The following is a 57,671-nucleotide window of genomic DNA, read 5'->3' as shown; positions in this document are numbered from 1 at the left end:
TTGGTAATTCGGAACTTACAGAAACAGGAGCTTCTAACAACTGTGGGACAGATGCTGCTTCATCTAGAACATTAAGTATTCCTTCAGGAGCTACGATTGTAAAAGCTTATGTGCATTGGTATGGTATGACTAGATATGAAAATGTAGGTTTGAATACTTACATGCCATTAGGTAATATTTCTTTTAAAGCACCGGGAGCTTCTGCTGTAAATTTGAATGCAACTGCAAGACCTGCTTACTCAAGTGTTAATGGAAGCGCAGTGAATTATGAATCTAAAAAAGTAGATGTAACCTCCGAGTTGCAGGCTTTAGCAAATCCAAATGGAACTTACACTGTAGATATCAATGGAGCTTATCCTAGTGCATGTGCTTTGCAACAGGGGAATGCTCGTGCTTGGACTTTAACTGTGGTTTATACTACCACACCCGGAGTTTCTCAAAAAATATATTTGTATGATGGATTGGTAAGTATTTATCAGATAACGAGTACTACAAATGTGTCGGGATATGCAGTCCCAAATTCAGGAAGTACAGCAGGTACTCTTACAGCGGTATTCTTACAAGGCGACCCAGGATTAGCTGGTGAATCTTGCACCATTTCAGATCCTAGTTTTCCTAGTTTTCCAAATGATTTTGGTAATAGTTCTTCTGGTTCTGCTTTAGATATTGATATTCTAACTGGGAATTTCACTCCTGGTTCTACCAGTATGAATATTGTTACTACTACGTTACAAGATTTAGTAATTGAGGCTGAATATGCATTAAAGATTCCCTGCCCTGCACCAGTAATAGATATTCAACCTGCCGCAAATCAAACAGTTTGTAATCCTGCACCTGCCATTCCATTAACTATTGTAGCAAGTGGAGCGGGAACTTTAACATACCAATGGTTTAGAAATACCGTAAATAGCAATACGACAGGTACTGCGATATCTGGTGCTACAAGTTCTACATACACACCTCCAAATTCTGTAAACGGAACGCTTTACTATTATGCGCAAGTTACAGGTGCTTGTGGAAGTCCAACAACTTCTGCCATTTCTGTAGTCACCGTGAATAAAACTACTATTACAGGACAACCTACACCAACACAAACGGTTTGCCAAAATGATGCACCTACAAATTTAAGCGTTACTGCAGTTGGACCAGGACTTACCTATCAATGGTACAGAAATACAACCAATAGTACAACAGGTGGTACATTGATTACAGGTGCTACAGCTGCAACTTACACTCCTTCTACTGCAACGGCAGGTACTCTTTATTATTACGCCGTAGTAACTGGAACTTGTAATAGTGCAACTTCCAATACTGCAACAGTAATTGTAAATGCTGCAACAGTAATTGTTTCTGCATCACCTGCTACACAAACTTTATGTAGAAATGCAACACCTACTAATTTAAGTATTACAGCAACTGGTACTGGTACGCTTTCTTATGCATTATACCGCAATACTACAAATTCTACAACGGGAGGTACTTTAATAGGAACATCTAGTGCTTCTACGTACACACCACCAACCAACGTAGTTGGTACTATATATTACTATGTAATTGTTACAGGAACTTGTGGTACGGCTACATCGGGTGTTTCTGCCGTTAATGTTACTGCTTCTACAGCAATTTCTGCACAACCACAAAGTATACAAACGATTTGCAAAGATAATATACCTGTCAACTTAAGTGTTACAGCATCTGGAACAGGAACTTTATCCTACCAATGGTACAGTAATACCATCAATACTGCAACTGGTGGTATGTTAATTTCTGGCGCTACAACTGCAACTTATACTCCCTCTACTTCTGCAGTAGGAACCAAATATTATTACAGTATTGTATCTGGAACGTGTGGTTCTGTAACATCTACAGTTTCCACCGTAATAGTAACTTCATGCATTTCTACAGCTGCTACATGTTCAAATAATGGTACTTTTGAGAATAGTGCAGATGATTATATGTTTTTTCAGATAGATCCAGCGCAACCAAGTGGTGCAACTACTTATAATGTAACAGCAACTTTTGGTGGAAATCCTGCAACCATTACTTTAATGAATAATAGCGCAGCAACAAATATTAATTATGGGTATGGTACGTATTTAAAAGTGTTAAATGGCAGTTTAGGTTCCGGCGATTTTACAATTATTATTACACCTAATAATGGTGGTGCAGCACAAAATTTAACAATTACAAATACTGGCACTTGTTCTACAATTTGTCTTAGTAACTCTACTGGTAATACAATCACGCAATACTTTTATTCACCATTTTCATTAACTGAAATTAATGGAAGTGCCATCATCCCTAAATTTGATGAAGGTGCAAGCAGAAAACTTACCGCAGTAAAAGTTGATTATGGTATCACCTTCAATGGAGACGTTGATATCACGAATACAAATGCAGCATCTGTAACAGCAAGATTTTCACAAGCTTCAGATTTGACATTTGATTTTGCAGGTTTTTCTGCTCCAGTTTCTCAATTTGTATCGATACAAAATCCTACTTATCCTGCTAGTCAAACTTTTGCTTCTGGTACAACTACATTTCCGTTTAATACAACATATAGTAGTAGTAATACATATACTTCTACTGCTAATTTAGCTAATTTTATAGGAGTTGGATCTGTTCCAAGTTCAGTTACAACATTTACTGGAATTACAATTCAAGGTGGCGGTGGTACCTTAAATAGTTTGTCAAAAACTAAAGCATCTTATTTTTACAAAGTAGAATATACTTACGATTGTTTGTTGGTATGCTACAATGATGCAAATAAAACTGCAGCAGGTGTAGATACCAAACACGGAATTACTTTATTACAAAAAGCTGGTGCAGACAGTGGCAACTGGCCTATGATTAGAAAATCTGGTTTCACAGCCTTAGAATCTAATACAAAAGGTTTTGTAATCACGAGAGCAACAACTACTCAGATTAGTAATATTGTATCTCCACAAGAAGGGATGATGGTATATGATACCGTAGCCAAATGTCTTAAATTATATGATGGCAGCAATTGGAGTTGTTTCGTAACGCCAACTTGTCCATAATAATTACCGTATGATGGGGAAGGATTTGCAAAAAATACTTCCCTATTTTACTAATTAAATTTTTAAACTAAACAAAATGAAAAAAATAATAGCAACACTATTTTTAGCAATAATAAGCGGCGCGAATGCACAAGTAATCATCGGCGGACCAACTGGATCTACAACTGTAAATACTTCTGTATTATTAGATTTTGCAACAGGACTAAATAAAGGAATTATTTTACCTTATGTAAGAACAATGCCAACAGCGCCAACAGAAGGTACGATACTTCTAGATGCGAGTACACCATTAACATCTAGAGTAAAATATTACGCTGGAACCGTGAAAGGATGGGTAGATTTAAGTGGCCAAAGTGCGAATTTAAACAGCAGTACAGTTTTAGCAAATTTTGCAACAGAACAGCCAGCTTCTATCACAGAAACTGCATCTGCAAAAGCCATTATTGGAGCAACAAGCAGTACTGCAGATGGTGTTTTGGTATTAGAATCTACCACCAAAGCGATGATATTACCAATAGTAGCAGATGTGCAAAATATCTTAAGTCCATCCCCAGGAATGATGGTTTATGTAAACAAAGCAGGCGCAAAACGTTTGGCAGTTTACAATGGTAGCAAGTGGAGTTTTTGGAAACCGTAAAGAGGAAGCATTTTTATTAATGGTATTAAAACCAGAAATGCTAAAGCTTCGTATTTAGGATAAAAATCCCCATTTCGGGGATTTTTTATTTAAACGTTTTACCATTAATGCATTAAAATACTGACGAAATTATAACGAAATTATATTTTAAACACAAAATATGAAAAATAAATTAATTTTAATTTTAGCGTTTGTAATCACGCTAAATCTGTATGCCCAAAATGGGTATATCTATGTACACAAAAAAGCAACAAGTGAATTAGCATCTGTAGATTTTTCTTTTAATTTAAAGCAAGGTGCTACCAACATAAAATCATTCAACCTTAATGATCAACCCAATGCACTCAATTCTTTTGATTTGGGAAATAGCCATGGAACTGGAGAAGGCCAATTGTGGGCAGTAGTAAATGATGCGATTTCAAATGGTTCCGTTCATGATGTTACTGGAACATTGTATACGAGAGCTGTAAATGCAACTAATTGGACTGCAACGTCTGTTGTAACAGCTAGGTCTGTTGACGGAATTGGGACAAATTCTGCAGTTTATTCAGATGATATTGGGGCAGTTTATATTTATAATGGAACTAGCTTTTCGAAAATTTGGGAGCCAACTGCACACAGCAATATCAGAATTGTCGACGTTGCTTCTGGTGGAGATGGTAAAACTATAGTTGCCGTAGGAAGTGGAGGTAAAATTTATAAATATACAGGTTCGGGCACTACAGATAGTTGGATTCAGTATTCTTCCGCAACAATTGTTAATGCGATAAGAGCAGATATAAATCCTACACCAACCAATCAAGAAGTTGTTTTTGTATCGAATAATGACACAAATGTTTACAAATTTCCTGGAGATAATACTGCCGCAACTGTTACCATAATTCCAGCACTAACAGATATGATTACAATAGGGTCGTATCAAAAAGATGTCGCGGTAAGTAATGATGGCACAATCTACTCCAACTTTACCAATTCGGAAGGAACAAATGTGGTTTTCGAATACACAGCTGGAGGTGGTTGGATCAATAATGTTAGATCAAGAGGTTTAACTGGTTTAACAGCTGGTGTAGGAAATCAAGTTTGGGGTATTAATAAAGTAAATGCAGATATCATTAAACATACAATATTTAGCAGATTAAACAGTGGGCTTTGGTTAGATGATGAACGATTACGAACCAATGTTGCCAATGGTAATTCAATAATGATACCTGTATCAGCAGGAACATATACTCTATCAGAAATTGATGTCGCGGGATGGAATAATAATAATATTTTAATTTACGATCCTACAACAAACAGCAGTAGTGATGTTTCTACATCTACCGCAACAATAAATGTAGCTGCAGGTGAAGTAGTTCATGTGGTTTATGGAAATGCATTAGAAAATTCTATTGTTTCCCCAAGTTTATGTTCGATAAATAATATTTTGACTTTCGGACAAGGTACTTCTGATTTTGGCCCAGCTATAAGTGGTTTTACTTCTTATCATTATTTAGATCAAGGTTTTGTATCAGATGGTTATTATAGTTTAGCAAAAAATAGCGCAAATTGGACAGGAAATACAACATTGCTTAATCATACTTCTACGGAACCCAATGGATATTTTGCTATTTTCAATGCATCTTACGCAACAGACGATTTTTTTCGGCAGACTGTTACAGGATTATCCATTGGTACTACTTACGATTTTTCATTTTGGGTTGCAGATTTATCTCCCAATGTTCCAATTCGACCGAATATTACTATGGGAATTGCAGATGCTGCAACTGGCGTTTTGTTAAATTCCATAAATACAGGCGATATTTCAACAACTATTTGGAAACAATATACATTTACTTTTACAGCAACTTCCACTGTTGGAGAAATTTTTCTAAAAAATAATTCCATTGGAGGTTCAGGAAACGATTTGGCAATAGATGATGTCACTTTTGCACCTTCTCCAATAGCGCTACCTGCAATTTTGCCTGCAGGTGCATATCTTTGCAGCAGCAAAAGTGTACCAGATACCTACACTTTCTCTAATGGCCAATTAGATGGTGTTTGGAGCACAGATCAGCCAAGCTTATTAAATATTAATTCTGTTACTGGTGTCGCAACAACTATTTATGGGGCAACTGGTACCGCCAACATTATTTATACTTATACAAGTTCCAGCGGATGTACAAGTGTTGTGAAAAATTTAGTAACTGTAGGAAATTGTGTCTGCTACGACGATGCAAATAAAACAGCACCAGGATCAGCCGTTAAACAAGGTGTTACACTGCTGCAAAGAGCAGGAACCGATAATGGCAATTGGCCTATGATTAGAAAATCTGGTTTCACAGCCTTAGAATCTAACACAAAAGGTTTTGTAATTACCAGAGCGACAACTACTGAAATTACAAATATTGTATCTCCACAAGATGGAATGATGGTATATGATACTGTAGCCAAATGTCTTAAATTATATGATGGCAGCACTTGGAGTTGTTTCGTAACGCCAACTTGTCCATAATAATTACCGTACGATGGGGAAGTATTTGCAAAAAATACTTCCCTATTTTACTAATTTAATTTTTAAACTAAACGAAATGAAAAAAATAATAGCAACACTATTTTTAGCAATAATAAGCGGCGCGAATGCACAAGTTGTAATTGGTGGACCAACTGGATCTGCAACTATAAATACATCTGTATTATTAGATTTTGCAACAGGACTAAATAAAGGAATTATTTTGCCTTATGTAAGAACAATTCCAACAGCGCCTACAGAAGGTACGATACTTCTAGATGCGAGCATACCTTTAACCTCTAGAGTAAAATATTACGCCGGAACCGTGAAAGGATGGGTAGACTTAAGTGGTCAAAATGCGAATTTAAATAGCAGTACAGTTTTAGCCAATTTTGCAACAGAACAGCCAGCTTCTATCACAGAATTAGCAAACTCAAAAGCTATCATTGGTGCAACAAGCAGTTCTGCAGATGGCGTTTTGGTATTAGAATCTACCACGAAAGCGATGATTTTACCAATAGTAGCAGATGTACAAAATATCTTAAGTCCATCTCCAGGAATGATGGTTTATGTAAACAAAGCAGGCGCAAAACGTTTGGCAGTTTACAATGGTAGCAAGTGGAGTTTTTGGAAACCGTAATATTAAAGTTTCCATAAAATAATATCTTAAAGAACTAATGTTCTTAAACAATAAAAGAGAAGAATACGTTGTAAAACTATTCTTCTTTTTTTTTGAATCGACATATAATTTGTGATTGTGAAGAAACGATCACAATTAAATATCGGAAAGTAATTTTATTAATTGTTTAATAGAGGAATTAATTATTGAATAATATTTTATATACTCTGTTTTTTTTCATTGTTGTTCGATAAAATCACAAAAAATAAAATTCAAATAGAATTCCTTTTTGAACATTTGAAGCAAAAATTTTCATTGAAAAGTTTTTGGGAGTTAATGAAAACGTTGTAAATATCCAGATTTATTTAGTGTTAAATGTCGATTTGCTTCTTTCAGTCTTTTAAAAGAAACAAAAATGAAGTTGGGCATTTTTAAATAGGGTAATTTTTTGTAAAATATACTCATGGAACAATTTCAATTTTCTAAAATATTTGGCAAACTCAGAGAAATATTTTAGAATAAAGAGACGAAATTTGGAATAATCAACTCTTTTTTAATAGCTTATTTTTTAAATATTGAAAATAAATAAACCTAAAAACTAAAAAAATAATACAGACGAAATATTATTTAATTTTAGATACTTTTTAATCGAACAATAAGGATTTTTTGTATACTTTTGCATCTTTTTAAAATTCTTCAAAAACAATCTTAGAAGCAAAAAATGCCGCTAACTTATAAATATATTTTGGATGAAAATTAGCATTTTTATCGGGCTAAATTTATTATTATAAAAATTTTAATACAGAGTTCAATGAAAATTAGTAAAAAATCTTTTTTTTAAAATATAATAGAGATAATATAAAAGTAAAAGTAATGAATATCAAAATCTTGTCGTTGACTGCAAAGCGTCTAAAAAGCATCCTTATGCTAAGCCTAGTATTGTTTGTTCAATTTAATATAAGTGCACAAGATGTAATTATTGGTTCTAAACCGGGAACTTACAATATTGGTGGAAGTGCTTCTATAGCAGCAGTTGCAAAATTAACAAATCCAGCTAATTTTGGACCTAATGGAATATATAGCCCTTACACAATAAGTACTACTACGATTACTGCACCAATTACGGAAGCAAAAATCAATGCTGCGGGAGTTAAAATATATTGGTCTGGCTACGAACAAAATGCCTCCTATACTGCCGCTGAAATTACAGAATTGACCAATTGGATAAGCAATGGAGGTACAGTTATAGCGGGTTGCGATTCAAATAATTTTTCTCCAGTATGTAGCATTTTAGGATTAACTGTAAATTCAGGAAATAGTAGTGCAGGAACTTCAACTTTTAATTCGAGTTTTTCATCTTGTTTTCCACCAATTACCGGCGGAATTAATAATGGAGGAGGAGCGTTCTCAAGTTTTAGCACGCCACTACCTGCAGGTTTGCAAGTGGTAACAAATGCTGCTACAGAGATTGTAGTATCAACCCCAACTAATATCGGAAAGCCTAGTACTGTATTGGGAAATAGAATATTTGCAACTTCTGATGTCAATATGTTTACAGCAGATAGCAATTGCTGTATATCACCTGGCTCTACAGTAACTACAAATAATGATTTTTTCTTAATGGGAGCAATTTCAAACCTTGCAAGTTTGGCTCTTACGAACAGTTTTTGCGTGTGTCGTAATCTACCTAGTACTGTTGCAGGTGTAGACACTAAACACGGCATCACATTGTTGAAAAGGGCTGGCGAAAGCATATCGTCTCCAGACAATTGGCCAATGGTAAGAAAATCCGCACACACTGCTTTGGAATCTAATACAAAAGGATTGGTAATATCTAGAATGACGACAAATCAAGTAAATCAAATAGCATCTCCACAAGACGGAATGATGGTATATGATACTACTTTAAACTGCTTGAAATTATACGATGGAACAACATGGAGCTGTTTTAATACTCCAACGTGCCCATAAAATTTTACAAAATTTAGAAGAATTTATTTTTGCTTAAATGTAATTAATATCTTCACTTTTAATAATTAAATTGAAATAAAATGAACAAAATATTAACAATCCTAGCACTCGCATTTATCAGTAGTTTAAATGGACAAGTTGTGATTGGCGGTGCAACAGGATCTGCTGGAACAAACAATACATCTGTTCTGCTAGACTTTGCAACTGGGCAAAACAAAGGAATTATTGTACCTTATGTAAGAAACCTTCCTACAGGAGCAGCTCTTGTGCCAGGTTCCATTATATTAGATGCAAGAACAGCCACTGCAGCTAGAATGAGATACTACAATGGTACAACTTGGGTAGATTTAAGTGGGCAAGATGCGGTATTGACAACAGCTTTAACAAGTCAGCCAACAATTGCTTTAGCACCAGAAACTACAAATTCCAAAGCCATCATTGGTGCAACCAGCAGTTCTGCAGATGGTGTATTGGTATTAGAATCTACCACGAAAGCGATGATTTTACCAATGGTAACAGATGTACAAAATATTCCAAGTCCTTCTCCAGGAATGATGGTTTATGTAAACAAAGCGGGCGCAAAACGTTTGGCAGTTTACAATGGAGCTAGATGGTCTTTTTGGAAACCCTAATAGCTATTTGATTAACAAAAATCTCTCACAAAATATAAATGCTAAAACAGTAACTTTTTATTTTGAACTAAAAAATGGAACGTATTTTATAATGCGTTCCATTTTATTTATTACAAAATAGGGGTGATACGGAATTAGAAAATCAACCCTATAAGTTTATATAATTTAATAAAGATAATGGTGATAAAATCGATGAAAATTGATTTTTTTTAAGCCATAAAATCTCATATTTACAATCATTGTAGAATGATAGTCCCGCCTTTCAAGGCATGATTTTCTCAATTAGAATGTCTCGAAAATAAATTCTAAAGTTGGTTCTGCTTTATTTTAAACGACTATTTTACATTCTTGTTTTACCTTTTTCAGTAGATGAATATCTACATGTATTTATCTTATTTTTATATATAAACACTATCTTTGCAATAGGTAATACTTATGTACATCTATTAAAATGATGTATTTTTTGCCAATTTGTGTTATTGTGTTCATTAAATTACATTAAATAATAGCTTATTAATATCAAGATGTCAACTTGGTTCATTTTTAATTAAATGAAAAATACAGAAGTTCTACATCGTAAAATGTAAAGTAATGAATCGAAATTTATTTTCTAATTGTAGCAAAGGTAATTATTGAGTGTTTTTTTTCTCAAATTGAAAAAGATAATAATCTGACCGCTTCTTTTACCAATACATTTTTAAATAGATATGCTAAATCAGCAGCAACTAGAACTGCAGATAAAACAAGCATATTCGTCGCGGATATAATCGGCTTCCGTGGAGATCGAAGTTTACATCTTTCAGGTTTTGTCTCAAAAGAGACTCTATATGAAAACCAAACTCTTTTAATGAGAAATTGGGTGATGCTTTCTCAGGATTTATATTCCATTTTCAATACTAAAAATTCTATTAATTAAGGCAAAATGGCATAAAATGACCTTGCTTTCAAAATGTTTAATCAAACTTCCAAATTTTTTAGCAGTTATCAATAGGCCAATAGGAACCTAATAAAGAAGCTATAAAAAATATTTCAATATTCAATTTAAAACAAAAGACAAAACAAAAATACTTTTATGAAGAAAAATCGATTAATTTTATTTATTTCTGCAATACTGCTGCTGATTAATGCCAGCGTATTTGCACAATCATGTCCCAATACGGTAAGTGCTTCCGTTTCATCCAGTCCCGCAAGTAATACGAATAGTAATAATGGAACGATAACAGTATCTGGATTCAGCACAACGACCATTGTCACAGTGCAATTACTGAGCGGACCTTCAACGGTGCAGCAAAAACCCGCAACAGAGCCTACAATTTTAACTGGTGTTGCTCCTGGAAATTACACAGTTAGATTAATTTGTTCCTTTAACGGTAGTATTGTTTATCAAACTACTAATATAACTGTCGCGGTGAATAATACGCCGCCTTTAAGTAGCGCCGTAGTTACGGCATCTAGAAATTGCTCTAGTGCTGCTGGTGGAAATTTTACGGTTTCTACTGTCACAGGAGGAACAGCGCCGTATCAATATTCTGCAATATTATCTGCTAATCCAAATTATCCAGATGCTTCTAGTGTTTACAGTACAAATCCTAGTATCAATGTGAATGCTTTTGGAACGTATCAGGTTAGAGTAAAAGATGCAAACGGAACTTTCATCACTTATACAAGATCAATTACAGCTGTTTCGGCTGCAGTTTCTTCTACACCAAATACTTGTGGAGGAAATGGAGCTATTTCGGTATCTGGTTTTAGTGATACTTCTGGTGTAAGCGTGCAATTATTAAATGGTGGTTCGGTAGTGGAAACAAAAGTTGCTACAGATCCTACAGGTTTCACAGGTTTGGCTGCAGGAAATTATCAAATTAAATTGGTTTGCTCTAGCAATACCAGTGGAGTGTACCAAACAACAAACATTACTGTTGCAGAAAATTATGTTCCTATTACCAATGCACCAATTTCTGTCACAAATAATTGTAGTAATAGTGATGGTGGTACCTTTGGTATCGGGCCAATTACGGGAGGAACTGCACCATATCAATATTCAGCAATCCTTTCCGGAAATCCAAATTATAATGATTCTTCAAGTTCTTATGGTAGTAATGCGAATATAGCTGTAAATGCATATGGTACTTATCAAATTAGAATAAAAGATGCTTGTGGGCAGTTTGTAACGTATACAAGAACCATCGATCCAATAAGTGCGACAATCGCTTCAACTCCAAATACTTGTGCAAGCAACGGAACCGTAGTGGTATCAAACTACAGTTCCACAACGAATGTTGCGGCACAATTACTAAGTGGTGGTATTGTAATACAGCAAATAGCTACTGTTACAGATCCTACAACATTTGCAAATTTAAGTGCAGGAAATTATAAAGTAAGGCTGGTTTGCTCGCTTAATAATAATATAAAATATCAAACTACTAATATTACGGTAGCAGAAAGTTACGTACCTATTAGTAATGCTGTGGTAGCATCATCTAATGTTTGTACTTCATTCGCACCAGGAGGAACTGTAAATATTTCTTCTATCACAGGTGGTAATGCACCATATCAATATTCTGCATATTTATCTTCAGATCCTGCATATGACGATACATTAAGCAATTATGGCAATAGTCCTAATGTAAATGTTTCTGCATTTGGAGAATACCAAGTAAGGGTAAAAGATGCTTGTGGAAATTTCAAAACTTTTAGAATAGTTTTAAAAGAGACGGTGAGTCCAGTTGCTTTTACTTGGAGTCCTAAAGCAATTTGTGGAAGTACTACACAAGCTACCGCTAATGGAATGAATATTTCTAGCTATTTGCCAAACGGATTACAATTGGAAATACGTGCAGATAATGCGAGTGGCGCAATTTTGTACAATGGAATTTATACAGGAGCGCCGTTTACTTATACTATGTCTGCTAGTCATTCTTATTATGTGAAAACTACAACAGCTTGTGGCCAAGTGACTATAGCTACAAATAATTTGGTAACTAAAGAAATTTTTGAATTTACATCTACGCCTACATCATCTTTATGTGGCCCAGATGAAGGAATGGTGATAACAACAAGTTTCTCTGGACAAACATTTTGGAATTTCCCTGTGAATGTAGTGGTTAGAAATAGCGGAAATACGATTGTAGATTCACAAAGTGCAAATGAAGGTGGTACAGTAACCACACCTAAATTACCATTCGGTACTTATACTGTAACATCTACAGACGTCTGTGGAAATACATTAACTAAAACCGTTACCACTGCTCAAAATTTAGGAAACCCAGTAGTTTCTATTCAAAGTTATCCTAAAACAGTTTGTGATTTTGAAGTTGATAAGGTGAATGTAGTTTTAACCATAACTGGATATATGCCAGATGTTGCTAATTCTAATTTAACCATTCTTAGTGGACCTTCTCAAGTAGGTGTTGCTGGTACTTATTCCAATTTCACATGGACGTGGACTAATCTTGTTCCAGGAAATTATGTTTTTAGAGCCATTAATTGTGGAATAATAAGAGATTACCCACTTACATTAGTAGCTGCAGGAAACACTTTGCAACAAACACTTTCTTCTGTAGGTAGATCTTTTTGCTCTGGCGGTGGAGAAATAAATTCAACTGTTGTTTACAATGGAGGAAATACGAAAGTTATAGAGGTATTAAATTTAGCAGGTACTGTAGTTTATTTTAATAGTACAGGAAACTTTACAGATATTCCAGTGGGAACTTATACTACAAGAATGCTCATTCAAAAATGTAATGATCCTGCTCAATATTATTTTATACCAGGTAGTATGGTCACAATTACAGATTCTACCACTGGTCCGCAAATTAGCGGTGCTACAGGAATTATCTGTGAGGATGCGAGTGGAAATCCTCTATCAACTGGTTCAGCTTATCTGAATTTAGTAGGAGTTCAGCCTTTTAAAGTGAGTTATAAACTTGCAAGTGCTTCAACTTTCACGGTGATTAATAATGCATCTCCAAATCTTGTGGTTCCAAATTTAATTGCAAATGAAGCTTATAACTTCGTGTTAGTAGATGCTTGTGGAGGACAGGATATCAACAATTTTACATTAAATTCTATAGGAACAATTACTACGAGTTCTGCGGCTCAACCATGTTATGGATCACCTTATAATGTTTCTGTACCACAGTTCGCTGGTGCAAGTTATGAATGGACTAATCCGCTTGGAGTAGTAGTTTCAAATACCAATGCTTATTCCGTTTCCAATTTTAATCCAACTTTAGATGGTACTTACACTTGTAAAATAGATTGGGGAGGTTGCGTAACAAGATTTGTAACGGTAACTTTAGATGGTAATCTTTGTGGGCAACCTACAAATGTTTGTTATGATTTGCCAGCAACAACTGCAACAGGTCCTGATACTCAGCATGGTATTACTTTACTGCAAAGAGCAGGTGCAGACAATGGCAACTGGCCAATGGTGAGAAAATCTGCACACACAGCTTTAGAATCTAACACAAAAGGTTTTGTAATTACAAGAATTGCTAAAATAAATTTAGTTAATATTACAGACCCAGAAGAGGGAATGATGGTATATGATACTACCGATAAATGTTTGAAAATATTTAATGGTGCTGCTTGGTCTTGTTTCACAAATCCAGCTTGTCCATAATATAATGTGATATTATGAGAAGGTGTTTTTTTATAAAATACCTTCTCTTATTTAACTATTTAAAAAAGATATACAATGAAAAAATTAATATTAACGATATTTTTAGCAACAATAAGTTTTGCAAATGCGCAAGTAATCATCGGAGATGCTGTAGGAACTGCAACCGTAAAAACTTCCGTATTGTTGGAATTTGCAGCCGGCCAAAATAAAGGTATTATTTTACCTTATGTACGGGTATTGCCTGTAGCTCCAACAGAAGGAACCATTTTGTTGGATGCAAGCAATCCAAATGCTGCAAGAATGAAATACTACAATGGTACTTGGAAAGATTTAAGCGGTCAAGATGCAGATGTAACCGCTGCTTTAGCAGATCAGCCAATATCTATCACAGAAACTGGAAAAAGTATTATAGGCGCAACTACAAGTACAGCAGATGGTGTCTTGGTTTTAGAATCTGCCACAAAAGCCATGGTTCTACCTACTGTAAGCAATGTGCAAGATGTACCAAATCCATCTCCAGGTATGATGGTTTACATAAACAGATTGGGTGGGAAAAGACTCGCCGTTTTTAATGGAGCAAAATGGTCTTATTGGGCTCCGTAATGATAAGATAATACAATTGAGATAATAGAAAAGTAGAAATAATAGTACTTTTTTCAACAAAAACCGATTCACTTCTGAGTCGGTTTTTTGTTGTTTCATTAAATAGACTAATGTATTGATTTGTAGATATATGTCTACAAAAATAAAGGTAATTACAGAGTTCCTTGCATGAATCTTGCAAATATCAAAATACAAAAGAGCAAATAAGAGAATACTAATAAATACCAATTTGATAAAATTGAAACCTTTAAAATTTAATTATAAGTAATTGATAATCGTGTTTAAATACAATCATAGGTAAGATTAATTAATTAAGGTTTTCTCCATAATTAAAAGGATGTAAATTCTTGAATTATAAAAAATGATGAGGTTTATATAGTAAATAATAGGTTGAACCAAATAAACAAATTGTTGCTAAATATGAGACATAATGTTTAAAAAAAGAACAAATTATTAAAACACCAAAAAAGTAGAGAGTTTTGCATATATTTTATTTTTTGTCATTTGTTTTAATAATTAATCATTTTTGAATTATTTGTAATTTTAGTCGTATTTATTTATTAATTTATAAAAAATAATGGTATAAATTGGGTTCTAATTTACGAAATTAGCAATTATTATACTTTTACTACATTTGCGGCGCGATTAATTATTCGCAATTATAACCATATAAAATAAATTTGAAAAAAATTTTACTTTTATTAACATCAATCTCTAATATTACATCGCGTAGATTTTCTACACGCTTTTTCGCATTCTGTTTTTTAATTTTTTCAGTATCATCCTATTCGGCAAAAGAAAACCCACAATTACCACAATCCGAGGAGAACGGGATTCAAATTTCTAGTGACGTGACAATTGTTGGAGAATCTTATTATTATGCAGATACAATCTCTCATATAAAAAGAATTGAAAAAACAATAATCGCTAAAACTTCGAAAAAAGCCAAAATAAAATCTAATAATGCAGATGGTAAAAAAGCTACGAAAGGTAAAGAAGCAAAACAGCTACAAACTAAAACACTGCGCACGCTACTTTATATAAAAGATGCTGAATTGCAAAACGATCTTTTAACCAGATATAAATTTGGAAAATTTAATACGATTGTTAATTGTAAAAAATTCTCAATAAAAGAAAGTTCTTTTCAGGTTAATATTGAAGATGGAACCTTTTGCTTAGAAAAACATAAATTCTTAAATAAATTTTTTAATCTACAAACGAAAGTTGTGCAATGGTTTTCTCTACGAGCGCCACCAAATTATTTTATTTGAAAAAATAGCAACACACAATAAAACAAATTCAAAGAAAATTGAATCAAAAAATTAAAAAAATGCAAAATATATTATATATTCTAAAAAAGAAAAACGCAGTATTTCTGCTTCTTTTCGCACTATTTTTTACGAGTGCTCAGCAAAATTCACCGAGTATACAATCTGGAGTAACATTCCAGTGGGAAGACTCTCAAATAGTTAATGGTACGCCAAATAATAATTTGCCTGCAACGATAAAAAGTTTTACGGTAAATGGTAAAGTGTATTCTTTATTTACTGTTCCTACTGGATATCAATTGACAAATTTGGGACCTAATGGTCATGATGCAAATGCCATTAAAAGAAATAACGGTTTAAGTGATATTAACGGAAGTGGACCTACACCAATTCCTTTCGTAGGCGATTACGGTAGCGCAACTTGGAACTCTGAGGCTTTATCAGCTTTTCAAAGTAAAAATTTAAATTATTATTTTACATCTAGCAGTAATGGCGTAAATCTTTGCAATGATTTTCCTGCAGTACATGCAAATACCACTACGCAAAGGCAAACATTATTTTATAGTCCTGCAATTCCTTCTAATAGCGGAGGTATCATTGCCATCACAGAAAGAAATGCCAACAATTGTTTTCATATAGAAGTTTTTGGTATTCCGGCAGGAGGAGGTGCAGAGCAATCTCTAGGAGAAACTTTTGTAAATCCAACTTCTACGCTATTTGGACATGGAGGTACAGGTAGTAGCAGTAGTTTAGGTACAGTAGGAGCTGTGAATGTTCCAAATGCTAATTCAGATTATTATTTGGTAGATCGTGTTTTAGAAACGAATGGAACTATCGGTATCGCTTTATTTTATTTAGATTCTGTTGCTCCTACAGGTTCAAGCGTTACCAAAGTTCAAATTACAGCTGCAACATCAGATCATGGTGATGGTAAATTTTTCATACTGCAGTCTTATGCAGTAAATGATAATTTTGAAGCTCCTAAAGATAATATTTATTCAGGAAATGTAGCAACAAATGATTCTGCCCCGGCAAATTCTATCTACAGTCTAGTAAGTGGTACAGGACCGACAAGTGGTACTTTGGCATTCAATCCCAATGGTACTTTTCAATTTACTCCTGCTACAAATTTTGTAGGTACTGTTTCATTTCAGTATCAATTATGCCTACCGAATCAAACAGTTTGTGATACTGCAACGGTTAATATCACAGTTGTACAAGATACAGACGGAGATGGAATTTCTGATATTAATGATATTGATGATGATAATGATGGTATTTTAGATACGGTAGAATGTCCGTCTATTGCAGGTGTTATTGCACCGCAATCAGATGCTATCACCTTTCAATCGAATGGCTATGAGGTCTTCGTTGTTGGAAACAATACGAATGCGCAAGGATATATAGAATCCGGTTTCCAAAGAGCAGCATTAAATAAAGGTCTTCAATTAGCAGTTTTAGATAGCAATGAATTTACAGCTACAGGAAACACAGGTCCTGGTTCAGCTTCTGCAAGTACAGTATCATTTGCCAATGGTAATATGACTTATGAGGCGAGCTATGCTACGCCAACTAATAATGACGAGTTTAGAACGACCACTGATAATGTATTTATTTCAGGAAATGCAGGAACTGGTGCACTTGGAGCTTTTGTATTTCCTTACCAATCTGGTGTAGCTGGAGATAGTTATACGGTAACTGTTAATTTTACAAATCCCGTAAAAGCTTTTAGTTTTGATTTAGTAGATATATTTGACACTTTAACCAGTGGAGACCCTAAAAGTACTTACGAAGTCCAAGTAAATGGAGTTGTAGTTACCGGTGTGAATGGTTTTTTCCTAGGAGATGATTTATCTGGAGATTTAACTCTTCGCAATGGTGCTGGTGCAACTATGGGATCCATAATAGCTGGTAACAATATAGAAGATACATTTGGTTTTATATCAAATACGCCAATCACTCAAGTTAAAATTGTACACAGATTAGAAAGTGGAACAATAGTTTCTACAGCAAGAGATCCACATGGAATAGACAATTTTGTATATAGTATCGGAATTTGCGATATAGATGGCGATGGAATTCCAAATCATCTAGACCTAGATTCAGATAACGATGGTTGCCCAGATGCTGGAGAAGGCGGTGCAAAAATTCCAAAAACGTCATTACTTACAGCAGCGGGAGAGCTACAAGGTGGAAATGGTGTAAATCCTACAACACCACCTACAAATGGAACTTTCAACCAAGCTGTTTTGCAAAATATTTGTACAACATGCGTTAATGCGCAAGGTTTGCCGCAATTTACTACCTTACCTACAGGATATAGCAATACTACGGGTCAAACGTTAGGTTCTTCTACAAACACCTTGATTAATGCATGTTTCTGCTACAATCCTTCTAACACTTTAGCAACAGGTGTAGATGCCAAACATGGAATTACAATGTTGAAAAGAGCTGGCGAAAGTCCAGGTTCTCTAGATAATTGGCCAATGGCAAGAAAATCTGCACACACAGTTTTGGAATCGAACGTGAAAGGATTTGTAATAACTAGAATGACAACTGCACAAATTACCGCCATTGTTTCTCCGCAAGACGGGATGATGGTATACGATACCACCGTTAATTGTTTGAAATTGTACGACGGAACAGTATGGAGTTGTTTCCAAACGCCAACTTGCCCGTAATCTTGTAAAACATTAGAAGAAGGTATTTATAATTAAATGTTACAAATACCTTCATTTTTAATCATTAATTTAAAATAAAATGAACAAAATATTAACGATACTCGCACTCACGATTGTAGGTGGTATAAACGCCCAAGTAATCTTAGGAGATGCGACAGGAACAGCGGCAGTAAAAACCTCTGTTTTATTAGAATTTGCAGCCGGCCAAAACAAAGGGATCATTGTACCTTATGTAAGAACACTACCAACTGGAGCAGCTTTGGTACCAGGTTCCATTATACTAGATGCAACTACAGCTGCAACAGCTAGAATGAAATACTACAACGGAACCACTTGGGTAGATTTGAGCGGGCAAGATGCCGTATTAACCACAATCTTGACAAGTCAGCCAACAGCAGCAATAGCACCAGAAACAGCAAACTCAAAAGCTATCATTGGTGCAACAAGCAGTTCTGCAGATGGCGTTTTGGTATTAGAATCTACCACCAAAGCGATGATTTTACCAATAGTAGCAGATGTACAAAATATCTTAAGTCCATCTCCAGGAATGATGGTTTATGTAAACAAAGCAGGCGCAAAACGTTTGGCAGTTTACAATGGTAGCAAGTGGAGTTTTTGGAAACCGTAAGAATTTAATGAAACAATTTAATAAGTCACTTCGAAAGGAGTGATTTTTTTTGTTAATTTAAATTTATATGTGAAGAAAAATACATCAATCTTTGATGCAATAAGCTGTATTAAAAATGCTTACATTTTTTTATTTTATTTATACTTCATAATTTTTATGTAAATTTACATAATAACAATTTTAATGAAAAGCATAACGCTTTACCTCTCTACTCACAAGTTGCTTTTGCTGCGGAGGTTCATTCTCGTTTTTTATTCTAATTTGCATCTTCTTGCAATATTCAAAAAAAAATGTTTGTTAGACTACACAAATCAAAATACTAGAAGTGTTTTTGGGATGAAATCTTCCATAAGAGTGTTTTCCTTTCTTTTTTTAATGAATTTTTCCATGTCTTTTGCTCAAATTTTTATTTCAGGCGATGCAAAGATTATTGTGCAGGGAAAAAAAACAGAAGCGAAAAACGCAGAAGCAAAAAAAGCTATTTCAACAGAAAACGCTGAGCTCAAGAATGTTGCAAATGTGTATCTTGCTGGCAATGCAAAAATGATAATTGAAGAAGAAACATCCTATATCAAGGCGTCTTATACAATTGAGAAAATAGCAGCTACAGAAAAAAAATCTAATAAATTTGGCAAAAAATCTCTAGCATCAGAAATTCAACAAATAAAACAAAAAGAGCAAGAAGCACTAGAAAAACAGCAAAAGCATGTTGCTGAAACCGCTCATTTTGCTACATTCAACCATCCAATTTCTTCAGATTTAAACCCTTCCACTAGAAAAAGAAATATAGAAGCTATTGGAAATGGTATATCTTCTTCCGTGAAATTTCAGAAAGCAATTTTTGCAAATTCTCATATTTACGGTGGATTTGAAGAAAAAGAGAAGCAAAAATTCTATGCCTCATTTCTGTATTTACCATTTCATAAATACGGTAATTCATCATCTCGTGCACCACCATTTTTTGTTATTTCATGAAGTGTACTTATGTAGTCTTAATAGGACTATCTTTTAAATAAAAAATAGCAATAATTAAAATGAATAATAAATTTACTAAAAATCTAATAATAGCTACTTTACTGCTTTTTATAGGTAGTGGAGTTTTACAAGCACAATGTACCCTTGGAAAAAGTGGTACTTGGAATGGAGCTGCAGGTACTGGCGAGCCTCGTAGTAATACAATAAGCGGAGTAACGGTAAGTATGGCCACGCAGGACATTCCGGAGGCAGGAAAATCTCCTACAGCTATGAGCTATACGCCAAATGGTACCTTCAATACTACCAACTTCTGGTCTCCAGCAAGTATTGCAGGAAGCAACTCTCTTGAATTTGTGTTTTTTTGGGATTCCACACCTGAGGTTGGTACAGATGCTACAATAGATTCAGGTACAAGACAGTTTACTATAACTTTCAGCAGACCTATAAAAGAATTTAAATTGCATTTAGATAGATTAGGGGGAATAGATGCAGGTGTGACGAATTCTACAGAGTTCACATTTACATCGCCATCTGTTACTATGACGCGTCTTTCTGGAAACCCACAATTTGAGGTAGTTGGGAACAAAATTTTTAGAACTCCTTTTATCACGGGAGCAACCTCTGCAGAAGCTACAGCGGATGCAACGGGAACTGGAGCAGGTACTCTTGGCTTCAGTGATACCAGCGGAAATGGTTTTACGACGTTGACGTTTACAGCTAGAGGTATTGGTGCTGATGGTGGTGGTGCAGATGGTATAGAATTCGTTATGGAGCTTTGTCCTGATATCGTTATTCCAAAACCTGATTCCTATTCTGGAGTGGTCAATACAAACTTTTCTACAGGAAGTGTAAGAGCAAACGATACCATAGATAACGTACCAGCAACTTCTGCAAATTCCACAGTAGTGATAGTGGGAACTTGGCCAGCAGGAATAAGCCTAAATAATGGCACAGGGCAGATTTCTGTTGCAAATACAGTACCCGTAGGTGTTTATAATATACAATATAGATTATGTTCCGTTAATGCATCTACTGTTTGTACTACCACTACCGTAAAAATAACGATAAACGCAGACAGTGACGGCGATGGAATAGCAGATATTAATGATCTAGACGATGATAATGATGGTATTTTAGATACTGTGGAATGTTCAGGAATAAATGCAGTTACTAACGGAGATTTCTCCGCTGCAGGAACTGGCTGGACAAGTTCAGGAGGATGGCAATTTGTATCCGGTGTTGTCGTTATAGATCAAAATAACACCATTCAAACATTAAGTCAAACGATACCTAATACTTTTAGTTTAACAGGCGAATTAGAAATAAAATTTGACTTAAGACCAAGTAACGGAAATGCCTCACCAGGTAATGATGCAACTTTTCAAGTCGAATTTAATGGAATTATTTATGCATCCATTTATAATCCAACTTCAGGAACTGATCCTGTAACCATTACTTATATGAATGGTGCTTATGGTACACCAAATAGCTTAGTGCAAAATATTATGGGTACTGTTAGTGTATTTGTACCAGATCCTGGAGTTGCAGCACCATTACTATTTAGACATATTGCTGGCTTAGATGATTGGATTTTAGACAACGTCTTTATAAAAGGATGTAACGATACCGATGGAGATGGAATCCCAGATTATTTAGATCTAGATTCCGACAACGATGGTTGTCCAGATGCAATAGAAGGAGGTGGAAGCTTTCTAGATGGAAATTTAACAAATTCTACAATGCCAGGAGGAAATTCTGGTGCTACAAGTGGAACATATAATTTACCAATAATTAGAAATCTACCAGGTCCAGTTGGAACAACACCCACTACAAATGGTGTACCTACATTAGCTGGAACGGGACAAGCATTAGGATCTTCACAAAATACAGCAATCAATGCTTGCGTTGATCCGTGTGCAATCACAGCTGCCAATCCAGATTCTGATGGTGATGGGATTTCAGATTTCTGTGATTTAGATGATGATAATGATGGTATTTTAGACACTGTTGAATGTCCTATGCCAATGTCTGCAGCAAGTCCTACCAATGGATCGGCTGTCGGGAACTATGGAAACAACAATGGTAGTATAACAATACCTGGTGGTACAGATGATTGGGCAGATGGTTTGTATATTGCTTCGAACGATGGCCAAAGTATTGGAGGTTCCAATACAGCGGTACTTGGAACAGCTTACGGATTAGTAACATCATTACAATTTAATGGCGCGGATCAAAGTACACTTGCAGGAGCTATAACGAACAACGATTACGTTCAATGGGCATTTACTACAGGTGCCTTTGTAGAGCCAACGTACTTAGATAGATTTGAATATTCACATTGGACAGATAGAGATTCTGGCTTGCCTATAGCAGGTAATTTCAATTATGAAGTGCGAATTAGTAATGATAATTTTGTAACAAACACAGTAGTATTTAGTACTCGCCAGTATGGAAGTGCTCTAGATATGAACACCAGAATTATAGCCGGGCCAATTGTATTCGGAAATCGGACACTGCATATAATCAGAACATTAAACCCTACAAATGTCATTTCTTTGATGCCAAATAGTTCTTACAAAGTAAGAATGTATTTATATGGCGATAGTGATGGAAATGGTGAAATAATCTTAGACGATACTAGGTTACCTATAAAAGTGGTATGTGATAAAGACGGAGATGGTATTCCAAATATTTTAGACCTAGACTCTGATAATGATGGTTGTCCAGATGCTGCAGAAGGCGGCAATACTACCATTCCAAAAACTTCTTTGGTTGCTTCCGCAGGAACTTTGCAAGGTGGAAATGGAGTAAATCCGGCTACGGCACCAACCTCAGGAACTTTTAATCAGTCTGTACTATTAAATCTAGGAAATACCGTAGGAAGCACAGCTACAACTAATGGTATACCAACCATCGCAGGAACTGGACAAGGAATTGGAACTTCCACAAACGCCCTTATAAATGCATGTTTCTGCTACGATCCAGCGAACACAGCAGCAGCAGGTGTAGATACCAAACACGGAATTACTTTATTACAAAAAGCAGGTGCAGACAATGGCAACTGGCCAATGATTAGAAAATCAGGTTTCACAGCCTTAGAATCTAACACAAAAGGTTTTGTAATTACCAGAGCGACAACGACTGAGATTACAAATATTATATCTCCACAAGATGGAATGATGGTATATGACACGGTAGCCAAATGTCTTAAATTATATGATGGCAGCACTTGGAGTTGTTTCGTAACGCCAACTTGTCCATAATATTTTTAATATAAGGGGAGGCTTTTCTTTTTTAATGATGAAAAGTCTTTCTCTTTTTAATTCTTAAATATAAAAACAATGAAAAAAATAATAGCAACACTATTTTTAGCAATAATAAACGGCGCGAATGCACAAGTAATCATCGGTGGACCAACTGGATCTACAAATATAAATACCTCTGTGTTATTAGATTTTGCAACAGGACAAAATAAAGGAATTATTTTGCCTTATGTAAGAACAATCCCGACAGCACCTACAGAAGGTACGATACTTCTAGATGCAAGCACACCTTTAACATCTAGAGTAAAATATTACGCTGGAGCTGTAAAAGGATGGGTAGATTTAAGTGGCCAAAACGCGAATTTAAACAGCAGCACAGTTTTAGCCAATTTTGCAACAGAACAGCCAGCTTCTATCACAGAATTAGCAAACTCAAAAGCCATCATTGGTGCAACCAGCAGTTCTGCAGATGGCGTTTTGGTATTAGAATCTACCACGAAAGCGATGATTTTGCCAATAGTAGCAGATGTGCAAAATATTCTAAGTCCTTCACCAGGAATGATGGTTTACGTAAACAAAGCGGGCGCAAAACGTTTGGCAGTTTACAATGGAGCTAAGTGGTCTTTTTGGAAACCGTAAAAGATATATACATTAAAATACTTAAGACAACCGCCTGTTAATTTAGCAGGCGGTTTTTTTTTTGAATGACCTGTCAATATGAATTTTCATAATACAGTATTAAGAAATAGCTAGTATAATTATTCGAAAAAATCATAATCTTATCAAAAAAAACCGCTTACCTATAAGGTAAAGCGGCAATTATGCAGTTTTTAGTTTAATTTAGATTTACATAAAAGTTGTGTTTTGTTTTTTCAAATTATGTAAAAGTTACTGCATAAATATTTTATCTTCCTTCAAATCGTGTTATAAAAAAAAGTACCAAGCCATTTCTATTTTCCACATTTAATTTTGTGAATACTTATCTCTATATTCAAATACTGCTTTTGGCTAAAGCTCATTTTTCTGCTATCTCTCTATACGTTATTTTACTATCTGCTAGTTTTATGTTCTTTTTTATTTATGAATATCTCTCGAAACTTAGCCTTTTCGAGTAGCAATGATTTTAAAAATTCACTGCTACAGATTGTTATTTTTTTACCGCTAAAAAATATGGAAAGCTTATGACTTTAAATCTATGAATGCGCTCAATAATAGTAAAATATTGTACTATTAAGTTAAAATTAGTATACTTATGTTATTTATACTACCTTTAAACTTTTTAATTTTCTATTTCGTATGTTTTTTTAAGGTTAAATTATCATATACTTCAAATTGTAATTCCATGAACTTAATATTCACACTTTTTTTCCTCAAAGAGGCATACAGATTTAACGAAATACGCGCAAATTTGCCATTGTAATGGCGATGGTTTCCATCAATTATATAAAAACAGTTGATGAAAATGACGTTAAATGATCCAAACAACAAACAATTTGGCTTTATCAATAGAACATTGTTATTATTTTGGATTCGGAGCCAATTCGTGTTTACTTTGCGGCCGATTAAAATCCTTTAATCCACTTATTTAAATTTACAAAATTCAGATATAAAAATTTTCTTATGAAATTATATTTATTTTTTAGTAGTAAAAAAGCACATAAGTTTTATGCTTTTTTGGTATTATTCACCTGCTCAACATTTTTTGCTCAGGCAGGAAAAGATGGCAATCTTACATTATCAACAAGCAATACTGTTTTAAATAGGTATGCAAAACCTGCGGCTAATATTGCAGCAGGTGCTACCAGCTTTAGTGTATCAAATATAGCCGATTTAAATAGAGATGGCAGTACTTACCTCACTGGTTTTGTTTCAAATGCTGCATCATACTCTAGTAACGCTCTTTCTACAGGAGATTTAATAATGATTTACCAAGTGCAAGGTGCCATAATAAATACTACTAATACTATTGATTATGGAGCAATAACTTCTTACAATGGTGCAGGTAATTATGAATATGCAAGAGTGGTAAGCGTTGCAGGAAATACAATTAATTTATCTTGCGCTGTTACCAATTCTTATGCAATTGCAAACCATGTGCAGGTGGTAAGAGTTCCACAATATAATACGCTCACTGTTACTGCTACTGGTTCTATAGTTACTGTACCTTGGGGATCTGCAAATTTTGGAGGTGCAAATGCAGCAGCAGTTGAAAGACGGAGAGGAGGGATAAATACTATTTTATCTAATAATTTAGTAAATAATGGTACTATCAATGCAGATAGTGCAGGTTTTAGAGGTGGAGAAACCGATAATAATACATCTGGTGCTAATGCTAATTTCTATACAGATTTTGTAACTACAAGTTCCAATATATCTGCTGAAAAAGGTGAAAGTATAGCAGGATATTCTTCAGAATATGATGCTTTGGGTGGAAGATATGGCCGCGGAGCACCAGCAAATGGTGGTGGTGGTGGAAACGCCCACAATGCTTCTGGTGGAGGTGGTGCTAATGGTGGTATTGCAGCAAATTGGTTCCGTGGTGCGGGAGTGATGAATAGTTTTGGTACCTGCGGAATTCCTGGTGCTTGGGCATTGGATCCAGATTATATTGCAAATGCAAACGCACTCACAAATTCTGCTGGTGGTGGTCGAGGTGGATACAGTTATAGCAGCGTAAATGCGGATGCTTGCTTAATTGGACCATCTTACCCAGCAAATTTTATTGCTCCTGGTATTCCTGCTGTTAATGTAGTGCAAGATGCGTGGGGAGCAGATAGAAGAGATGTTGCGGGCGGACTTGGCGGTAGACCACTTACTACTTCTGGCATACAAAAGCAGCTGTTTTTCGGAGGTGGCGGTGGAGCTGGAGATGGAAATAATAATGCCCATCAAAGAGCAGCAAATGGAGGTGGAATAGTTCTAGTAATGAATTTAAACAAAATTTCTGGTACAGGTACATTCACTGCGAATGGAGAAGCTGCACTTAATACTGTTGGAGCAGGTAATGATGCACCTGGAGGAGGTGGCGGTGGTGGTACTGTGCTTATACAAACCATAGAAATAGTAAATGCCGCTGTAGTAAGAGCAAACGGAGGTAAAGGTGGAGACCAATTGATCAATTCTAATGAAGCTGAAAGCCCAGGTGGAGGTGGAGGTGGTGGAGTAGTAGCTATTATCAATGCTACTGTAGATGCTTCTATCAAAAATTCTACGGGAGGTTTAAATGGTCTTAGTACTTCTTTTTCTGTTACAGAATTTCCTGCAAATGGTGCTACAAGTGGAGGCAATGGTACAATATCTAGTACTTCAAAAAACGTTACTATCTGTGGAGCATGCTACAAACCTGCTCTTAAAGATGGAAATCTATATCCTACTCAACATGGTATTACAGCATTAGCTAGAGCTGGTGCAGACAATGGCAATTGGCCAATGGTGAGACAAAGTGGATGGACTGCAATGGAGGCCAAAACAAAAGGATTTGTAGTAAATAGAATACAAACTACAGCGCAAGTAATAGCTATTCCCAATCCAGTGGAAGGTATGATGGTGTTTGATATACAAGCAGATTGCTTAAAAATAAATACCACGGGAACTTCTGCAGGTTGGAAGTGTCTTAGCAATCAAACTTGTCCTTAGAAATATTCTATCTTTTATAAATTATTTAAAATTTAAATTAATGCGCAAATCAATTATAATCATCGCTCTTTTTATATCTAGCAGTATCTATTCACAAGTAGCAATAGGAAAAACTACCACCACCAATAATTCTGTTTCTGTAGAATTTGGTACAGGGAACAAAGGAATTATTCTACCGTGGGTTTCCTCTCAAAATAGTGTAACAAATGCAGTACTTGGTACAGTAATTTATGATGCTGCAGATTTTAAAATAAAAGTAAAGCTAAATGCAAGTTGGAAAGATTTTTCCATAGATGGAAATGGTTTTGCAAATACCACTTTGCAAGATGCACTTACAGATGTGCCTACTGCCAAAACTGTGATTGGATCTAATGCCAATACAGATACTACTGCAGGTATTTTAGTATTATCAGATACCAACAAAGCCATGATTTTACCAATAGTAGCAGATGCACACCTCAATATTCCTAATCCTTCTCCAGGTATGATGGTTTACGACCCAAATACCAAACAATTTGCAGTTTTCAACGGTACTGTTTGGTCGTTTTGGACAGGAATTTAATTTAGGCTAAATTTTTAATCTTGTAGATAAAATCAATTAATGAAATAAACTATACTTTATTTTTAAGAAGTTTGATAAAGTAGGATGGTTTCATTTTAAATTTGCGCACAAAATTGGAAGAAAAACTATTAGGTGTAGAAAAACCAGAAATAGCAGCGAGCTCCTTGATATCTAAATATAGGTATTTCTTTTCCTTCAAAAGTTCTATCGCATATTCTAACCGCAAATCGTTGATGTAAATATTAAAATTGTTGCCACGATATACATTAACGATCTTGGATAAATAAACATAGTTGGTACCAAAATCTTCGCTAAGTGATTTTATAGAAAGTTGTGCGTCGGTAAATTTATTTTCCTCCTCAAATTTTTCTAATTTAGTAAGAATCTTCTTTACCATATTTGGTTTTATAGATAGTATTTTGTTGTAGAATTCTATTTCCTCCACTTTTGGTTCATCTTCAATGTCGGGCTCTTCTAATATTACCGTGATAGGTGTCTTATTTTTCCGGAAATTTCCATTGAAAATATCGTTAAATTGTACTTTATAAGTTTTTCGAACTTCGTAAAATTTATAGCCGCCTATACAAATTATTAAAATTATAATAAGAAGTAACACCGTTAATATCGTAGTTCTGTGTAGAGATCTCTCTATTCGGTTTTTTTCTTGCAATAATTTTTGGGTATCGTATTCCTTATTTATTTTAGAATAGAGGTAGGTGTAGTTTTTTATGTAAGATTTATCAAGAAGCATAAGTTTGTTAATATACTCCAATTGCTTATCCTTATTGCCTATAGAATCATTATATTTAATAAGAAGTTCATAAGCAGGGCGAAATTCTGGACTTATTTTTCTTTTCTTTTCATATTCCTTATCTATCTCTTCTAGGTATTTTACGGCAACATCTTGTTTTCCCAATTTCCAATTAGACAGACCGATGTAATAAATTTCTGTGATGTGTCCCCACTGGTCATCGTAGGAGTTCAATGCTTTCTGCAGTTTAGAAATTGCAAGAGGATAATTGTTGTTGTAGAATGCATCCGTACCTTCAATAGATATAAAATAAGGGATATACTTTTCTAGCTTGTTTTTTTTAAGATATTCTATGGTCTCTTTTACTAAAGCACTGTTTTCTGCATTTTTTCCTAATTTAGAATTGGTATCTAAATAGCACATCATAGAGTAGAGATAGTACATTTGAGAGTTTTTCCCCAAAGAAGATTTATCTTTCAAGTTTTTTTTAAAATATTCCAAACATATTTTCAGTTCGCTGTTTGCATCTTCATAATTACCGAGGTAAATTTTGTTTTGGGCGATAAAGTAGATGGTTTTATTGATCGTATAATCATCTTTTAATTGCATAGAATACTTATTGGCCATTAAAATATTGTCCAATGCTATTTTATAATATTCTTCATACATATATATAGTCCCCTTATTCAAGTATGCATCTGTGAGGAGCTGTATATCTTCAGATTTTTTTGCAATTAAAAGGGCGCTATCTGCATATTTAAAATTTTTGGGAATTTCATTATAGTTGCTTGCATATCTATATGCATAAACCAAAGATTGATCATTTTTTTCTTTTTTAGATTTTTTTATGTAAAAATCAATCAATTTTAAAGCTTGAACTTTATCGTCTTGCAGACTATCAATTTTTTTCTCAATTTTCTCGTAGGTCAAATTTTTAACGATCAACTTCTGAGAATATAATTTGCTGGTGGGAGAGAAAAAACTTGCGATAACAAATAGAATAAGAAAAAATTTTTTCAATTCACATAAATTTTTATAGATGAGGTCTGATTTTGATATTGCAAAAATAAAGCAAATAAAATAAACGGAAAATTAAATAATTAATGAATTAGAACTCTTTTTTAATGATATAGAAGTTCGAAAATTTGCTGTAGTAGTCTAGGATAAGATACTTTTGCTCCAACAATAAAATATAATTATTATGAAAACATTTAGCCTTGCAATCGCAACCCTTTTGGTAATCTCTGCTGTATCTTGTAGACAAGAAGACGAAATCTTGAGCACTGAAGATCTTCAAACAATTAAAATAATTGAAACCAACAGAAAACATGAATCTTCAAAATATAGCCAAGAATTAGTAGTTGATAGTGTGCAAACTATTGAAAGTCCTAAAAAATATTTGGACGGAGAAATAGTTCCACCTCCAAGAAAATAATAATCTTATGTAATGACATTTCACTATTATTTTACGAAATAGTATTTTTGGTTCACCGATACCAAAGTCTGCTGCATCATCTTTAATAGATAGTTCAATGGTTAAGGATAGCTGTTCTCTTAATCATATACTACTAATGTGATATTGCAATACACAACATGTCGAAATTATACAATAAAACCTGATAATTCTTATAAAAAATTGTCTGAAAAAATATTATTTCTGAATAAGATTTATTTTGTATAATTGTACCTCAATTATTTAACATAAAATTAAGACAAAATAAGAAATTAGCTAAAATGTATTAAAACAATGTGAAATAATCGCCTATTTTCAAATATTATTTCGTATATTTAAGCATTATAATAAATTTTATGAGAATAAAATTGAGCAAAAAATAAAATATGGTAGAAAATCTATCTTTTTCAATTTTCAACAAAAACAAACCGCAAAGGGAATTTCCTCTACGGTTTTTTTTGCTGGTTTTATCTTTTGTCTCCATTCTTTTTTCTGTACAACTTAAAGCGGAAGAAATTCCTGTTTCCACATCCAACCAGATTACTATAACTTCAGGCGTTATTGTTTATAGTAGTGCAACAGTAGAAAAATCTGTGGTCATTCAGGTAGAACCTATTATTGTAGAAGGTGAGGTGATTTCTGAAAATGATAAGAAACCTTTTGCAAAAGAGATTAAGGAAAAAGCAATTTCAGAGCAAATAAAAGTTGAGAAGCAACGTGAAAATAAATTCGCTCATTTTTCTACTTTTACAAATCAGTTTCTTCATGAAAATTCACTTACCCCAGTTGGCTTGCAATCTTGTAAATTAGCTGTAGTAGTTCCAATAGGTAAATCTTTATATGATAAAAGATTTTTTTACCAAACGTTTTACCCTATTTTTTGCCAAGAAAAAAAAATAAACAGTTACTACCAACTTTCCTACTTGCAGTTTGGTAAGTATAGAAATTCTTCACTTCGTGCACCGCCGACCTTATATTTTATTTAATCAAGTCAAGTTAAAAAAAATATAATTTTAGAAAAATTTAAATGAAGAATTTATACACAAGATTATTGGTAGCAGCTTTCTCGTTGCTATTCACTAGCTCTTTATTTGCACAAGTCGCAAAACAACAAAATAATATAAACATCTCACAAACAACCTTTATTGGTAAAAATGAGAAAAAATCCTTGTCTACCTTTGGCGTTACGATTCTATCGAAAACCCAGTTAGGCGATACCCAACTAGAACTATCTGATACTCCTGTAAAAATAAATAATTTTTACAGCATCGGCAAAGTTGTAGGTATTCACCCGCAAAATAACGCTAATCTAGAAGCAGAATTGGTCTTTCATTATAATGATAGAGATCTAAACGGTATTGATGAAGATAAATTAATTTTATATTCATCTGTAGATAACGGAAAAACATGGCAAGCCCACGAAAATTCTGTGATTGATACCAAAAACAACACCCTCCGTTTAGAAAAACTAAAACATTTTTCTTTATGGACTGCAGCTGCAGTTTTGGTACCAGATTTGGCATCTATTACTCAGAATAAACCGATTACTGTAAATGTATTGGCGAATGATACTGGCGTACCAGCAGATGCGGTAATATTAGTTGGTGTTCCTGCAAATGGATCCGCTGTAGTAAATCCAAATAGAAGCATAACTTATACACCAGTTTCTACTTTTTATGGTACAGATACTTTTGATTATGCGATAGATACCAATGTACAACCAACTACGGCAACCAATGACAGTTATATCGTAGCACAATCTACTGCTACTGTACTTAATGTTGCTTCCAATGATTTTGATCCTAATGGTGATCCATTAACAGTAACGATTTTGACTACTCCTGCCAATGGAACTGTAGTTGTAAATGCCAATAATACGGTTACTTATACACCAACTGGCGATTTTTTAGGTGTAGATAGTTTTACTTATCAAATAGATGATGGCAATGGACATACTGCTTCTGCAACGGTAAAAGTAACAGTTTACCAAGATACTGGAGCTTCTAAAATTCATTATCTATCAGCAAGACCACAAACTGGTGGGCAAGATAATACCTCAAGAATAAATTTAGTTATTACAACTAACAGTCCTACTGGAACCACAGGTGTCATTAGTTTTCCTGGATTCACAACAGCAGATGTACCTTTTACACTGACTAAAAATGGTTCCCTCAATTTTAGAATGGATAATTGTACAACAGGAAATCCTTTAGAGGGACCAGATCATGGGATGTCGCATTTGTATAATACTATTGAAAATAAAGGAATTAAAGTGGTTGCAAATGCAGATGTGCAAGTACAAATAGCACAAGATGTTGGTCCATGGCAATCTTTCTTAGCTTCCAAAGGACAAGCTGCTTTAGGTAGAGATTTTTATGTAGGGAGTATGGCTGGAGCTTTCAGATTGTTCGGTGATCCTCTTATGACAGGAGATTTCATTACTGTTATGGCCACGCAAGATAATACAATGGTTACTTTTGATGTACCGACAGGAGCAACCTGGAATTTTGCAGGAACTGCATTACAAACTATCAATGTCACTCTTAATGCAGGAGAAACTTACATAGTGCGTGCTCCTGCTACTACTACATCATTAAATAGCATTTCTGGTGCTCACGTCGTAAGTACAAAACCTATCTCTCTTTCTTCTGGATCTTTTGGTGTTACAACACCAGGAGCAGGTGAAAATGGTTGGGATCAAGGTGTGCCGACACATCGTATAGGTTCATCTTACGCAATCGCAAGATCATCTAGTGGTAATGAAAGAATTCGTGTAATAGGAACCAAACCTAATACAGTAATTACAACAGATGGTGTAGTGGCAGCTACAATAAATGCTGGACAAGTATATGAATATGCAGTTCCTGGAGCTTCAAATTCAGGACATAGTATTGTAGCTACTGAACCAATTTACGTTTACCAAACTTCAGGTCTTGTAGGCGGAGAAACGGGAGTATCTTTAGTAGCGCCGATTAGAGATGATGGATCTGGAATTGTACGTTTTCAGAGTGCCGCATCTGGACCAATTACACGTGTAGTTATTAAAACGAATGCCTTACCTACTCTTAAACTTACGCGTCTAAATGCAAATGGTACAACAACAAACATTGCGATTAATACTGCTGCCGCTACAACAGTGCCAGGAATAACAGGAATATCTGTTTTAAATATTAGTGTAGCCGCTAGTACAAATTATCTTTTAGAAGCTACTGCTCCTATACAAGTTTCAATGGTAACTTCTATCTCAAGTGGTGGTGGTTTTAGTGCACTTTCTGGTTTTGAAGATGCTTTAGTTGCAGCAAGAGATGATAATTACACTGTTGGAAGAAATATTGCGAGAGTTTTAAATGTTTTGACTAATGATTCTCAAGCTGCAGGTTTGGTTTTGCATATTGGAAATTTCGTACAGCCATCAAATGGAACGGTTGTAAAAAATCCGAACAATACTTTTACTTACACGCCAAATGCTAATTATGTAGGGACGGATCAATTCACTTATATTGCTCAAGATCCAGACGGAAACTCTGCTACGGCAACAGTATTTCTTACTATAAGTGCCTTAGATACAACTACGCTATCAGTTACAGTTTTACGAGATGAAGATGGCGATGGTGTTCCAGATACAGATGATATTGATGATGATAATGATGGAATTACAGATGTAAATGAGCAAAGTTGTTTAAATTTATTAGATGGAAACTCTACATCTGGAAATGGTGGTTTTAAACCAAATATTTTTTGGTTCACATGGGCAGATATTTTAGCAGATGGTATACAAAATGGAGATACTAAAAATGTCACGCTTCCAGGAGGTAATATTGCAACTTTAACCTTTTCTAATGTAGTTGGAAATGGTGCAAGTTATAAAGCCAATGCAATGCAAACATTTCCTGGTGCAGATTTATGGGTTGCTTATGATTTACCCACTGGAAGTAAACCTGCTATTTATAATGATGTTACAGGTAGTAATGTGTCTTTTGATTTAGAAATTACTTTAGCTGCACCTGCACTTGGAAAATTATTAGATTATGTAATTGCAGATGCCGAATCGTTAAATGCTAATGGCGGTACTTTTGTGCCAGAATCTATGAAATTTACTACCAATGGTTCGGGTTGGACTAATTTAGAAACTGTTGGTTCAGGAACAAATTATGCGGTATCAGGTTTAGGTTCTCAAGTAATTAATATGAATGGAATTAATGGAGCTAATGTAACAGCGCCGCTATTTAGAACCAATGGTGCAAGTAAATTGTCTGTAGATATCAACACTGCAGGAGATGGACATCAAGGAATAGCAATCGGGGTGTACCTTGGCTGTAATGCAATAGATACAGATGGAGATGGGATTCCAGATTATTTAGACTTAGATTCTGATAATGATGGTTGTCCAGATGCAATAGAAGGTAGTGCAACTATAGCTGAAACTAGATTGGTCGCTGCAGGTGGTACTTTGCAAGGTGGTAATGGAACTACACCAACAACTGCACCTACATCAGGCTATTACAATCAATCTGTGTTGCTTAACCTGTGTCAAAATGATTCTTCAGCTTGTGTAAATGCGCAAGGTTTACCTCAATTAAGTCCTCTACCAGCAGGATATAGCAATACTGCAGGTCAATTAATTGGATCTGCATTAAATCCAGCCATTAATGCTTGTGCTTGTTACAACAATCCAGCAGGAGGAACAGGTGTAGATTCTAAACATGGAGTAACACTATTAAATAGAGCAGGTGAAGATAATGGAAACTGGCCAATGATGAGAACTTCTGCACATACAGTTCTAGAATCTAATATCAAAGGATTTGTTATTACCAGAATGACCACGGCGGAGATTACAGCTATAGTTTCTCCACAAGAAGGAATGATGGCTTTCGATACCGAATCTAAGTGTATGAAAGTGTACGATGGAACTGCTTGGAGCTGTTTCAATAATGCTACATGTCCATAAATTGAATACTTGAGAGTAGAGAAGATGTTTCTATGTAAATATCTTCTCTATTTTAATAATTTAAAAAATTAAAATAATGAAATCACAAATTCATTCAATTCTAATTAAAAATAAAAATACCATGTTTAAAAATACATTCACAATATTATCATTAGTATTAACCATAAGTCTTGCCAACGCGCAGGTGATCATTGGTGATGCTGTAGGAACCGCAACAGATAAAACTTCGGTTTTGTTAGAATTTGCAGCAGGTCAAAATAAAGGAATTATCGTTCCTTATGTAAGAGCAATTCCCACAGGTGCTGCATTAGTTGGTGGCACTATTATTTTAGATGCAACAACCGCAACTACTGCAAGAATGAAATATTACACAGGTACTGTTTGGTTCGATATGAGTGGCCAAGACGCTAACTTAACCAGTCTAAATGTAATGGCTCTTCAACCTACAATTGCGGATGCTCCAGAATTAGCAACTTCGAAAGCAATTATTGGAGCTGCTACAAGTAGTGCAGACGGTGTCTTGGTTTTAGAATCTACCACAAAAGCAATGGTGCTGCCAACTGTAACAGATGTTCAAAATATTCCAAGCCCTTCTCCAGGAATGATGGTTTACATTAATAAAGCTGGAGGAAAAAGACTTGCTGTATTTAATGGCAGCAAGTGGAGCTTCTGGAAACCGTAGCCAATTTTACAACGAAAAAGTCACTTTTAAAACGAGGTGACTTTCGTTGTATTTTATTGTTTTAATAAGTTGCGTTAAATTGTACGCACAACTTATTTAGGCTTCAATCAATGCTAAATAATAAAATCTGTTTTGATTTTAAACAAAAATTTTCTCAATTTCTAGACTTGTTCAATAACTATCAACAATTAAAGTAAGAACATTCTTTTACTTCGTTCTATCTTCTAATTCAATCTGAATGATTATTTTCTAAAATTGAATTTGTAATTGATATAGAACTCTATTTTATAAATGGTATTTAATCAATTAAATCAAATGGTATAATTCAATCCCAACTTGAGTACGATAAAATAGAAAAATTCTAGTCAAAAAACCTTATTATGAAAACATCTCAACTATATTCTAAAAATAAAAGTTTCGCAGTTCTTATCATTTTTTTATTTCTAACAACTGGTTTTACATTTGCCCAAGTTGTACCCCATAAAACTAAGCCTAATCTTACCTCTGAAACTACTTTCATTGGTAAAAATGAAAAAAAATCTTTTTCTAAATTTGGGCTAACTATACAATCGAGAACGCAGTTAGGCGAAACGCAACTGGAACTTTCTACCCAAGCTGTAAAAATAAATGACTTCTATAGTATTGGTAAAGTGGTTGGCATTCACCCAAAAAATAATACCAATCTGGAAGCAGAATTGGTTTTCCACTATCAAGATTCGGAATTGAACGGTATTGATGAAAATAAACTTATTCTTTACTCTTCTATAGATAATGGAAAAACTTGGCAAGCTCACGAAAATTCTTTAGTTGATACACAGAACAATACTATCCGATTAGAAAAATTAAAGCATTTTTCCTTATGGACAGCTGCTGCAGTGCTCGTTCCAGATACAGCATCTACCCTTCAAAATAAACCAGTGACCGTAAATGTTCTTGCAAATGACACTGGGATTTTATCTGATGCTGTACTCATAGTAGGTGTTCCTACAAAAGGTACCGCTGTTGTAAATCCTAATAGAACCGTTACTTATTCTCCAAATTCTAGTTTTTTTGGAACTGATACTTTTGTTTATGCTATCGATAATAATGTGCAACCGACTACTGCTGCTAATGATAAATTTATAGTAGCACAATCTGCGAGCACGACTCTAGATGTACTTTCAAATGATTTCGATCCGAATAGTGATCCTTTAACCGTTACTATCCTTACCGCTCCAAATCATGGAGTAGTGGTGGTGAATGCTAATAATACCGTTTCTTACACACCAACTGGTGATTATTTAGGTTTAGACACTTTTACATACCAGATCGATGATGGTAATGGTCATACCGATACGGCAACCGTACAAGTGACTGTATATCAAAATATTGGAGCATCAACCATTCACTACATACCACCAAGACCGCAAACTGGTGGGCAAGATGCTGGTTCAAGAATAAATATGGTCATTTCAACCAATAATCCTGCAGGCGCTACTGGTATCATAAGTTTTCCTGGATTCACCACCGCAGATGTACCCTTTACGATTAGCAAAAATGTTCCTTTTACCTTTAGAATGGATAATTGTACTACAAATAATCCCTTAGAAGGACCAGATCACGGTATTTCGCATCTTTACAATACTGTAGAGAATAAAGGAATGAAAATAGTAACCAATGTTGATGTGCAGGTACAAGTTGCACAGGATGTTGCTGCTTGGCAATCTTTATTAGTTTCTAAAGGTCAAGCCGCCTTAGGTAATGATTTTTATGCAGGGAGCATGGCTGGTGCAACTCGATTATTTGGTGATGCAAATATGACAGGGGATTTTATTTCTGTAATGGCTGTGCAAGATAACACCACCGTAACTTTTGATGTTCCTACTGGTGCAACTTGGACATTTAAAGGTACTTTGTTACAAACTATAACTGTTGTACTCAATGCGGGGCAAACTTATATTGTACGTGCACCTGCAACTACTACTTCTTTAACGAGCATCTCGGGAGCTCATGTAGTAAGTTCAAAACCCATTTCTTTCACTTCTGGTACTTTTGGTGTGACATTGCCAAGTGCAGGTGACAATGGATATGATCAAGGAGTTCCCACTCACAGAATTGGATCAACTTATGCTGTAGTAAAAGCAACCAGCACCAATGAAAGAATTCGAATTATAGCGACAAAACCAAACACGGTAATCACCCATAACGGAACAGTAGTAGCTACAAAAAATGCAGGTGAAGTACATGAAATTGCACTACCAGGAAGTGCAGGTTTAGCACATAGCATTACAAGTACGGAACCGGTTTACTTGTATCAAACTTCTGGTTCCAATTTAGGAGAAACAGGTGTTGCCTTAATTGCTCCCATTAGAGATGATGGTTCTGGTATCATAAGATTTCAGAGTGCAGCAACTGGTCCAGTTGCAAGAGTAGTTATGAAAACAAATGCCTTATCAACGCTTGTATTAACACGTTTAAATTCAAATGGCACTACTACTAATATTCCCATTAATACCGCCACAGCTACCACAGTACCAAATTTACCAGGAAATTCTGCAATGAATATCCCTTTATCTGTAAGTACTAACTACGTTTTAGAAGCTACAGCTCCTGTTCAAGTCTCAATGATTTCTTATGCGGGTTCAGGTGGTGCTTTTAGTGCACTTTCTGGTTTTGAAGATGCAGCGGTTGCAGCAAGAAGTGATAATTACACTGTTGGTAAAAATATTGCCAGAGCATTAAATGTTTTAACTAATGATACCCAAGCGGCAGGTTTGGCTTTGCTAATAGGAAATTTCACCCAACCAAGCAATGGAACAGTAGTAAAAAACACCAATAATACTTTTACTTATACGCCAAATAACAACTATTTAGGAACCGATGAGTTTACGTATATCGCGCAAGATGCTGATGGTAATTCTTCTACCGCAACAGTAAAAATTACTATTACAGAATTAGATACTACTTCGGTAACCATCGTCGTAGCAAAAGATAGAGACAATGACGGTCTTTCTGATGAAGATGATATTGATGATGATAATGATGGAATTATAGATACTGCAGAAGGCTTTTGCGAAACCACATCAGTTTATACTTTAAATTTAAATACTACTTTGAGTGGAGCAACTTTTGGAGCCAATGGCGGCAATTTTAATTTGGTTTATAGTTTAACAAGTGGTGCAGCCGTTCCTTCTATAGGAAACAGTTTTAATGTACCTTTTAGCTACACCGATTTTAGCAACATTGTGAATTCTCAAGATCATACTTGGGAAAACTTTACCATTGATGGAACTAATTTCGCCATCTTGCCAAATACAACCTCATTATACACAGGTTTACCAACAGATAACCAAGGTATTGAAGATGGATCTGCTGGTCCTTCTCCAAGTATAGATGATTTGTTTAGGTATTTCATCAGTACAGGAAAAATAGTAAGACTAGGAAATTTTAGCACCACCATTGGTAATTTACCAGTACTTACAGGTTCTAAAACTTATCAAAACATAGATCAACTGCCTTTATTTTCAAGATTTAATTTAACAGCAGTTAGTGGCGGTGGAGCAGGACAGTACGATAATGGATATTATGCCAACTTGCAATTGCAAACGAATGTTAATCCCGCAAATGCTGGTAGAACATTGCCATTTGCTTCCAATTATGGCAGCACTTACACTTGGGATTACACTGCATTTTCAGATGTAGCTGGAGCAGGAGCAACAAATGGTGGAAATAGAGGTTTAATTTCTATTGAACAAAACACCATAACCGTTTGTAACAATAGAGATACCGATGGAGATGGCATTCCCAATTATTTAGATTTAGATTCTGATAATGATGGATGTCCGGATGCAGAAGAAGGCAGCGCCACCATTAGCTATTCTCAATTGGTAACTGGGGGTCCATCTTTGGAAGGTGGAAACGGAACTACACCTGCAACACCACCAACCAGTGGAACTTACAATACATCTGTTTTGCTTAATCTTTGTGCCGGTGTAACGTGCGTAAATGCAGTAGGTTTACCGCAATTCTCCACTCTGCCTGCAGGATACAGCAATACCACCGGACAAGGAGTTGGTACATCTGCCGATACCGCAGTTAATAATTGCGTTTGTTACAATGATCCCAATACTACAACCGCAGGAGAAGAAACCAATCACGGGATCACTTTATTAAAAAGAGCTGGCGAAGAAAATGGCAATTGGCCAATGATAAGAAAATCAGCACACACGGTTTTAGAATCTAATACCAAAGGTTTTGTAATTACCAGAGCAACAACTACTGAAATTACAAATATTTTACTGCCACAAGATGGAATGATGGTATATGATACCGTAGCCAAATGTCTTAAATTATATGATGGCAGCGATTGGAGTTGTTTCGTAACGCCAACTTGTCCATAATAATTACAGTATGATGGGGAAGTATTTGCAAAAATTACCTCCCTATTTTACTAAATAAATTTTTAAACTAAACGAAATGAAAAAAATAATAGCAACACTATTTTTAGCAATAATAAGCGGCGCAAATGCACAAGTTGTAATTGGTGGAGCAACTGGATCTACAAATATAAATACTTCTGTGTTATTAGATTTTGCAACAGGACAAAATAAAGGAATTATTTTGCCTTATGTGAGAACAATACCAACAGCACCTACAGAAGGTACAATACTTTTAGATGCAAGCACACCTTTAACTTCTAGAGTAAAATATTACGCTGGAACTGTAAAAGGATGGGTAGATTTAAGTGGTCAAAATGCGAATTTAAACAGCAGCACAGTTTTAGCCAATTTTGCAACAGAACAGCCAGCTTCTACCACAGAAAGTGCAACTGCAAAAGCCATTATTGGTGCAACTAGCAGTTCTGCAGATGGTGTTTTGATACTAGAATCTACCACCAAAGCGATGATATTGCCGATGGTAGAAGATGTGCAAAATATCTTAAGTCCATCCCCAGGAATGATGGTTTATGTAAACAAAGCGGGCGCAAAACGTTTGGCAGTTTACAATGGTAGCAAATGGTCTTTCTGGAAACCATAGCACTATACTTTTATTAAATTTTTTAAAAGTCACAAATTATTGTGACTTTTTTTCTTTTATTTAAGTTAATTTTTGTATTTTTGCAGTCCTGTTTGAAGCCGTTTTACATATTAATTATTGATAATCAATCATTTACTCTTTTATTTGTTTAAAAGGGTTTTGCTGTATATTGATGATTCCTTTGAAATTCTCTTCCTTCAGGATAAATATTTTGCACTACTCCGTGAAAAGATATACCGGTGTTGCAGTGAGGTCTTTAGATAATAGACATAAAGATAATAGATAATAGACAAATAAACGAATTGAGGTTGGCTTCAAACACCTTCAAAATCTCAAAAATACTGTTTCAATGTCTCTCATCTATCCGTCTCTCATCTATCCGTCTATTTTCCCGTATTTTTTTAAATCAAAATATTTTTTAACCCAAAAATTGTTCTTAATTACCTCACTATGAGTAAAGCAAAAACAACCGCAACTTCTAAAGAAAGTAATTCTATTGAAAGGATTAACTTTTCTACAGCGATAGGTCGCATTGATACTCCAGATTTCTTGGATGTACAATTGCAATCTTTCCGAGATTTCTTTCAATTAGATACTTTGCCAGAAGACAGAACCAAAGAAGGTCTGCACAAAACTTTTCAAGAAAATTTCCCAATTTCAGATTCTAGAAACCAATTTGTTTTAGAATTTTTAGATTATTTGGTAGATTCTCCTAGATATTCTATAGACGAATGTGTAGAAAGAGGTCTTACCTATAATGTACCTTTGAAAGCAAGATTAAAACTGTATTGTACAGATCCAGAACACGAAGAATTCCAAACGGTAATTCAAGATGTTTATTTAGGACCTGTTCCTTATATGACGCCATCTGGTTCTTTCATCATCAATGGTGCAGAACGTGTAATCGTAACCCAACTTCACCGTTCACCTGGTGTTTTCTTCGGGCAAACATACCACGCAAATGGTAGTAAATTGTACTATTCTAGAATTATCCCTTTCAAAGGATCTTGGATGGAATTTACTACAGATATGAACAATGTAATGTACGCATACATTGATAGAAAGAAAAAATTACCTCTAACTACATTGTTAAGAGCAATCGGTTATGAATCTGATAAAGAAATTCTTCAGATTTTTGATCTTGCAGAAGAAGTGAAAGTTTCTAAAGCATCTCTTAAAAAAGTAGAAGGTAGAACTCTTGCAGCTAGAGTATTAAATACTTGGTTTGAAGATTTCGTAGATGAAGACACCGGTGAAGTAGTTTCTATTGAAAGAAATGAAATCATTCTTGATAGAGAAACCATCTTGGATAAAGAGCATGTAGATATGATCATCGATTCTGGTGTGAAAACTATTTTGATCCACAAAGAAAACAACAATGAGTTTTCTATCATCCAAAATACATTACAAAAAGATCCAACCAATTCTGAAAAAGAAGCGGTAGAATATATCTATAGACAATTAAGAAATGCAGATCCGCCCGACGAAGAAACGGCAAGAGGTATTATCGATAAATTATTTTTCTCTGAGCAAAGATATTCTCTTGGTGAAGTAGGAAGATATAGATTGAACAAAAAATTAAATCTAAATATTGCGGAAGACGTTCAAGTTCTTACAAAAGATGATTTGATTTCCATCGTGAAACATTTAATAGAACTAGCAAATTCTAAAACAGAGGTAGATGATATTGATCACCTTTCTAATAGACGTATCAAAACTGTTGGCGAGCAATTGGCTGGTCAATTTGGTGTAGGTCTTTCTAGAATTGCAAGAACTATTAGAGAGAGAATGAACGTTAGAGATAACGAGATATTTACTCCGATAGATTTAGTAAACGCAAAAACATTAACCTCGGTAATTAATTCCTTCTTCGGAACGAATCAATTGTCTCAATTTATGGATCAAACCAATCCACTATCGGAAATTACGCACAAGCGTAGACTTTCCGCTCTAGGACCTGGTGGTTTATCTAGAGAAAGAGCAGGTTTTGAGGTACGAGATGTTCACCATACACACTACGGTAGAATTTGCCCAATTGAAACTCCAGAGGGACCAAACATTGGATTGATTTCTTCACTTGGTTTGTATGCAAAAATCAACTCGCTTGGTTTTATAGAAACTCCGTATAGAAAAGTAACCAACGGAAAAGTAGATCTAAAAACAGCTCCTATTTTCTTAAATGCAGAAGATGAAGAAGATAAAGTAATCGCACAAGCGAATGTTGAAATGGAAGAAAGCGGGACAATAACCACAGATAGAGTAATTGCTCGTCTAGATGGAGATTATCCTGTTGTAGAGCCAAATCAAGTAGATTTAATAGATATTGCACCAAACCAAATTTCTGGTATTTCGGCTTCATTAATTCCTTTCTTGGAACATGATGATGCGAATAGAGCCTTGATGGGATCCAACATGATGCGTCAAGCAGTTCCATTATTACGTCCAGATGCACCAATTGTTGGTACAGGTTTAGAAAAGCAAGTTGCTAGAGATTCTCGTATTTTAATCAACGCAGAAGGTACTGGTGTTGTAGAATATGTAGATGCAAACAGCATTACCATTAAATATGAAAGAACTGAAGATGAAGACATCGTAAGTTTTGATTCTGCTACAAAAACGTATAAATTAACTAAATTCCGTAAAACCAATCAAGGTACAACCATTACTTTAAGACCAAACGTAAAAGTAGGGGATATTGTAGAAAAAGGACAAGTACTTTGTGACGGTTATGCAACGGAAAAAGGCGAATTGGCTTTAGGTAGAAACTTGACTGTAGCATTTATGCCATGGAAAGGGTACAACTTTGAGGATGCAATCGTTATTAATGAAAAAGTAGTTCGCGAAGACTGGTTTACCTCTATTCATATCGATGAGTATTCTCTAGAAGTAAGAGATACTAAATTGGGTATGGAAGAATTAACTTCTGATATTCCAAACGTTTCCGAAGAAGCTACAAAAGATTTAGATGAAAACGGAATGATCCGTATTGGTGCAGACGTAAAACCTGGTGATATCTTAATCGGGAAAATTACACCAAAAGGAGAATCAGATCCTACGCCAGAAGAAAAATTATTAAGAGCCATCTTTGGAGATAAAGCAGGTGATGTGAAAGATGCATCATTAAAAGCAGATTCTTCTTTAAGAGGTGTTGTTATTAATAAAAAATTATTCTCTCGTAACATCAAAGATAAAAAGAAAAGAGCGGAAGAAAAATTGAAATTGGAAGAAGTAGAAAACTCTTTCAAAGGTAGATTTGATGATTTCAGAAATACTTTGATAGAAAAATTGAATATTCTTGTGAATGGTAAAACTTCCCAAGGTGTAAGCAATGATCTTGAAGAAGAAGTAATCGGTAAAGGTGTGAAATTCACACAAAAACTCTTGACTTCTATCGAAGAATATATGAATATCAACGGTGCAAACTGGACCGTAGATGCAGATAAAAACGAACTAATCAAGCAATTGATTCACAACTATAAAATCAAATATAATGATCTTTTAGGAGTGAAAAATCGTGAGAAATTCGCAATTTCTATCGGTGATGAATTGCCTGCAGGTATCATGAAACTAGCAAAAGTTTACGTTGCAAAAAAACGTAAATTAAATGTTGGAGATAAAATGGCGGGTCGTCACGGAAATAAAGGGATCGTTTCTCGTATCGTTCGTGAAGAAGATATGCCATTCTTATTAGATGGAACACCAGTAGATATCGTATTGAATCCACTTGGAGTACCTTCTCGTATGAATATCGGTCAGATTTATGAAACTGTTCTTGGTTGGGCAGGTCAGAAATTAGGATTAAAATTTGCAACGCCAATTTTTGATGGTGCATCTTTAGATCAAATTTCAGATTATGTAGAACAAGCAGGTCTTCCACAATTTGGTCACACCTATCTTTATGATGGTGGTACAGGAGAAAGATTCTCACAACCAGCAACAGTTGGTATCATATATATGTTGAAATTAGGACACATGGTTGATGATAAAATGCACGCTCGTTCAATAGGACCATATTCTTTAATTACGCAACAACCTCTTGGTGGTAAAGCACAATTTGGTGGACAGCGTTTTGGAGAGATGGAAGTTTGGGCACTAGAAGCATTTGGAGCCTCAAATATTTTGAGAGAAATATTAACGGTTAAATCTGATGATGTAATCGGTAGAGCAAAAACCTACGAAGCAATAGCGAAAGGGGAAGCAATGCCAGAACCAGGTATTCCAGAATCTTTCAACGTGTTACTTCATGAATTACAAGGTCTAGGTTTAGATATCAGACTTGAGGAATAAGATACAAGATAATAGATTCAAGATTCAAGATTTTTTTCTTGTCTCTTGTCTCTTGGTTCTTGGTTCTTTTAATCTTTAAAAAAATAAAATGTCAACAAATAATAAATCAAGTAATTTTACTAAAATTACAATCGGTTTAGCATCACCAGAAGGGATTTTACAACAATCCAGAGGTGAAGTTATCAAACCGGAAACCATTAATTATAGAACACACAAACCAGAACGTGATGGTCTTTTCTGCGAAAAAATATTCGGTCCTGTGAAGGATTATGAATGTGCTTGTGGAAAATACAAAAGAATCCGCTACAAAGGTATTGTTTGCGATAGATGTGGTGTAGAAGTTACGGAGAAAAAAGTAAGAAGAGAGCGTATTGGGCATATCAATTTGGTAGTTCCTGTAGCGCACATCTGGTACTTCCGTTCTTTGCCAAACAAAATCGGTTACCTTCTAGGTCTTCCTTCCAAAAAATTAGATATCGTCATTTATTATGAAAGATATGTAGTTATCCAACAAGGTATTGCCAAAAAAGCAGATGGAGAAGATTTCGAAAAAATGGAATTCCTTACAGAAGAGGAATATCTAGACGTACTAGAAACTTTGCCAGCAGACAATCAATATCTGGATGATCAAGATCCGAATAAATTCATTGCAAAAATGGGTGCGGAAGCTGTAGAAGAACTATTGAAAAGAATAGATCTTGATGCACTTTCTTTCGAATTGAGACACAAAGCACACAACGAAGGTTCTAAGCAAAGAAGAACAGAAGCACTAAAAAGATTGAACGTTGTAGAAGCATTGAGAGGTGCAAACACACGTATGATCAACAGACCAGAATGGATGGTTTTACGTGTACTTCCTATTATACCACCAGAATTGAGACCATTGGTTCCATTGGATGGAGGTCGTTTTGCAACTTCAGATTTAAATGATTTATACAGAAGAGTAATCATCCGTAACAATCGTTTGAAGCGTCTTTTAGAAATAAAAGCACCAGAAGTAATCCTTAGAAATGAGAAAAGAATGCTTCAAGAATCTGTAGATTCACTTTTAGATAACACCAGAAAATCTTCTGCTGTAAAATCTGAAAGCAACAGACCATTGAAATCTCTTTCTGATAGTTTGAAAGGTAAACAAGGACGTTTCCGTCAGAATTTACTTGGAAAAAGGGTAGATTATTCTGCGCGTTCGGTAATTGTTGTAGGTCCAAACTTGAAATTGCACGAGTGTGGAATTCCAAAAGATATGGCTGCAGAATTATACAAACCATTCGTTATCCGTAAATTAATTGAAAGAGGAATCGTGAAAACGGTAAAATCTGCCAAAAGAATTATCGATAGAAAAGAGCCAGTAGTTTATGATATCTTGGAAGGCGTATTGAAAGGTCACCCAGTATTATTAAACAGAGCACCTACTTTGCACAGATTAGGTATCCAAGCATTCCAACCAAAAATGATCGAAGGTAAGGCAATCCAATTGCACCCTTTAGTTACCACTGCATTTAATGCGGATTTTGATGGAGATCAAATGGCGGTGCATTTACCTTTAGGTCCAGAAGCAATTTTGGAAGCACAACTTCTAATGCTAGGTTCTCAAAATATTTTGAATCCTGCAAACGGATCTCCAATTACGGTACCTTCTCAGGATATGGTTTTGGGTCTTTACTTTATGACCAAAGAATTATCTTCTACAGAAGATATGAAAGTTTTAGGTGAAGGTCTTGCATTCTATTCTCCAGAAGAAGCAGAAATAGCTTATGCAGAAGGAAAAGTTTCCTTAAATGCAAAAGTTAGATGTAGAGTTCCTGTAAAAGAAAATGGAGAATTGGTATTAAGATTAGTAGAAACTTCTTTAGGTAGAATTTTATTTAATCAAATCGTACCAGAAGGTGTAGGTTATGTAAATGAACTTTTGACCAAAAAATCTTTAAGAAACATTATTGGAGATATCTTGGCAGAAACAGATTTCCCAACCACTGTTACTTTCTTAGATGCTTTGAAAGATCTTGGATATTCAAACGCATTTAAAGGTGGACTTTCGTTCTCTTTAGGTGATATCGCAATTCCAGAGGAGAAAAAAGGAATGATCGTTACTGCTGTAGCAACTGTAGATGAAATTAAAGCCAACTATAATATGGGTTTAATCACAGATACAGAACGTTACAACCAAGTTATTGATGTTTGGACAAATACAAACGCAGGTCTTACAGAAATGATTATGAATAGAATGAAAACCGATCAAGGTGGGTTCAATTCTGTATATATGATGCTAGATTCTGGAGCGCGTGGTTCCAAAGAGCAGATTCGTCAGCTTTCTGGTATGCGTGGTTTGATGGCAAAACCTCAAAAAGCTGGTGCAGGTGGTGCAGAAATTATTGAAAATCCAATTGTAGCAAACTTTAAAGAAGGTTTATCTATTTTGGAATACTTTATTTCTACTCACGGTGCTCGTAAAGGTCTTGCAGATACGGCTTTGAAAACTGCCGATGCAGGATATTTAACAAGAAGATTGGTAGATGTTGCACAAGATGTAATCATCACCGAAGACGATTGTAATACTTTAAGAGGTACACAAGTAACTGCCTTGAAGAAAAATGATGAAATCGTAGAACCTTTAGCTGAAAGAATTTTAGGTAGAGTTTCATTACACGATGTTTATCATCCAGAAACCGACGAGCTTATTTTTGAAGCAGATCAACTGATAAATGAAACTCTTGCAAAACAAGTAGAAGCTGCAGGTATCGATTCTCTAGAAGTTCGTTCCCCATTAACGTGTGAAACGCAAAGAGGAATCTGTGCAAAATGCTACGGAAGAAACTTAGCAACTGGAAAACCAATTCACATGGGAGAAGCTGTAGGTGTTATCGCTGCACAATCCATCGGTGAACCAGGAACACAGTTGACCTTAAGAACCTTCCACCAAGGTGGAGTTTCTACCAATATTTCTGTAAATCCAAGCATCGTTGCAAGACGAGATGGTATCGTAGAAATGGATGAGGTAAGAACAGTAACTTCTGAAGACGAATTTGGCAAAAAAGCCGAAGTAGTAGTTTCCAGATCTACAGAATTCCGTTTGGTAGCAGACAACGATTTGAGAACACCATTAATGGTTGCCAATGTACCTTACGGTTCTATTTTAGCCGTGAAACCAGGCGATCACGTGAAAAAAGGAGACGAAATCGCAAGATGGGATCCTTATAATGCGGTAATTATTGCTGAAACTGCAGGTAAAATTGAATATGAAGATATCGTACAAGGTATTTCTTTCCAATTAGAAATAGATGAGCAAACTGGTTATGAAGAAAAAGTAATTTCTGAATCTCGTAACAAGAAAGCCGTTCCTACGTTGAAAGTAATGGATGCTAAAGGAGAAGAAATCAAAGCATATAACCTTCCAGTTGGAGCCCACCTTATGGTAAACGATGGAGAAAAAATCAAGTCTGGTAAAGTCATGATTAAAATCCCTCGTAAATCTGCAAAAACAGGAGATATTACCGGTGGACTTCCACGTGTAACGGAATTATTTGAAGCAAGAAACCCTTCTAATCCAGCGGTTGTTACCGAGATTGATGGTGTAGTTTCTTACGGAAAAATAAAAAGAGGAAACCGAGAACTAATAGTAGAAGCAAAAACTGGTGAACGTAAAATTTATTTAGTTAAATTATCTAACCAGATTTTAGTACAAGAAAATGACTTTGTGAGAGCAGGATCGCCATTATCAGATGGTTCTGTAACACCAGACGATATCTTGAAAATTAAAGGACCTACAGAAGTACAGGAATACTTAGTAAATGAAATACAAGAAGTATATCGTTTGCAAGGTGTAAAAATTGACGACAAACATTTTGAAATCATTGTAAGACAAATGATGACGAAAGTAACCATCGTAGATGGAGGAGATACTCAATTCCTAGAAAATGCTTTGGAACATAAAATGGATTTCTTAGTAGAAAACAACCGTATTTTCGGTATGAAAGTAGTAACCGCAGCTGGAGATTCTAAAGAATTGAAAGAAGGACAAATGATTACTGCAAGAGAATTGAGAGATGAAAACTCTAAACTGAAACGTGAAGATGAAGCTTTAGTGGAAGTAAGAGAAGCATTGCCAGCAACCGCAACACCAGTATTACAAGGTATTACGAGAGCAGCATTGCAAACCAAATCTTTCATGTCTGCAGCATCTTTCCAGGAAACTACCAAAGTATTGAACGAAGCAGCAGTTGCAGGTAAAGTAGATTATCTTTTAGGCTTGAAAGAAAACGTAATCGTTGGTCATAGAATTCCTGCAGGTACAGGTTTGAAAGACTACCAAAACGTAATCGTAGGTTCTAAAAAAGAATTCGAAGATCATAATTAAAAAGACTTGAGATCATAGACAGATAGATAATAGATTTTTAAATGCTTTCAAAGCGCTGTCTATTATCTATTGGTCTATCATCTTTTATCTAAATCAAAATATTAAACAAAATAAAAATTTTAAGTAATGGACAACAACAATCAAGATCAAAATCAAGATCCAAACAACATTAATATCAACTTAAACGAAATGATAGCTGCAGGTGTATACTGTAACCTAGCATTAGTAAATCATTCTCCATCAGAATTTGTGGTAGATTTTATCCAAATGATGCCGGGAGTTCAACAAGCAAACGTAAGATCAAGAGTAATTCTTGCACCTATCCATGCAAAAAGAATCATGAATGCATTGCAACAAAACATCACTAACTACGAGCAACAATACGGAGAAGTGAAAGAAGTTGAGCCTTTCGTAGTAGGAGGAAACAACGGAATGCCACAAGCATAATCAAAGTTTTTTTATTACTAAAAAAAACCTTCAGAATTTTCTGAAGGTTTTTTTGTGGAAATTTACATCGCTTACAATCTATTTTGCTCATCACTCAAATCTCCATCTTTCACTTCTTTCTTCTTTGCATTTCCAAAATTATATGTTGCAGCAAGGGTGAATTTTCTTGTTTCCCAACGGTTGGTCCAGTTCGTGGTTACATTGTCTTGTTGAGTTTCTTGAATCCATTGGCTTTTCTTTAAAACGTTTTGTGCGCTTAAACTCAATCTTAATTTTTTATCTAAAAAATCTTTTCTTACACTAAAAGATAGATCATAAGAAGGTTTAAAAGTCGAATTGCCATATCTTCCGCTTTGGCTGTAAAAACTATTCCAGGTGGCATTCCAGTTTTTTCCAAAGTTGAAAGTTTGATTTAAACCTGTATAATAAGAAATGCCACTATCATTAAATTTGTAACCTTCCAAATCAGATTTTGCCTGGCCGTAAGATAATTCACTGTTCAATTGCATATCCCAATATTTTTTTACTTTCCAACTGCTATTAAAAGAAAGTCCGATGCTTTTAGAGCTTCCAATGTTATCATAATACAAAGTGGTAATTTTATTTTCTGGATTATAACTAATGATTTGATACATTTCATCTGTAGAAAAATTAGCAAATAATGACAGAGATGTTTTTTGTTTGTTAATCCAAACCAATTCGAAAGCATTGGTAAATTGTGGCGTAAGATCAGGATTTCCAACAGAAACATTGTACGTATCAGTATATTCGTAATAAGGATTTAGGTACAAATAACGCGGTCTTTGTATTCTGCGGCTGTAAGAAAATTTGTACTGGTTATTTTCCATATTTGCATTTACACTAAAAGAGGGAAATAACGACAGATATTGGTCTTTGTTGGAAGTTCCAGAGGTAAGCGAAGTGGCATTATAATCAATATATTCTGCGCGCAAACCAGCTTGGAAATCGAATTTGCCAGATTTATAATTAGCGATTCCGTAGCCAGAAAATATAGATTCTTTGTAGATTAATCTGTTGCTTCTATTGGTATTTGGAATGTAAATTCCCGACGAATTCCGCTCTCTTAAATCAATGTCATAATCATTGTTTACATAGCTGTACTTTGCACCAGTTTCTATATTCAATGCTTCATTTACCTTGTGCTCTACATCTACTTTTGCACTTAAAATATTATAATTTGTGGGATTATTGTATTTTATTTGATCACCGTTTTTGTACATATCATTCGTATTTGCGGTGAAATAAAAATTAGAAGTTTCGCGCTCACTTGTATTGTTATAATTGGCGAAATTGATTTGCGCATCTACTTTCGTATCCAAACTATCGCTTGCAAAATTGTAGAACACGTTACCTATAATGGTTTTATTTAAAATATCGTCGTCTGTTTTCAAAATGGTGTATCGCTTATAAACAGAATTATCAAATTCATTGGTTCTGCCATTGGTTACTTCTGCACTATTGTAAATACTGTAATTAAAAGAAGCACCCAAGTTTGCATTTTTTGTTAATTGATGGCCAACACCAAAATTACCTGAGTAACTGTTTGAAACAGGTAACCAATCATTATTTTGTTCTAATAAAAGCGTGTTACCAGGATTCACAATGGTTTGATCAATTTTTCTATGATTCACGCTTTCTGTATAACCATAACTTAATCCATATTTAAAGTTCCATTTCTCTGTGTTGTTGTATAAATTAATGCCATTATAATTTTTAATAAATTCTGCATAACCTACTGATGTTTTTATGTTGCCAGTCAATCCTTTAGCAGCAGATTTCTTAAGTACAATATTGAAAATTCCCGCACTTCCAGAAGCATCATATTTAGCCGACGGATTTGCGATGATTTCCACTGCTTTGATGTTAGCACCATCCATGGTTTTTAGATATTGTTTGAGTTCTTCACCCGTCAATAGTGCTGGCTTTCCATCGATCATGATTTGCACATTATTACTTCCTCTGAAAACCACTTTTTCATCTTTATCTAAGCGAACGCCAGGCAATTTTGTTAAAGTTTCTAACGCATCATTTCCAGTTCCAAAACCTGCTTTGTCTATATCAAATATCATCTTATCACCTTTTAAAGTCAAGATTTTGTTGGTTTGCATTACTACAACCTCATCAATTGCAACAAAATTTTCTTCTAAAATAAAATTCTGTGTTTGGTTAGTATTCGTGTTTTTTAAAATTGTTGATTGCACTGGTTTGTAACCCGCTAAATTTACTTTAATGTAAAATTCAGCTGTCGTAACTTCTAGTTTGTACTGTCCGGCAGCATTTGTCTTCGTGCTTTGCTGTAAAGTATGATCTACCGCTTTAAAAATTGAAACCGTGGCACTCGCCAATTGTTCCTTTGTATTTTCTGCGGTGATGGATCCATTAATTTGAATGCTTTGTCCAAAGCTTAAAATACTTAGTAGTAATAAGAAAAATGAGATTGTTGTTTTCATGTGTTAATTATTTATGATGCAAATGTAAATCAGACAACTTCTCGATTTTTTTAGTTTACACCAAGCCGGAATAATGGGCCACGAAACCTTTAATTATTACTATTTTCTGGTTTTACAGGTTAAAAAATGCTTTCGTGTAGTGTTTTGGCCATTTGGTCAGAAAAAGCTGCGCTATAATGGTATTTTATCTAATTTTATCCCATGGAAATAGTCAAAAAACAACGTTACTTTCATTTAGCCGTAATACTTATTGTGGTTTTAATGGATCTTTTCGCCGATTTTTTTTACGGTGGAACAGAAGGATTTCTGAATAATTTTCAGATGCCTCTAAATTTTAATCGCATAATCATCTATACCGCAACATTTGCAGTCTACTTTTTAAATTTTTATTTGCTCTGCCCTTATACATTAAAAAAGAAATCCTATTTTAAATATTTTTTAGGTATCATCATTCTAATAATTATTTTTGGACAGATCCGGTATTTGTTGGAAGAAGTGATCTTATTCCATTTCACAGGCAAACACAACTATTTTGAAGAGTCCAGAAAATTTATATTTTACACTTTTGATAATTCATATTTTGCTATAAAAGGTATTCTATATAGCACCTTGATGTATATTTTTTATGATTCTGCAGAGAACCAAAAGCGGGTTTATCAATTGGAACTGGATTTCAAAAAAGCTGAATTAAACTTCTTAAAATCACAATTAGAACCCCATTTCTTATTTAATACTTTAAATACTTTCTATACAGATTTAATAGATTCACAACCAGAAACAGCAAAAGACATACACAGATTATGTGAATTATTAAGATACGTGACCTATGAAGCAGAAAAAGAATTAATGCCTTTAAAAAAAGAAATTAAATTTATAGAAGATTATATTTACCTTCACAGAAAAAGATTTGAGGACACCATGTTTTTAGATTATAATATAGAAGGTGCTGTAAATGAGCAAGTTGTTCCTTCTTTGGTACTTATACACTTTGTAGAAAATATTTTTAAACATGGCATCATCAGTGACAAAGAAAATCCAGCGAAAATAGATTTAAAAGTAACAGACAAAGAAGTGATTGTAAGCACTGAAAACCTTATTTCTACTTCAGAAAAATATAATCATAACGGCATTGGAAAAGAAAATTTAAGACGCCGATTATTTGCCATTTACCAGGAAAATTTTACTTTTGAATCGGAAGAAAAAGAGGGATTATTCACCACTTTACTAAAACTACCTATCAGTAACCAATTATGAAAATATTAAAATGTTTAATTGTAGATGATGAACCACCTGCAATACGATTACTGGAAAAATATGTGGCTAAAATTCCGTTTTTAGAGTTGGTAGATACTTCCACAAGTTCTCTAAAAGCCTTATCATTAATTGAAGAAAATGCAATTGATCTTGTCTTTTTAGATATACAAATGCCGGAATTGAGCGGTTTGCAATTGTCGAAAATCATTAAAGGCAAAACAAAAATCATTTTCACTACCGCTTATTCGCAATTTGCCTTGGATAGTTATGATGTAAACGCTGTAGATTATTTGCTAAAACCTTTCGAATTCGAACGTTTTTATGAAGCAGTTCTTAAAGTTAAAAATACTTTCAATGCACCAGAACCAACTTTAGAAATACCCAAAACTACCTCTGAATATCTCTTTGTAAAAACGGATGGCAAAAATAATTTTGAAAAAGTTTATGTAAAAGACATTTTGTATATAGAAGGTTTAAAAAATTACGTTGCCATTCATTTAACTCAAAATCAAATCATTACCAACAATACGCTGAAGAATATTGAAGATTTATTACCAAAATCTGACTTTGTGAAAACACATAAATCCTTCATCGTTTCTTTGCGACACATTACAAAAACGGATTCTGTGAGTGTTTACATTAATGAAAAAGACATTCCTATTGGCGACACTTACAAGAAAGAACTTTTTGAATTGATACAGAATAATAAACTTTGATTAAATTATAAAGCGGGAACAATAAATTCTTGACGAGATTTTTTTCTAAAGAAAATAGAAATTAAGGTGATAATTAACAGAAGGTGAAGATAATAAGCATTTTGCACCAATTCTAAATAGCCCATTTTAAAGTTACTTAATGAAATCAGAATTAAAATTTGAGCGCCGTAAGGAATAATTCCCTGCACGTAGCAAGCAAATATATCTAATATAGAAGCCGATTCTTTGGGTTCTAAACCATACTTTTCTGTAATTTCTTTTGATACTTTTCCAGAAATTAATATTGAAATGGTATTGTTGGCCACGCAAAAGTTAGCCACACTCACCAAACCACCAATTCCTAATAAAGCTGTTTTCTTTGAACTAATAATTTTATTAATGTTTCTCAACAAAAAATTAATTCCGCCAGCTTTTTCTACCAATGCTGCTAAACCGCCTGTCAGAAGGGAAAGTAAGAAGATTTCCGTCATCCCAGTAAAACCTTCATAAGTATTCTTTGCAAAATCCATGACACCAAAAGTGCCATTGGCAATACCTAAAATTCCGGCAAACATTAAACCTGAAAACAATACAACAAAGACGTTGACACCAACTATAGAAAGGATAATTACTAAAAGATAAGGCAGAATAAGCCATAAATTGAAATCTTTTTGGGTGATAATCACAGATGAAGTTTCTTGGTTGAAGCCAATAACGATTAAAATACCAATTGCAATAATGGCAGCAGGAAGTGCCAAACTAAAATTTGCCCGAAATTTATCTTTCATTTCGCAACCCAAACTCTGTGTTGCCGCAATGGTGGTATCTGATATCACAGATAAATTGTCCCCAAACATAGAACCAGACAACAAAGCCGCGCCAATTAATCCCAACGGCGACCCACTTTTTTCTGCCAAATCTATAACGATTGGTCCTAAAGTAACTATAGAGCCAACAGAAGTTCCAGAAGCAAAAGAGAGAAAAGCCGCAATCACAAAAATACCTGCCGGAAAATACGCGATGGAAATATAATTTAAACCTAAATTCACAATGGTATCTACACTTCCAGTTGCTTTAGAAACTGTTGCAAAAGCGCCCGCCAAAAGATAAATAATACACATGGTCAGGATTTTACCATCACCACAACCTTTTAAAAAAGTATCAATTTTCTCATTGATTTTACCTTTCAGTAAAAGAAAAGAGGCAACAATTCCAAATAATGCAGCAATAGGTGAAGGAAGTGCGTAGAAATCATCATTATAAATTCCGAAACCTAAGAAAATACCCACAAAAAAAAGTAAAGGTAAAATAGCAGTGAATGAGCCAGTCGTTTTTGTCATTTTGCAAAACTACAATACAAAGTCGAAAATCTTATATCCGACAAAATTTATTTATCTATTGCTATGATTTGGATTTTGTGAAAAATCTTTCATACTCTTTTTTTAATCTATTAGAATGTGAATGACACTTTTTTGCTCGTGCTTGAGTATAAATTGGTTGTTTTTTGATTCTCGACTATACTATTAAAAGATATCACGCAGCGTTGCGATGATAGTTGCGCAATTTTTTAAAAAGCTGATTGCATACTAGTTTCCGGATCGTTTATAATGCAACATCGAGCCATCTAAAATCTAATTTTGAATTTAAAAAGAAAAATTCCCAAAACTTGAGACTTTGGGAAAGAGTTTTTGGAGTTAACGTTTTGTGGCTTTGCGAGGTTGCGAACTTCGTTACCGAGAACTTTCGGCTAAGATAAAATTTCTTGCGAAAGATAAACGTGATTTAACCACAAAATTCGCAATCTTGCAAAACCGCTGTTAGCACCAGTTATTCGTTACTCCAACCATAATCTTCTGGTGGATTTAATTCATTATACCGCTCAGTAATAGTATCTGAATCATCTGGATTAATCATATCATAATATTCTTCTGGACTATATTTATTTCTTCGCGTGTAATGATTTCCAATTCCAGCAGATTTTAATGAACTATAACCATTTAGTTTTAGTTCGCAAGCTGTACAAATAAATTTAGTTGGTAAAATAGATTGTCTTACAATTATTTCATCTTCATTATTTTCTACATTTTGCTTTCCGTAAGGCTCACCGAAAACGGTAGCTACACATTTGCAAGAAGGACATTCTACTCTATGATAACCTCGGTAAGATAATCGGTCTCCATTTTTTTCTGAACTTTCTTTTAATTCTTCTTTCTTCTCGGCTTCTTTTCCTTCATAAACTTTACTATGAGCCGCAATCAAGCTTTTGGTTTTTCCAATTACGCTTTCTTCGACTTCTGTAAGTATTAAGTCAGCTTCTTTTTCAATGTCATCTCCAAATAATGAATTTAAAGATTCACCCTGAAAAGTACAAAGTATTTGACAGCACCTATAAAAACCTGCAATCCATTGTTGTGTAGGATATTCTTCAAAAGCGGCTGAACCCGAATGAACTTCTTCATTTCGTCGATTTATTATTGCAGAGGCTATTTTAAAATTAGCTTCTGTAAAATCTGTAATCAAGTTTTGGCATAATGAAAAAACATTAATAGTTGCAATTGATTTTCTTGGTGCTTTTGCAGAACCCAATCCCAGTGCGTGAAGCAAGTTTTGATGGTCTCTTTCAGGTTCTGCTAATAATGTTGGACTAACAAATGAAACAGCTGATCGAGCTAATAGCTCTAAACCCATAGCACACCAAAGCCCAAAATATGGCTCTTCTTTATCTTCATCATAGGCTCTCTCAAAATAAAGTTTTGCCTTTGTAAACAGTGGTTCTCTTTCCCAACTCATAATTAGTTTATATAAATTCGTTTTAAAATTCTATTTGTTTCCGCCTCAGCAGATTTTCGTCCGTGAAGATTTTTCCAGTTATCAATAATGAGCGTTTTTCCCTCAGTCCATTCAATTTTTATTGGCTCAATTTTTTTTATAGTTTCCTGAAATATTTCGTCAAATTCCTTTGCATATTTATTAAATGGAAACATACAAGTGGAATCATATTTAATTCCACTTTCATTTTTTTGATTAAAAATTAATGAAGTATAAAATTTTTCCCGATTAGTTTTGACAAGATAAATTGCTCTTTCTGCCTTTTTTTTATCCAAATCCGTTAGCAAATCCCAAAAATCAATTTTTCTAAGTATTGTTGTTTCGCAATTATTTGATTGCAGTGAATGCATTAAAATATACCTTGCTGGATTTTTATAAAATGCTGTATCTGTGTGTAATGGAAAATTAGATAATCCGTGTTTACTACTAAAAGTTCCATACGAAGCTTCGTTTTTTAATTTTGGTTTTAGTATAAATACATCTTGCCCATTTGGATGTTTTAGAATATTTCCAATTTCAGATGCGATTGAAATTAGTTCAATATCTGTAGAACCACTTTTGAATTCAGTCCAACCATTTGTCGATAATTGTATACGTTCGTTTTCTGTCATAATTGGTGCTAACGTCAGTCTGTGAAAAAACCTTCGTTTATTATATTCAAAAATAGGGAAATAATTTGAATAATTCGCTTCTATTTTCGTATATTTAATGATGCAACATATCACTGGAATCGCCCGCAATCAAATGGTTTTTACGAATTTAGAAGATCCGATTTCTCAGGATAATCCTGTACGGTTTGTAGATGCTTTTGTGGAGAGTATGGATTTAAAAGCATTAGGTTTTGAAGTACAAA

Annotated in this window: 32 protein-coding genes (1 of these 32 running past the window's edge); 27 read left to right on the top strand and 5 right to left on the bottom strand. The window is 34.6% G+C overall.

Going from position 1 to position 57,671, the window contains the following annotated elements:
* The 16 genes from HNQ03_RS11120 to HNQ03_RS11045 all read left to right on the top strand — a co-directional run.
* Positions 1–3,041, top strand: the 3' portion of a protein-coding gene (locus tag HNQ03_RS11120; RefSeq protein WP_173779758.1) for an Ig-like domain-containing protein. 190 nt of this gene lie to the left of the window's left edge; the window shows 3,041 of its 3,231 coding nt (coding positions 191–3,231); its start codon lies off the left edge, out of view; its stop codon occupies positions 3,039–3,041.
* Positions 3,042–3,117: 76 nt separating this feature from the next.
* Positions 3,118–3,678, top strand: coding sequence for a hypothetical protein (locus HNQ03_RS11115; RefSeq protein WP_173779757.1), 561 nt, complete (start codon positions 3,118–3,120; stop codon positions 3,676–3,678).
* A gap of 160 nt (positions 3,679–3,838) precedes the next feature.
* Positions 3,839–6,172, top strand: coding sequence for a carbohydrate binding domain-containing protein (locus tag HNQ03_RS11110; RefSeq protein WP_173779756.1), 2,334 nt, complete (start codon positions 3,839–3,841; stop codon positions 6,170–6,172).
* Positions 6,173–6,248: 76 nt separating this feature from the next.
* Entirely contained in the window at positions 6,249–6,809 is a 561-nt protein-coding gene (locus HNQ03_RS11105; RefSeq protein ID WP_173779755.1) for a hypothetical protein, read from the top strand.
* A 903-nt stretch (positions 6,810–7,712) separates the two neighbouring features.
* On the top strand, positions 7,713–8,759 hold the full coding sequence (locus HNQ03_RS11100) for a hypothetical protein (protein WP_173779754.1): 1,047 nt from the start codon (positions 7,713–7,715) through the stop codon (positions 8,757–8,759).
* Between the two features lie 80 nt (positions 8,760–8,839).
* Positions 8,840–9,391, top strand: coding sequence for a hypothetical protein (locus tag HNQ03_RS11095; RefSeq protein WP_173779753.1), 552 nt, complete (start codon positions 8,840–8,842; stop codon positions 9,389–9,391).
* 1,072 nt (positions 9,392–10,463) lie between these two features.
* Positions 10,464–14,015: a hypothetical protein gene (locus tag HNQ03_RS11090; protein WP_173779752.1), complete on the top strand. Its 3,552-nt coding sequence runs from the start codon at positions 10,464–10,466 to the stop codon at positions 14,013–14,015.
* Between the two features lie 75 nt (positions 14,016–14,090).
* Positions 14,091–14,618 (top strand): hypothetical protein, encoded by a 528-nt coding sequence (locus HNQ03_RS11085; protein ID WP_173779751.1) that lies wholly within the window; start codon positions 14,091–14,093, stop codon positions 14,616–14,618.
* 851 nt (positions 14,619–15,469) lie between these two features.
* A complete protein-coding gene (locus HNQ03_RS11080; protein ID WP_226927498.1) occupies positions 15,470–15,889 on the top strand; it encodes a hypothetical protein in 420 nt (139 codons plus the stop codon).
* Positions 15,890–15,948: 59 nt separating this feature from the next.
* Complete coding sequence (locus tag HNQ03_RS11075) at positions 15,949–18,567, top strand: Ig-like domain-containing protein (protein WP_173779749.1); 2,619 nt, start codon at positions 15,949–15,951, stop codon at positions 18,565–18,567.
* Positions 18,568–18,646: 79 nt separating this feature from the next.
* Positions 18,647–19,195, top strand: coding sequence for a hypothetical protein (locus HNQ03_RS11070; RefSeq protein ID WP_173779748.1), 549 nt, complete (start codon positions 18,647–18,649; stop codon positions 19,193–19,195).
* 294 nt (positions 19,196–19,489) lie between these two features.
* A complete protein-coding gene (locus HNQ03_RS11065; RefSeq protein ID WP_173779747.1) occupies positions 19,490–20,170 on the top strand; it encodes a hypothetical protein in 681 nt (226 codons plus the stop codon).
* A 59-nt stretch (positions 20,171–20,229) separates the two neighbouring features.
* Positions 20,230–23,433, top strand: coding sequence for a hypothetical protein (locus tag HNQ03_RS11060; RefSeq protein WP_173779746.1), 3,204 nt, complete (start codon positions 20,230–20,232; stop codon positions 23,431–23,433).
* Between the two features lie 78 nt (positions 23,434–23,511).
* Positions 23,512–24,072, top strand: coding sequence for a hypothetical protein (locus tag HNQ03_RS11055; protein WP_173779745.1), 561 nt, complete (start codon positions 23,512–23,514; stop codon positions 24,070–24,072).
* Positions 24,073–25,053: 981 nt separating this feature from the next.
* Positions 25,054–27,069: a hypothetical protein gene (locus HNQ03_RS11050; protein ID WP_173779744.1), complete on the top strand. Its 2,016-nt coding sequence runs from the start codon at positions 25,054–25,056 to the stop codon at positions 27,067–27,069.
* Between the two features lie 40 nt (positions 27,070–27,109).
* Positions 27,110–27,631 carry a hypothetical protein gene (locus tag HNQ03_RS11045; RefSeq protein WP_173779743.1) on the top strand — a complete coding sequence of 174 codons (522 nt, stop codon included), beginning with the start codon at positions 27,110–27,112 and terminating at the stop codon, positions 27,629–27,631.
* Between the two features lie 49 nt (positions 27,632–27,680).
* On the opposite strand, the gene HNQ03_RS11040 is transcribed toward HNQ03_RS11045, so the two are convergent.
* Complete coding sequence (locus HNQ03_RS11040) at positions 27,681–29,312, bottom strand: helix-turn-helix domain-containing protein (RefSeq protein ID WP_173779742.1); 1,632 nt, start codon at positions 29,310–29,312, stop codon at positions 27,681–27,683.
* Positions 29,313–29,583: 271 nt separating this feature from the next.
* On the opposite strand from HNQ03_RS11040, the gene HNQ03_RS11035 reads away from it, so the two are divergent.
* The 9 genes from HNQ03_RS11035 to HNQ03_RS10995 all read left to right on the top strand — a co-directional run bounded on the left by HNQ03_RS11035 (position 29,584) and on the right by HNQ03_RS10995 (position 49,569).
* Positions 29,584–29,817: a hypothetical protein gene (locus HNQ03_RS11035; protein WP_173779741.1), complete on the top strand. Its 234-nt coding sequence runs from the start codon at positions 29,584–29,586 to the stop codon at positions 29,815–29,817.
* Between the two features lie 404 nt (positions 29,818–30,221).
* Positions 30,222–30,821, top strand: coding sequence for a hypothetical protein (locus tag HNQ03_RS11030; RefSeq protein ID WP_173779740.1), 600 nt, complete (start codon positions 30,222–30,224; stop codon positions 30,819–30,821).
* Between the two features lie 41 nt (positions 30,822–30,862).
* On the top strand, positions 30,863–34,783 hold the full coding sequence (locus HNQ03_RS11025) for a CshA/CshB family fibrillar adhesin-related protein (RefSeq protein WP_173779739.1): 3,921 nt from the start codon (positions 30,863–30,865) through the stop codon (positions 34,781–34,783).
* Positions 34,784–34,859: 76 nt separating this feature from the next.
* Positions 34,860–35,465 carry a hypothetical protein gene (locus HNQ03_RS11020; RefSeq protein WP_226927497.1) on the top strand — a complete coding sequence of 202 codons (606 nt, stop codon included), beginning with the start codon at positions 34,860–34,862 and terminating at the stop codon, positions 35,463–35,465.
* 380 nt (positions 35,466–35,845) lie between these two features.
* Complete coding sequence (locus tag HNQ03_RS11015) at positions 35,846–39,844, top strand: Ig-like domain-containing protein (protein ID WP_173779738.1); 3,999 nt, start codon at positions 35,846–35,848, stop codon at positions 39,842–39,844.
* Between the two features lie 76 nt (positions 39,845–39,920).
* Positions 39,921–40,481, top strand: coding sequence for a hypothetical protein (locus HNQ03_RS11010; protein WP_173779737.1), 561 nt, complete (start codon positions 39,921–39,923; stop codon positions 40,479–40,481).
* A gap of 450 nt (positions 40,482–40,931) precedes the next feature.
* A complete protein-coding gene (gene rpoB, locus HNQ03_RS11005; RefSeq protein WP_173779736.1) occupies positions 40,932–44,768 on the top strand; it encodes a DNA-directed RNA polymerase subunit beta in 3,837 nt (1,278 codons plus the stop codon).
* An 88-nt stretch (positions 44,769–44,856) separates the two neighbouring features.
* Positions 44,857–49,122 carry a DNA-directed RNA polymerase subunit beta' gene (rpoC, locus tag HNQ03_RS11000; protein WP_173779735.1) on the top strand — a complete coding sequence of 1,422 codons (4,266 nt, stop codon included), beginning with the start codon at positions 44,857–44,859 and terminating at the stop codon, positions 49,120–49,122.
* A gap of 126 nt (positions 49,123–49,248) precedes the next feature.
* On the top strand, positions 49,249–49,569 hold the full coding sequence (locus HNQ03_RS10995; RefSeq protein WP_173779734.1) for a DUF3467 domain-containing protein: 321 nt from the start codon (positions 49,249–49,251) through the stop codon (positions 49,567–49,569).
* 71 nt (positions 49,570–49,640) lie between these two features.
* Here HNQ03_RS10995 and HNQ03_RS10990 read toward each other — a convergent pair whose 3' ends face one another.
* Positions 49,641–52,040, bottom strand: coding sequence for an outer membrane beta-barrel family protein (locus tag HNQ03_RS10990; RefSeq protein ID WP_173779733.1), 2,400 nt, complete (start codon positions 52,038–52,040; stop codon positions 49,641–49,643).
* A 201-nt stretch (positions 52,041–52,241) separates the two neighbouring features.
* On the opposite strand from HNQ03_RS10990, the gene HNQ03_RS10985 reads away from it, so the two are divergent.
* Both HNQ03_RS10985 and HNQ03_RS10980 read left to right on the top strand, forming a co-directional pair.
* Positions 52,242–53,294 (top strand): sensor histidine kinase, encoded by a 1,053-nt coding sequence (locus HNQ03_RS10985; RefSeq protein ID WP_173779732.1) that lies wholly within the window; start codon positions 52,242–52,244, stop codon positions 53,292–53,294.
* Entirely contained in the window at positions 53,291–54,010 is a 720-nt protein-coding gene (locus HNQ03_RS10980) for a LytR/AlgR family response regulator transcription factor (RefSeq protein ID WP_173779731.1), read from the top strand. Before HNQ03_RS10985 ends, HNQ03_RS10980 begins: the two co-directional genes overlap by 4 nt.
* 5 nt (positions 54,011–54,015) lie before the next feature.
* On the opposite strand, the gene HNQ03_RS10975 is transcribed toward HNQ03_RS10980, so the two are convergent.
* The 3 genes from HNQ03_RS10975 to HNQ03_RS10965 form a co-directional block, all read right to left on the bottom strand.
* Positions 54,016–55,329, bottom strand: a complete 1,314-nt coding sequence (locus tag HNQ03_RS10975) for a Na+/H+ antiporter NhaC family protein (RefSeq protein ID WP_173779730.1) — start codon at positions 55,327–55,329, stop codon at positions 54,016–54,018.
* A 487-nt stretch (positions 55,330–55,816) separates the two neighbouring features.
* Entirely contained in the window at positions 55,817–56,779 is a 963-nt protein-coding gene (locus HNQ03_RS10970) for a hypothetical protein (RefSeq protein ID WP_173779729.1), read from the bottom strand.
* 2 nt (positions 56,780–56,781) lie between these two features.
* Entirely contained in the window at positions 56,782–57,429 is a 648-nt protein-coding gene (locus HNQ03_RS10965) for a TauD/TfdA family dioxygenase (RefSeq protein ID WP_173779728.1), read from the bottom strand.
* Positions 57,430–57,671: the final 242 nt, after the last annotated feature.

It is taken from the genome of Frigoriflavimonas asaccharolytica, assembly GCF_013294015.1.
Taxonomy (GTDB): domain Bacteria; phylum Bacteroidota; class Bacteroidia; order Flavobacteriales; family Weeksellaceae; genus Frigoriflavimonas; species Frigoriflavimonas asaccharolytica.
This window is presented reverse-complemented; position numbering and strand designations above follow the sequence as displayed.

Excerpts from the sequence above, each read along its gene's own strand:
- HNQ03_RS11115 (WP_173779757.1), top strand. The coding sequence starts at position 3,118 with ATGAAAAAAATAATAGCAACACTATTTTTAGCAATAATAAGCGGCGCG.
- HNQ03_RS11110 (WP_173779756.1), top strand. The coding sequence starts at position 3,839 with ATGAAAAATAAATTAATTTTAATTTTAGCGTTTGTAATCACGCTAAAT.
- HNQ03_RS11105 (WP_173779755.1), top strand. The coding sequence starts at position 6,249 with ATGAAAAAAATAATAGCAACACTATTTTTAGCAATAATAAGCGGCGCG.
- HNQ03_RS11100 (WP_173779754.1), top strand. The coding sequence starts at position 7,713 with ATGCTAAGCCTAGTATTGTTTGTTCAATTTAATATAAGTGCACAAGAT.
- HNQ03_RS11095 (WP_173779753.1), top strand. The coding sequence starts at position 8,840 with ATGAACAAAATATTAACAATCCTAGCACTCGCATTTATCAGTAGTTTA.
- HNQ03_RS11090 (WP_173779752.1), top strand. The coding sequence starts at position 10,464 with ATGAAGAAAAATCGATTAATTTTATTTATTTCTGCAATACTGCTGCTG.
- HNQ03_RS11085 (WP_173779751.1), top strand. The coding sequence starts at position 14,091 with ATGAAAAAATTAATATTAACGATATTTTTAGCAACAATAAGTTTTGCA.
- HNQ03_RS11075 (WP_173779749.1), top strand. The coding sequence starts at position 15,949 with ATGCAAAATATATTATATATTCTAAAAAAGAAAAACGCAGTATTTCTG.
- HNQ03_RS11070 (WP_173779748.1), top strand. The coding sequence starts at position 18,647 with ATGAACAAAATATTAACGATACTCGCACTCACGATTGTAGGTGGTATA.
- HNQ03_RS11060 (WP_173779746.1), top strand. The coding sequence starts at position 20,230 with ATGAATAATAAATTTACTAAAAATCTAATAATAGCTACTTTACTGCTT.
- HNQ03_RS11055 (WP_173779745.1), top strand. The coding sequence starts at position 23,512 with ATGAAAAAAATAATAGCAACACTATTTTTAGCAATAATAAACGGCGCG.
- HNQ03_RS11050 (WP_173779744.1), top strand. The coding sequence starts at position 25,054 with ATGAAATTATATTTATTTTTTAGTAGTAAAAAAGCACATAAGTTTTAT.
- HNQ03_RS11045 (WP_173779743.1), top strand. The coding sequence starts at position 27,110 with ATGCGCAAATCAATTATAATCATCGCTCTTTTTATATCTAGCAGTATC.
- HNQ03_RS11035 (WP_173779741.1), top strand. The coding sequence starts at position 29,584 with ATGAAAACATTTAGCCTTGCAATCGCAACCCTTTTGGTAATCTCTGCT.
- HNQ03_RS11030 (WP_173779740.1), top strand. The coding sequence starts at position 30,222 with ATGGTAGAAAATCTATCTTTTTCAATTTTCAACAAAAACAAACCGCAA.
- HNQ03_RS11025 (WP_173779739.1), top strand. The coding sequence starts at position 30,863 with ATGAAGAATTTATACACAAGATTATTGGTAGCAGCTTTCTCGTTGCTA.
- HNQ03_RS11020 (WP_226927497.1), top strand. The coding sequence starts at position 34,860 with ATGAAATCACAAATTCATTCAATTCTAATTAAAAATAAAAATACCATG.
- HNQ03_RS11015 (WP_173779738.1), top strand. The coding sequence starts at position 35,846 with ATGAAAACATCTCAACTATATTCTAAAAATAAAAGTTTCGCAGTTCTT.
- HNQ03_RS11010 (WP_173779737.1), top strand. The coding sequence starts at position 39,921 with ATGAAAAAAATAATAGCAACACTATTTTTAGCAATAATAAGCGGCGCA.
- rpoB (WP_173779736.1), top strand. The coding sequence starts at position 40,932 with ATGAGTAAAGCAAAAACAACCGCAACTTCTAAAGAAAGTAATTCTATT.
- rpoC (WP_173779735.1), top strand. The coding sequence starts at position 44,857 with ATGTCAACAAATAATAAATCAAGTAATTTTACTAAAATTACAATCGGT.
- HNQ03_RS10995 (WP_173779734.1), top strand. The coding sequence starts at position 49,249 with ATGGACAACAACAATCAAGATCAAAATCAAGATCCAAACAACATTAAT.
- HNQ03_RS10990 (WP_173779733.1), bottom strand. The coding sequence starts at position 52,040 with ATGAAAACAACAATCTCATTTTTCTTATTACTACTAAGTATTTTAAGC.
- HNQ03_RS10985 (WP_173779732.1), top strand. The coding sequence starts at position 52,242 with ATGGAAATAGTCAAAAAACAACGTTACTTTCATTTAGCCGTAATACTT.
- HNQ03_RS10980 (WP_173779731.1), top strand. The coding sequence starts at position 53,291 with ATGAAAATATTAAAATGTTTAATTGTAGATGATGAACCACCTGCAATA.
- HNQ03_RS10975 (WP_173779730.1), bottom strand. The coding sequence starts at position 55,329 with ATGACAAAAACGACTGGCTCATTCACTGCTATTTTACCTTTACTTTTT.
- HNQ03_RS10970 (WP_173779729.1), bottom strand. The coding sequence starts at position 56,779 with ATGAGTTGGGAAAGAGAACCACTGTTTACAAAGGCAAAACTTTATTTT.
- HNQ03_RS10965 (WP_173779728.1), bottom strand. The coding sequence starts at position 57,429 with ATGACAGAAAACGAACGTATACAATTATCGACAAATGGTTGGACTGAA.